General features: G+C 65.0%; 57 protein-coding genes and 1 pseudogene (2 of these 58 only partly in view). 35 read left to right on the top strand and 23 right to left on the bottom strand.

Annotated features, from left to right (window positions below):
- The 3 genes from BM075_RS03415 to cysE form a co-directional block, all read left to right on the top strand.
- Positions 1–2,344, top strand: partial view of a baseplate multidomain protein megatron gene (locus tag BM075_RS03415; RefSeq protein ID WP_093359238.1) — the 3' portion only. Its footprint begins 1,583 nt before the window's first position; the window shows 2,344 of its 3,927 coding nt (coding positions 1,584–3,927); the start codon falls outside the window, past its left edge; its stop codon occupies positions 2,342–2,344.
- Complete coding sequence (locus BM075_RS03410; protein ID WP_093359237.1) at positions 2,337–3,047, top strand: DUF2793 domain-containing protein; 711 nt, start codon at positions 2,337–2,339, stop codon at positions 3,045–3,047. The genes BM075_RS03415 and BM075_RS03410 overlap by 8 nt, the downstream gene beginning before the upstream one ends.
- A 106-nt stretch (positions 3,048–3,153) precedes the next feature.
- Positions 3,154–3,981, top strand: coding sequence for a serine O-acetyltransferase (cysE, locus tag BM075_RS03405; RefSeq protein WP_093359236.1), 828 nt, complete (start codon positions 3,154–3,156; stop codon positions 3,979–3,981).
- Positions 3,982–4,100: 119 nt separating this feature from the next.
- On the opposite strand, the gene BM075_RS03400 is transcribed toward cysE, so the two are convergent.
- From BM075_RS03400 to BM075_RS03355, 10 genes are all read right to left on the bottom strand, one after another.
- Positions 4,101–5,444: a pyruvate dehydrogenase complex dihydrolipoamide acetyltransferase gene (locus BM075_RS03400; RefSeq protein ID WP_093359235.1), complete on the bottom strand. Its 1,344-nt coding sequence runs from the start codon at positions 5,442–5,444 to the stop codon at positions 4,101–4,103.
- 10 nt (positions 5,445–5,454) lie between these two features.
- The gene (locus BM075_RS03395) at positions 5,455–6,834 is read right to left on the bottom strand and encodes a pyruvate dehydrogenase complex E1 component subunit beta (protein WP_093359234.1); all 1,380 of its coding nucleotides are present in this window, start codon (positions 6,832–6,834) and stop codon (positions 5,455–5,457) included.
- A 14-nt stretch (positions 6,835–6,848) separates the two neighbouring features.
- Positions 6,849–7,862, bottom strand: coding sequence for a pyruvate dehydrogenase (acetyl-transferring) E1 component subunit alpha (gene pdhA, locus BM075_RS03390; RefSeq protein ID WP_093359233.1), 1,014 nt, complete (start codon positions 7,860–7,862; stop codon positions 6,849–6,851).
- Positions 7,863–8,037: 175 nt separating this feature from the next.
- Complete coding sequence (locus tag BM075_RS03385; RefSeq protein WP_177208231.1) at positions 8,038–10,074, bottom strand: peptidoglycan-binding protein; 2,037 nt, start codon at positions 10,072–10,074, stop codon at positions 8,038–8,040.
- 260 nt (positions 10,075–10,334) lie between these two features.
- The gene (locus BM075_RS03380; RefSeq protein WP_093359231.1) at positions 10,335–10,637 is read right to left on the bottom strand and encodes an FtsB family cell division protein; all 303 of its coding nucleotides are present in this window, start codon (positions 10,635–10,637) and stop codon (positions 10,335–10,337) included.
- 151 nt (positions 10,638–10,788) lie between these two features.
- Complete coding sequence (locus BM075_RS03375; protein ID WP_143089807.1) at positions 10,789–12,624, bottom strand: AMP-dependent synthetase/ligase; 1,836 nt, start codon at positions 12,622–12,624, stop codon at positions 10,789–10,791.
- Between the two features lie 219 nt (positions 12,625–12,843).
- On the bottom strand, positions 12,844–13,272 hold the full coding sequence (locus BM075_RS03370; RefSeq protein ID WP_093359229.1) for a CBS domain-containing protein: 429 nt from the start codon (positions 13,270–13,272) through the stop codon (positions 12,844–12,846).
- A 154-nt stretch (positions 13,273–13,426) separates the two neighbouring features.
- Positions 13,427–13,894 (bottom strand): hypothetical protein, encoded by a 468-nt coding sequence (locus BM075_RS03365; RefSeq protein WP_093359228.1) that lies wholly within the window; start codon positions 13,892–13,894, stop codon positions 13,427–13,429.
- A gap of 321 nt (positions 13,895–14,215) precedes the next feature.
- Entirely contained in the window at positions 14,216–15,145 is a 930-nt protein-coding gene (locus BM075_RS03360) for a class I fructose-bisphosphate aldolase (RefSeq protein ID WP_093359227.1), read from the bottom strand.
- A 301-nt stretch (positions 15,146–15,446) separates the two neighbouring features.
- On the bottom strand, positions 15,447–16,622 hold the full coding sequence (locus BM075_RS03355; protein ID WP_093359226.1) for a phosphoglycerate kinase: 1,176 nt from the start codon (positions 16,620–16,622) through the stop codon (positions 15,447–15,449).
- Between the two features lie 143 nt (positions 16,623–16,765).
- Between BM075_RS03355 and BM075_RS03350 the strand changes: the two genes are divergently transcribed.
- Positions 16,766–17,263 carry a peptidylprolyl isomerase gene (locus BM075_RS03350; RefSeq protein ID WP_093359225.1) on the top strand — a complete coding sequence of 166 codons (498 nt, stop codon included), beginning with the start codon at positions 16,766–16,768 and terminating at the stop codon, positions 17,261–17,263.
- Positions 17,256–17,843: a peptidylprolyl isomerase gene (locus BM075_RS03345; RefSeq protein WP_093359224.1), complete on the top strand. Its 588-nt coding sequence runs from the start codon at positions 17,256–17,258 to the stop codon at positions 17,841–17,843. The genes BM075_RS03350 and BM075_RS03345 overlap by 8 nt, the downstream gene beginning before the upstream one ends.
- Before the next feature lie 166 nt (positions 17,844–18,009).
- On the opposite strand, the gene BM075_RS03340 is transcribed toward BM075_RS03345, so the two are convergent.
- The 3 genes from BM075_RS03340 to hemB form a co-directional block, all read right to left on the bottom strand.
- Positions 18,010–20,235: a coiled-coil domain-containing protein gene (locus BM075_RS03340; RefSeq protein WP_093359223.1), complete on the bottom strand. Its 2,226-nt coding sequence runs from the start codon at positions 20,233–20,235 to the stop codon at positions 18,010–18,012.
- A 132-nt stretch (positions 20,236–20,367) separates the two neighbouring features.
- A complete protein-coding gene (locus tag BM075_RS03335; RefSeq protein WP_093359222.1) occupies positions 20,368–20,937 on the bottom strand; it encodes a lipid-binding SYLF domain-containing protein in 570 nt (189 codons plus the stop codon).
- A gap of 198 nt (positions 20,938–21,135) precedes the next feature.
- Entirely contained in the window at positions 21,136–22,149 is a 1,014-nt protein-coding gene (gene hemB / locus BM075_RS03330; RefSeq protein ID WP_093359221.1) for a porphobilinogen synthase, read from the bottom strand.
- A 211-nt stretch (positions 22,150–22,360) separates the two neighbouring features.
- Between hemB and BM075_RS03325 the strand changes: the two genes are divergently transcribed.
- Both BM075_RS03325 and mfd read left to right on the top strand, forming a co-directional pair.
- On the top strand, positions 22,361–22,840 hold the full coding sequence (locus BM075_RS03325) for a component of SufBCD complex (RefSeq protein ID WP_093359412.1): 480 nt from the start codon (positions 22,361–22,363) through the stop codon (positions 22,838–22,840).
- A 122-nt stretch (positions 22,841–22,962) separates the two neighbouring features.
- Positions 22,963–26,409, top strand: coding sequence for a transcription-repair coupling factor (gene mfd, locus BM075_RS03320; protein ID WP_093359220.1), 3,447 nt, complete (start codon positions 22,963–22,965; stop codon positions 26,407–26,409).
- A gap of 393 nt (positions 26,410–26,802) precedes the next feature.
- On the opposite strand, the gene BM075_RS03315 is transcribed toward mfd, so the two are convergent.
- Positions 26,803–28,017: a multidrug effflux MFS transporter gene (locus BM075_RS03315; RefSeq protein ID WP_093359219.1), complete on the bottom strand. Its 1,215-nt coding sequence runs from the start codon at positions 28,015–28,017 to the stop codon at positions 26,803–26,805.
- Between the two features lie 114 nt (positions 28,018–28,131).
- Positions 28,132–28,773 carry a DsbA family oxidoreductase gene (locus tag BM075_RS03310; RefSeq protein ID WP_093359218.1) on the bottom strand — a complete coding sequence of 214 codons (642 nt, stop codon included), beginning with the start codon at positions 28,771–28,773 and terminating at the stop codon, positions 28,132–28,134.
- A gap of 164 nt (positions 28,774–28,937) precedes the next feature.
- Here BM075_RS03310 and BM075_RS03305 point away from each other — a divergent pair, with 164 nt between their 5' ends.
- A complete protein-coding gene (locus tag BM075_RS03305) occupies positions 28,938–29,429 on the top strand; it encodes a DUF421 domain-containing protein (RefSeq protein WP_093359217.1) in 492 nt (163 codons plus the stop codon).
- A gap of 153 nt (positions 29,430–29,582) precedes the next feature.
- The gene (locus tag BM075_RS03300) at positions 29,583–30,407 is read left to right on the top strand and encodes a universal stress protein (RefSeq protein ID WP_093359216.1); all 825 of its coding nucleotides are present in this window, start codon (positions 29,583–29,585) and stop codon (positions 30,405–30,407) included.
- Positions 30,408–30,464: 57 nt separating this feature from the next.
- Here BM075_RS03300 and ftsH read toward each other — a convergent pair whose 3' ends face one another.
- Positions 30,465–32,405: an ATP-dependent zinc metalloprotease FtsH gene (ftsH, locus tag BM075_RS03295; protein WP_093359215.1), complete on the bottom strand. Its 1,941-nt coding sequence runs from the start codon at positions 32,403–32,405 to the stop codon at positions 30,465–30,467.
- Positions 32,406–32,807: 402 nt separating this feature from the next.
- Between ftsH and BM075_RS03290 the strand changes: the two genes are divergently transcribed.
- A complete protein-coding gene (locus BM075_RS03290) occupies positions 32,808–33,455 on the top strand; it encodes a BON domain-containing protein (RefSeq protein ID WP_093359214.1) in 648 nt (215 codons plus the stop codon).
- A 26-nt stretch (positions 33,456–33,481) separates the two neighbouring features.
- On the opposite strand, the gene BM075_RS03285 is transcribed toward BM075_RS03290, so the two are convergent.
- Positions 33,482–34,279: a Crp/Fnr family transcriptional regulator gene (locus BM075_RS03285; RefSeq protein ID WP_093359213.1), complete on the bottom strand. Its 798-nt coding sequence runs from the start codon at positions 34,277–34,279 to the stop codon at positions 33,482–33,484.
- 341 nt (positions 34,280–34,620) lie between these two features.
- Here BM075_RS03285 and BM075_RS03280 point away from each other — a divergent pair, with 341 nt between their 5' ends.
- Positions 34,621–35,391 (top strand): Crp/Fnr family transcriptional regulator, encoded by a 771-nt coding sequence (locus tag BM075_RS03280; protein ID WP_093359212.1) that lies wholly within the window; start codon positions 34,621–34,623, stop codon positions 35,389–35,391.
- A gap of 158 nt (positions 35,392–35,549) precedes the next feature.
- Here the strand turns inward: BM075_RS03280 and BM075_RS25150 are convergent.
- The 5 genes and pseudogenes from BM075_RS25150 to BM075_RS03255 all read right to left on the bottom strand — a co-directional run.
- Positions 35,550–35,993: pseudogene (locus tag BM075_RS25150) on the bottom strand (enolase C-terminal domain-like protein); the annotation flags it as partial.
- A 129-nt stretch (positions 35,994–36,122) separates the two neighbouring features.
- Positions 36,123–37,196: an HlyD family secretion protein gene (locus BM075_RS03270; protein WP_093359211.1), complete on the bottom strand. Its 1,074-nt coding sequence runs from the start codon at positions 37,194–37,196 to the stop codon at positions 36,123–36,125.
- Positions 37,197–37,210: 14 nt separating this feature from the next.
- Complete coding sequence (locus tag BM075_RS03265) at positions 37,211–38,923, bottom strand: MFS transporter (RefSeq protein WP_177208230.1); 1,713 nt, start codon at positions 38,921–38,923, stop codon at positions 37,211–37,213.
- Positions 38,923–39,366, bottom strand: a complete 444-nt coding sequence (locus tag BM075_RS03260; RefSeq protein ID WP_093359210.1) for a MarR family winged helix-turn-helix transcriptional regulator — start codon at positions 39,364–39,366, stop codon at positions 38,923–38,925. The genes BM075_RS03265 and BM075_RS03260 overlap by 1 nt, the downstream gene beginning before the upstream one ends.
- 270 nt (positions 39,367–39,636) lie before the next feature.
- Positions 39,637–40,152 carry a GNAT family N-acetyltransferase gene (locus tag BM075_RS03255; RefSeq protein ID WP_093359209.1) on the bottom strand — a complete coding sequence of 172 codons (516 nt, stop codon included), beginning with the start codon at positions 40,150–40,152 and terminating at the stop codon, positions 39,637–39,639.
- A gap of 582 nt (positions 40,153–40,734) precedes the next feature.
- On the opposite strand from BM075_RS03255, the gene BM075_RS03250 reads away from it, so the two are divergent.
- The 21 genes from BM075_RS03250 (at position 40,735) to BM075_RS03155 (ending at position 54,557) form a co-directional block, all read left to right on the top strand.
- Positions 40,735–41,667 (top strand): hypothetical protein, encoded by a 933-nt coding sequence (locus tag BM075_RS03250; RefSeq protein ID WP_245758727.1) that lies wholly within the window; start codon positions 40,735–40,737, stop codon positions 41,665–41,667.
- A complete protein-coding gene (locus BM075_RS03245) occupies positions 41,667–42,704 on the top strand; it encodes a bifunctional DNA primase/polymerase (protein WP_093359208.1) in 1,038 nt (345 codons plus the stop codon). Before BM075_RS03250 ends, BM075_RS03245 begins: the two co-directional genes overlap by 1 nt.
- A 57-nt stretch (positions 42,705–42,761) precedes the next feature.
- A complete protein-coding gene (locus tag BM075_RS03240; protein WP_093359410.1) occupies positions 42,762–42,983 on the top strand; it encodes a DNA-binding protein in 222 nt (73 codons plus the stop codon).
- Entirely contained in the window at positions 42,980–43,267 is a 288-nt protein-coding gene (locus tag BM075_RS03235) for a hypothetical protein (protein ID WP_093359207.1), read from the top strand. Before BM075_RS03240 ends, BM075_RS03235 begins: the two co-directional genes overlap by 4 nt.
- 272 nt (positions 43,268–43,539) lie before the next feature.
- On the top strand, positions 43,540–44,730 hold the full coding sequence (locus tag BM075_RS03230; RefSeq protein ID WP_093359206.1) for a phage portal protein: 1,191 nt from the start codon (positions 43,540–43,542) through the stop codon (positions 44,728–44,730).
- On the top strand, positions 44,717–45,103 hold the full coding sequence (locus BM075_RS03225; RefSeq protein WP_093359205.1) for a hypothetical protein: 387 nt from the start codon (positions 44,717–44,719) through the stop codon (positions 45,101–45,103). The genes BM075_RS03230 and BM075_RS03225 overlap by 14 nt, the downstream gene beginning before the upstream one ends.
- Positions 45,103–45,360: a spike base protein, RCAP_Rcc01079 family gene (locus tag BM075_RS03220; protein WP_093359204.1), complete on the top strand. Its 258-nt coding sequence runs from the start codon at positions 45,103–45,105 to the stop codon at positions 45,358–45,360. Before BM075_RS03225 ends, BM075_RS03220 begins: the two co-directional genes overlap by 1 nt.
- On the top strand, positions 45,360–45,860 hold the full coding sequence (locus BM075_RS03215; protein WP_093359203.1) for an HK97 family phage prohead protease: 501 nt from the start codon (positions 45,360–45,362) through the stop codon (positions 45,858–45,860). The genes BM075_RS03220 and BM075_RS03215 overlap by 1 nt, the downstream gene beginning before the upstream one ends.
- Before the next feature lie 2 nt (positions 45,861–45,862).
- A complete protein-coding gene (locus tag BM075_RS03210; protein WP_093359202.1) occupies positions 45,863–47,014 on the top strand; it encodes a phage major capsid protein in 1,152 nt (383 codons plus the stop codon).
- A complete protein-coding gene (locus BM075_RS24350) occupies positions 47,011–47,178 on the top strand; it encodes a hypothetical protein (RefSeq protein ID WP_177208229.1) in 168 nt (55 codons plus the stop codon). Before BM075_RS03210 ends, BM075_RS24350 begins: the two co-directional genes overlap by 4 nt.
- Positions 47,179–47,184: 6 nt before the next feature.
- Positions 47,185–47,544, top strand: a complete 360-nt coding sequence (locus BM075_RS03205) for an HNH endonuclease signature motif containing protein (RefSeq protein WP_093359201.1) — start codon at positions 47,185–47,187, stop codon at positions 47,542–47,544.
- Positions 47,541–48,026, top strand: a complete 486-nt coding sequence (locus tag BM075_RS03200; protein WP_093359200.1) for a hypothetical protein — start codon at positions 47,541–47,543, stop codon at positions 48,024–48,026. The genes BM075_RS03205 and BM075_RS03200 overlap by 4 nt, the downstream gene beginning before the upstream one ends.
- Complete coding sequence (locus BM075_RS03195; protein WP_093359199.1) at positions 48,026–48,469, top strand: hypothetical protein; 444 nt, start codon at positions 48,026–48,028, stop codon at positions 48,467–48,469. Before BM075_RS03200 ends, BM075_RS03195 begins: the two co-directional genes overlap by 1 nt.
- A 2-nt stretch (positions 48,470–48,471) precedes the next feature.
- Complete coding sequence (locus BM075_RS03190; RefSeq protein WP_177208228.1) at positions 48,472–48,783, top strand: head-tail connector protein; 312 nt, start codon at positions 48,472–48,474, stop codon at positions 48,781–48,783.
- Positions 48,783–49,193 carry an HK97-gp10 family putative phage morphogenesis protein gene (locus BM075_RS03185; protein WP_093359197.1) on the top strand — a complete coding sequence of 137 codons (411 nt, stop codon included), beginning with the start codon at positions 48,783–48,785 and terminating at the stop codon, positions 49,191–49,193. The genes BM075_RS03190 and BM075_RS03185 overlap by 1 nt, the downstream gene beginning before the upstream one ends.
- A complete protein-coding gene (locus tag BM075_RS03180; RefSeq protein WP_093359196.1) occupies positions 49,190–49,606 on the top strand; it encodes a DUF3168 domain-containing protein in 417 nt (138 codons plus the stop codon). The genes BM075_RS03185 and BM075_RS03180 overlap by 4 nt, the downstream gene beginning before the upstream one ends.
- Entirely contained in the window at positions 49,603–49,923 is a 321-nt protein-coding gene (locus BM075_RS03175) for a phage head closure protein (RefSeq protein ID WP_093359195.1), read from the top strand. The genes BM075_RS03180 and BM075_RS03175 overlap by 4 nt, the downstream gene beginning before the upstream one ends.
- Positions 49,924–49,943: 20 nt before the next feature.
- Entirely contained in the window at positions 49,944–50,312 is a 369-nt protein-coding gene (locus tag BM075_RS03170) for a phage terminase small subunit P27 family (protein ID WP_342741228.1), read from the top strand.
- Positions 50,290–51,897: a terminase large subunit gene (locus BM075_RS03165; RefSeq protein ID WP_093359193.1), complete on the top strand. Its 1,608-nt coding sequence runs from the start codon at positions 50,290–50,292 to the stop codon at positions 51,895–51,897. Before BM075_RS03170 ends, BM075_RS03165 begins: the two co-directional genes overlap by 23 nt.
- Positions 51,898–51,906: 9 nt before the next feature.
- On the top strand, positions 51,907–54,222 hold the full coding sequence (locus tag BM075_RS03160) for a phage tail tape measure protein (protein WP_093359192.1): 2,316 nt from the start codon (positions 51,907–51,909) through the stop codon (positions 54,220–54,222).
- Positions 54,219–54,557, top strand: coding sequence for a phage tail assembly chaperone (locus BM075_RS03155; protein ID WP_093359191.1), 339 nt, complete (start codon positions 54,219–54,221; stop codon positions 54,555–54,557). Before BM075_RS03160 ends, BM075_RS03155 begins: the two co-directional genes overlap by 4 nt.
- A gap of 103 nt (positions 54,558–54,660) precedes the next feature.
- Here the strand turns inward: BM075_RS03155 and BM075_RS03150 are convergent, their stop codons facing one another.
- Positions 54,661–55,047, bottom strand: a complete 387-nt coding sequence (locus BM075_RS03150) for an Arc family DNA-binding protein (protein WP_093359409.1) — start codon at positions 55,045–55,047, stop codon at positions 54,661–54,663.
- 89 nt (positions 55,048–55,136) lie between these two features.
- Between BM075_RS03150 and BM075_RS03145 the strand changes: the two genes are divergently transcribed.
- The 3 genes in view from BM075_RS03145 to BM075_RS03135 are tightly spaced (at most 18 nt apart) and all read left to right on the top strand, a layout consistent with a single transcriptional unit that may run on beyond the window.
- The gene (locus BM075_RS03145; protein WP_093359190.1) at positions 55,137–55,292 is read left to right on the top strand and encodes an Arc family DNA-binding protein; all 156 of its coding nucleotides are present in this window, start codon (positions 55,137–55,139) and stop codon (positions 55,290–55,292) included.
- A gap of 18 nt (positions 55,293–55,310) precedes the next feature.
- Entirely contained in the window at positions 55,311–55,565 is a 255-nt protein-coding gene (locus BM075_RS03140; protein WP_093359189.1) for a hypothetical protein, read from the top strand.
- A protein-coding gene (locus BM075_RS03135) for a hypothetical protein (protein ID WP_093359188.1) crosses the window boundary here: on the top strand, positions 55,562–55,739 show its beginning. Its footprint extends 254 nt past the window's final position; 178 of the gene's 432 nt are visible here — the first part of the coding sequence; it begins with the start codon at positions 55,562–55,564; its stop codon lies beyond the right edge, outside the window. Before BM075_RS03140 ends, BM075_RS03135 begins: the two co-directional genes overlap by 4 nt.

Here is a 55,739-nt window from a genome sequence, read left to right as displayed (position 1 = left end):
CGACTTGTTCTTTCACCTCGACCCGCTGTGGTCGGATCCGGACGTCAATTTTATCGGCATCGACAACTACATGCCGATATCCGATTGGCGGGATGGGCCGGGGCATGCGGACGCAGATTGGAGGTCAATCTACGACGTTGAATATCTGAAACGAAACGTCGCCGGGGGCGAAGGGTACGATTGGTACTATGCCGATCAGGCCGGTCGCGATGCGCAAGACAGGTTGCCGATTCAGGATGGCGCCTACTCCGAGCCGTGGGTTTTTCGTTACAAGGATATCCGCAACTGGTGGAGTCGCGAGCACCACGAGAGGATAGCGGGCAACAGGCAGGCGGAGCCCACATCGTGGAAACCGGAGAGCAAACCCATCTGGTTCACCGAATTAGGCTGCGCGGCAATCGATAAAGGAACGAACCAGCCCAACAAGTTCCTCGATCCGAAATCCTCGGAATCCAGCTTGCCGCATTACTCGACCGGCGGGCGGGATGACCTCATGCAGGCACAATACCTTCGTGCAATGCACCTGTATTGGGAGGAACCGGCCAACAACCCGACGTCGTCCGTTTACGGTGGCCGTATGGTGGACATGAGCCGGGCACACGTTTGGGCCTGGGACGCCCGTCCATATCCGGCATTTCCGGCAAACGGCGATGTCTGGGGAGATGGTGACAACTATCGAGCCGGGCACTGGCTCAACGGTCGGACAACATCCGAGCCTCTTGCGGCGGTGGTCTCTGAGATCTGTGCCAAGTCGGGTGTGGCGAATATCGACGTCTCCGAACTGGACGGTCTTGTGCGCGGGTATGCCATCGAACAGGTCTCCAGCGCGCGCGGGGCGTTGCAGCCTCTGATGCTGTCTCACGGATTCGACGCCAATGAGGGTGAGGACGCACTGCAGTTCCGGACTCGAACCGCGCACGCGGACAGCGAGATCGACACCGAGCTGCTCGCAACGACCACCGAGCTCGATGGAAAAATCGAGACGGTTCGAGCCCCCCAAGCGGAGATGGCAGGACGGATACGGCTAAACCACATTCTGGCCGACAGTGATTTCCCCACCCACGCTTCAGAGGCGATTTTTCCGGACGAAACGAGTCCGGTTGTATCGACTTCTGAATTGGCGCTCTCGCTCACCGGGGCGGAAGGCCAACGAATTGTGGAACGATGGCTGTCGGAATCGCGCGTGGCGCGTGACACAGTGCGCATGACTTTGCCTCCTTCGCGGATGGACGTGGCGGCTGGCGACGTCGTGAAGGTTCCCTCAGGCGACGCGCAGATGCTGTACCGGGTGGACCGCGTTGAAGCTGGCGCGTCCCAGAATCTGGAAGCCACAAGGGTGGAAGAGGGGGTCTATCGTCCTGCCGCGGACGTCTCGGAGATTGTTCGGCAGACGCCGTTCTCCCCCCCCATGCCGGTGTTTTCGGTATTCATGGACTTGCCGCTTCTAACCGGCAAGGAGGATCCGGCGGCACCGTTTGTGGCCGTCGCAGCGCGACCCTGGACGGGAAGTGTGGCGGTTTATTCCTCTCCCGAAGACGATGCCTATGAACTGAATCGGCTTGTCCAAGTCCAGTCCACCATCGGTGTGACGGAGACTTCGCTCTCGAAGGCAGCGCCCGGCGTGCTTGATCGAGGGACGCCTTTGCGTGTGCGCTTCGGATCGGGATTTGTCTCTTCGGCATCCGAAGCGGCCATGATGAACGGTGCAAATTCGGCCGCCATCGGAAATCCGGAGAGCGGGGACTGGGAGGTCTTTCAGTTCTCGCGTGCGGAGTTGGTGGGCACCGATACCTATGAGCTGAGCCTGCGTTTGCGCGGGCAGGCCGGAACGGACGGCGTCATGCCGGACGATTGGCCTGAGGGAAGCATCGTTGTTCTGCTGGACGGAGGGCCAGTGCAGATTGACCTCCCTGCGTCGATGCGTGGGCTGGAGAGGCACTATCGCATCGGGCCCGCGGTAAAAGGGTATGATCACGTGTCTTACTCGCATGAGACGGGCACATTTTCTGGAGTCGGCCTCCGGCCGTACGCGCCGGCGCACCTCCGATCAAGGAAGGATGCCAACGGAGCCCTCACTTTCGGTTGGATCAGGCGAACGCGGGTCGACGGCGACACCTGGCAGGCATTCGATGTGCCACTTGGAGAGAACCGCGAAAGGTATCTCGTCCAGGTAATCTGCGACGGCAAGGTCGTCCGGGAAGAGATCGTCTCCGATTCCGCCTGGACCTACACCTTGGCACGTCGCCAATCAGACGGTTGCACGGGGCCCTTCGCGTTCCGTGTCGCGCAAATCTCCGACCAATTCGGTGCCGGACCTTTCAGGAGCCTCGATATCGATGACTGATACCCCTTCTCTGTGCCTTCCGCTTCTGCAGCCGTCACAGGCCCAGAAGCACGTAACGGTAAATGAAGCGCTGATCCGTCTGGACGGTCTGACGCAGCTTCGCCTGCAGTCGCGCCAACTCAAGCGCCCCCCGGTGGGAGATGTTGTTGACGGCGCCTGCTACGCAGTCGCGGACGGAGCTGCCGGCGAGTGGATTGATCAGGACGGGATGATCGCTATCGGTTCGAATGGCGGGTGGCTCTTTGTGGAGCCGCTTGTTGGGTGGCGGGCATGGATACTGGATGAGGGACTTACGGCGACCTTCGTCAACGGCCGTTGGGACGCCGGTTGGGTGGCAGGTTCGCCGTCGAACGCGTCCGCTCGGATCGAGGTAACAGAATCAACCTATTCGGTCGCGTCCGGTGCTGAGCAGCAAACCAACATGACGATCCCCGCGGACAGCATTGTCTTCGCTTGTTCGGCGCGTGTTATCGAAAGCCTCAATGGAACTGCACCGAGTTGGCGGTTGGGAATTTCCGGAGATAGCACTCGTTTCGGCTCGGGTATTGGGTGCGTGGCGGGGTCCTATTGCACCGGACTTCTGTCGCACCCTACAGCAATCTACGCTGAGACCAGTGTTTGGCTGGCGCCCGACGGGGGTACGTTCTCCGGTGGACAACTGCGACTGGCCTTGCATTGCTATCGGATCAGTTTGCCGGAGTAGTCGCAACGACAACCTATGGCCGGCCGAACTTTTCGCGGGTAAGGGGTTCCCGACTATGGCATTGTACCTAGATATGGGGCACTCCCAGCGAACAGGAGGCCGGCTCATGCTCGAAACCAAGGAACGTCTTGCAGCGGTGGATCCCGTGTGGGACCGCATCAAACGGGAAGGTGAGGCTGCGGTTGCCGCCGAGCCGCTGCTTGGTGGGCTCATTCACTCCAGCTTGTTGCACCATCCCAGCCTGGAAAGGGCGCTCGCCTATCGGATGTCATTAAAGTTGGCGTCGGGCGAGATGTCGGAGCAGATTTTGCGGGAGATCGGTGACGACGCCTATGCTTCCGACCAGGAACTTGTTGCGGCCGCAAGGGCGGACTTGATGGCCACGTTCGAGCGGGACCCGGCATGCCACAGGTACCTGCAGCCGATCCTGTTCTTTAAAGGCTATCAAGCTGTCCAAGCCTATCGAATCGGCCACTGGCTTTGGCGGCAGGGTCGCCGAGATATGGCTTACTTCGTGCAAATGCGGGTCTCGGAGGTGTTCGGCGTCGACATTCACCCAGCGGCGCGCCTCGGGCGTGGTGTGATGATCGACCATGCGCATTCGATTGTCATCGGCGAGACGGCTGTCGTCGGCGACGACGTGTCGATGTTGCATTCCGTAACGCTTGGAGGCACCGGCAAGGAAGATGGCGACAGACATCCGAAGGTTGGAAATGGTGTGATGATCGGTGCGGGCGCGAAGGTGCTCGGGAACATCGAGGTTGGTCAATGCAGCCGTATCGCTGCCGGGTCGGTCGTTCTGGATGCGGTTCCGCCCAACGTTACTGTCGCTGGAGTTCCTGCGAGGGTTGTGGGCCGGGCCGGATGCTCGCAGCCATCCAGTTCCATGGACCAGATGTTGATGCAGGATGGCGGAGACGGCAAGGCCGGGTGAACTGAGGCCGACCCATGTAGGTCACCTTATTTTTACAAAGCAATACCTTACGCTCTGACCAAGAAATGGGGACCGCGCAGATGCGTGGTCCCCATCTTTTTGCTCTAAGTGCCCGAATGTCAGGCCAGCATGGCAATCGGGTTTTCGAGGTTTTCTACGATGGCCTGAAGGAGTTCCGCGCCAAGCGCTCCGTCGATCACACGATGGTCCACGGAGAGGGTGACCGACATGACGGTGGCCACCGTGAGTTCACCATCGTCGCCTACGATTGGCTTCTTCACGCCCGAACCCACCGCAAGGATCGCCCCATGCGGCGGATTGATGACGGCGTCGAAGTTATCGATCCCGAACATCCCAAGGTTGGAGACTGCGAATGTGCCCCCTTGGTATTCATGTGGCGCAAGCTTTCTGTCGCGGGCGCGCTTGGCAAGATCCTTCATCTCAGTCGACAGAGCGGACAGCGACTTCATGTCCGCGTCCCTAAGAACCGGAGTGAATAGGCCGCCTTCGATCGCGACTGCGACCGCGACGTCGGAGGGTTTCAGTTGCAGAATCCGGTCGCCAGCCCAGGCCGCATTCGCCGCCGGGACTTGCTGGAGGGCGAGGGCGCACGCTTTGATGATAAAGTCGTTCACCGACAACTTGATGCCCCTGGCCTCGAGTTGCTTGTTCAACGTGCCCCGGAACTTGAGCAGCGCGTCGAGCTTGATATCGCGGCGCAGGTAAAAATGCGGGATGGTCTGCTTCGCCTCGGTCAAACGCGCGGCGATCGTCTTGCGCATGCCGTCGAGTTTGATTTCCTCGAACTCGCGACCCTCGTACATTTTCAGCACAGCTTCGGCTGACGGTCCTGCGGGAACGCCAGCGGCCGCGGACGCGGCGGGTGCCGCCTTCGCGGCCGGGGTTTCGGCGGCCTTCTCGATCGGCTTGGCATCTATTACGTCCGCCTTGACGATCCGGCCGCGGGGCCCTGAGCCCTTGATCTGGCTCAGGTCCAAGCCTTTGTCCTTGGCGATGCGACGGGCCAGCGGCGACGCAAAGATCCGTTCGCCATCACCGGCTGGGGACGAGGCGGCTTTCTCATCGCTCTTCACCTGTTCCTCGCCGGCATAGCCGCCGGCAGGAGCTTCGTCAGGGGCGGGGGCTGCCGGGGCGGTTCCGGTGGCAGTATCCACGTCCTTGGGCGCAGAGGAGACATCGCCGATATCATCGGCGCTTTCGCCCTCTTCCAGCAGAACGGCGATGGGGGTGTTGACCTTCACGCCTTCGGTACCGTCCGGCACCAGGATCTTTCCGATCACACCTTCGTCGACGGCCTCAAATTCCATCGTCGCCTTGTCGGTCTCGATCTCCGCCAGCAAGTCGCCGGAAGAGACCGTGTCGCCCTCCTTTACCAGCCATTTGGCCAGCGTCCCTTCCTCCATCGTGGGGGACAGGGCGGGCATCAGAACTTCGGTCGGCATCTCGCGCTCCTCAGCGGTAGGTGACTGCTTTCACGGCGTCGATCACTTCGGCGGTCGTCACCAGGGCGTGTTTTTCCAGGTTTGCGGCGTAGGGCATCGGTACGTCTTTACCCGTGCAATTCAGGACCGGTGCGTCGAGGTAATCGAAGGCGTTGGTCATGATATAGGCCGACAGGTGGTTGCCGATGGCCCCGACAGGCCAGCCTTCCTCCACGGTTACGCAGCGGTTGGTCTTCTTCACAGACTCTATCACCGTCTCGTAATCGAGCGGTCGCAATGTCCGCAGGTCGATGACTTCGGCGGAGATCCCTTCCTCGGCAAGCTTGTCTGCAGCTTCGAGAGCATAGGTCATTCCGATACCGAAGCTCACGATGGTCACGTCATCGCCCTCTCGCCAGATGCGCGCCTTGCCGAATGGTACGGTGTAATCGTCCAGAACCGGCACTTCGAAACTGCGGCCATACAAGATCTCGTTTTCCAGGAAGATAACCGGGTTCGGATCGCGGATTGCAGATTTCAGCAGGCCTTTCGCATCGGACGCACTGTAGGGCATCACGACCTTGAGGCCGGGGATCTGTGCGTACCATGCCGCATAGTCTTGGCTGTGTTGGGCGGCGACGCGGGCTGCGGCGCCGTTCGGGCCGCGGAACACGATGGGGCACCCCATTTGCCCGCCGGCCATGTACAGCGTTTTTGCAGCCGAGTTGATGATCTGGTCAATCGCTTGCATCGCGAAGTTGAACGTCATGAACTCCACGATGGGACGGAGGCCGCCAAACGCCGCGCCCACGGCAAGGCCCGCAAAACCGTGTTCGGTAATCGGAGTATCGACCACCCGTTTGGCGCCGAACTGGTCAAGCAATCCCTGACTGATCTTGTACGCCCCTTGGTACTCGGCAACTTCCTCGCCCATCAGGTAGACCGTCTCGTCCCGGGTCATTTCCTCGGCCATGGCGTCACGAAGCGCTTCTCGCACAGTCTGCGACTTTAGCTCGGTACCCTCGGGATAGTCGGGTTCGCGTTTCACGCTCTTCACCGGCTCCGGCGGAGCCTTGGCTTCGGCCGGCTCAGATGGAGCGGGGGTGTCTGCCTTGGGGGCCTTCTCGTCCGATCCGGAGGCTTCGGAAACCGCCGCCTCAACATCTTCCCCTTCCTCGACCAGAACCGCGATCGGCGTGTTGACCTTCACGCCCTCGCTGCCTGCATCTACCAGGATCTTACCGACGATCCCTTCGTCGACGGCTTCGAATTCCATCGTCGCCTTGTCCGTTTCGATCTCGGCCAGAATGTCGCCGGAGGAGACCGTGTCGCCCTCCTTGACCAGCCATTTGGCCAGCGTGCCTTCCTCCATGGTCGGCGACAGGGCGGGCATCAATACTTTGGTTGCCATCTGTTCTTTCCCCCTCAGGCGTTCTGCGGCGCCACGTCGGCGTAGATGTCGGTCCAAAGCTCTTCGAGAGCAGGTTCCGGGCTCTCTTTTGAAAACTCGGCGGCTTCGTTGACCACGTCCTTGATTTCCTTGTCGATGGCCTTCAGTTCGTCCTCCGTCGCGTGGTTCCCCGTCAGCAGCAACTGGCGCACCGATTCAATGCAGTCGCGCTCTTCGCGCATCTTCTGAACCTCCTCGCGGGTCCGGTACTTCGCCGGGTCCGACATCGAGTGCCCACGGTAGCGGTAGGTCTTCACCTCGAGGATGTAGGGGCCCTTGCCTTCGCGGCACTGGGCAACCGCGCGTTCGCCGGCTTCCTTAACCGCCAGCACATCCATGCCGTCCACTTCCTCGCCCGGAATGCCGTAGGCCGCGCCACGCTCCCAAAGGCTCGGCGACTTGGTAGAGCGGGCGACCGAGGTCCCCATGGCGTATTGGTTGTTCTCGATTACGAAGATGACCGGTAGGTCCCACAGCTCCGCCATGTTGTAGGTCTCGTAGACCTGGCCCTGGTTCGCAGCGCCGTCACCGAAGTAGGTGAACGTCACGCGGTCGTCGCCGCGGTATTTGTCAGAGAAGGCAAGACCGGCGCCGATCGGAACCTGTGCACCGACAATCCCGTGGCCGCCGTAGAAATGTTTCTCTTTCGAGAACATGTGCATCGAGCCGCCCTTGCCCTTGGAATAACCGCCCTCACGGCCGGTCAACTCGGCCATGACGCCCTTCGGATCCATTCCGCAGGCAAGCATATGTCCGTGGTCGCGGTAGGAGGTGACGCGCTTGTCCCCTTCCTCCGCCGCGGCTTCCAGCCCCACGACGACCGCTTCCTGACCGATGTAGAGGTGACAGAAACCGCCGATCAGGCCCATGCCATAGAGCTGGCCGGCCTTCTCCTCAAACCGCCTTATGAGGAGCATGTCGCGGTAATACCCGAGCAATTCCTCTTTGGATACGTTGGGTTTCTTGGTGGTGGTCCGTCGCGCTGCCATCAGCAGGGCCTCCCCTTGCCCGAGAATAGTTTAACGTTGAATTATCAACTAACAGACCCCGGCAAAGGTTTCATACCAAAAAGTTAGCCGAAGGCGGAGAATGGGGCCAAAAGTCCCGAAAACCCGCCATGCGCGGAACGGGAGGCGATGTCGATGCGCTTGCATCGAAACCGCCTCACTTGCAGGAATAGATCAAATTTCCCAGCACTTTCTTGCACATACGGCCCTTGTACCAAAAGTACCCCGGCGGCAGCGATGCGCGCCGCCGTGTGGATGCCTTCCGCTTGGCCGGCTCAGGTTGCGTTGTGCCCTCGACAAGGGCGCGGTTCGCGTCATTCTGCATCCACGCCTGAAAGGCTGAAGCAGACTGCTCTCGCAAGGCCGCCAATTGGGGCTTGTTGAGGAAACCGGTTGCCGGAATCGCCGCCGACGACTGCCACGCGGCCAGCGCGGCACGGCTGTTTTCCCCAAGGCTCCCGTCGACGCCCATCGGGTCGAAGCCGAGCGCGCTCAACCGCGCCTGCACGTCCATGACGTCGGTTCGCGAGAGCAACAATGCGTCCTCCGTCTCGCGTGAGGCTGGAAGCCAGTTCAGCGTCTCAGAAGCCGGCAACGACTCTGCCACCGCGGGTTGAGGTCGATCGTTAACCAGACGGAGACCTTCCGGTGACGCCGCCATGCGATGGACGCCCGCCGTTTCGGTAACGTAAGGCGCGCAGGCGTCCAGCGCTGAAAGCGCCTTGGCATAGAGCGTCCGTTCGTCCGCGTTTGGTTGGGACGGCGCAATCAGATCCGGAAGGGCCGTGATCCGACCGTCCGGGCCGATCTGAACGTCGATCAGGATCTCGACGCCGGCCGCCCCTTCCTCCTCGGCAACAAAACAGCGGCCCACCTGGCGCAAGCCCGAAGTGGTGGGCGTTTCGCTGACGTCGGCGGAGCCTTCCGACGGCACCGCCTCCTTTACCGCTGTGTCCGCCTCGGGCGTTGCCGCGGTCTCTGGTTTTGGCTCCGGTCCCTCTGTGCCCTCGTCGACCGGAACCGTTGCCGTCTCGAGGGGGGCCGACTTCGCAACTCGGCGGGGCAGGGGACGGTCACGCGACCTTTCCCGCCCTGTCGCCGGTTCCGAAGCGGCCGCCATGGGGTTGCGGGGCGGCGCCGACGTGACCTCGGGCCCGATGACCTCATCGGGGGGTGCACTGTCAGGCGGAGGTGGCGGGACCAAATTTGCACGTGGCTCGTCGGTTAGGTCTTCGCGAGCCATGGGTTGCGTGGTGACCGCCGTTTTACCCGTTCCGGCGCCTTCCAAAGCATCCTCTGCCGCTCCCTCTGTCGGGCGCTCCGGCCCGTCCACGACTGCAGCGACGATTGCGGGAGCGGCAGCTTTCCCCATTGATTGCGCCGGAACCGACGGGATCTCGGCTAGGCCGCTAGAGGACGGAGCCGAGCGAACGGATACCTCCACGGGCGGCACGCGCGGCACGTTTTCAAGGTCCAGCGCCCGTAGGCTGGTCGCGGACGACTCCGGCTCGACGCTGTCCGGTCGTTTGGCCTCCAGCGTTTCGCGCGGGGTGAGGGGAGTATCCGCCGCGACCCGAACGGGGGCTGGCAGGTCTTCGGGTGCCTGCTCCTCGGCGCTTGCCGCCATCGCGGGATCTGATCCGTCGTCGAGCGGTGTGGCGGCCGCAGGCGCAGTCACGTCGGTCGGCTCATCCGGTATCGGAACTTGATCCACATCCACCGATGGCGCGTCCTGCGGCGGTGCCATATCGTCCGTCACCGGTGCCTCGGGCAGCGCCTCCGGCAGGGCATCCTCAGATGAGACGCGGTTGGCTTCGGGACCCACCGGCTCTTTCGTCTCGGCGGTCGCCCCGACCTGCTCCGACAGCGATTGATAGGGCAGACGCGCTATCGCATGGTCTACCGCGGCGACGTCGAATCCGTCGATGGTCTCTCGAGAAAGAATGCGGCTTGCCAGATCCGATTTCGGGTACCTGTACACGATACGGTCCAGAAGCCGTTGAATCTCCTTCAAAACCTGCGCTTCCCTCCAATCGTACGGGGCCGAAACCGTGGAGGAGAGTTCACGCGCCCGTGCGAACACGTCTTCCGCCGTTTCCGCGTTGGCCTGGGCCCAATGGCCGCTTCCGCTACCGATCAGGATGGCGAGGATAAGTGCACTTCGCTGCAAAACCCACCTTTCGTTGCGCCGCATTCCTCCGGCCTCCACCTGCATCCAAACATAGCACATGTCGCCACGCAGTCAGGCGCTCTTGGTGGGCACATTCGCAGGACGCCCCCATCGCCAAACGCAAAAGGCGGGTCCCATAACGCCCGTCGAGCAAGAAAACGCTGCCCGGATACAGACTTCAAGCCGAATTTTATGGCAGGGTGCCCCACTGCGGATGGGCGCCGATCAATCCTCGGCAATCCTCCGCCGGCACCACGATTTCAGGGCAGGAGCGGCACGGACGGCTAACGAACGACGACCTCGTCTGCGCGGATCAGGCCGAGCACGTCGCGCGCCTGCTGGTCCAGAAGGTCGAGGTCAAGGTAGGTTTCGGACATGCGGTGGGTTTTGTTCCGCATTTCCGCCACCTGCTTCTGCAGCGCAGCCTTCTCCGTCTCCATCGCCCGCGTCTGCGCTTCGATCTCGATCCTGCGGAACAGGCCGAAATCGCCCTGCACGGCGGCGAAGGTGAAGTACATTCCCAGCGAGAAGCTGAGAGTCAGAAAAGCCGCGGATTTCACCGCGGGACGGGAGTGGGGTGTGCTCATGTCTCTGCCTCGGGCCCGCCTCTTCGGGCGGTGTGAGCGATCCTGTCATAGCCCGCACGCAAAGGGAATCCCCGACAAAGGGTCAGCCACCGGTTGCGGCAATGAAGCGCTCATGTGAGCCGCGGCTGCAACAACTGCATCAACGCGGCGCTCAGCCGTTGGCGTACAGCGACGCAATCTCCCCGCCGAACGCGGCGACGATCCGCTCCCGGCGGAGCTTCAACGTGGGCGTCACAAGGCGGCGTTCCACGGTCCATTCCTCCAGCGTTGCATGGCAGGCCCGGATCTGTTGGTGGGCGGGAAAGCCTTTGAGCGCGGCCTTGATGCGCGGCATGATGAGCTTTTGCGCCTTGGGGTCATTGGGGTCTTCCGGCGGCACCCCAGCCGCCCCGGCCAAATCGCGCCAGACCTCCCGGTTCAGAACGGTCAGCAGCACCAGATAAGGCCGCCCGTCGCCGGCCACGCAGGTCTGCTCGAAAAGCGGATCGGCCGCCAGCGCGGTCTCCAGCGGGCGGGGGTTCACGTTCTCGCCGTTCGAGAGCACCAGGATATGCTTCAACCGACCCGTAATGGCGATCCGCCCTTCCGCAATGTCCACCATGTCGCCCGTCTGCATCCAGCCCTCGGCGTCGATCATTCCCGCGGTGGCTTCCGGGTTCTGCCAGTAGCCCGTCATCATCCCCGGCGAGCGCAGGCGCAACTCCCCCTGCGCTGTCCGCTTGACCTCGATCCCGGGCAGGGCGAAGCCCACCGTCCCCGGAACGTAGTCCTTCACAAGCGAGGCTGTCACCACCGGCCCGGCCTCCGTCAGCCCGTACCCCTCCACCATCGGCACGCCGAGCCCGATCAGGGCCCGCGAAATCTCCGGCGGGAAGTTGGCGCCACCCGAGACGGCCACCCGCAGGTTGCCGCCGAATGCGCTCTTCACCTTCTGCGCCACCAATCGGTCGAGCAGCGGCCAGGCTGCCCGTTCTCCCAGCGTCGGCCCGTCCCCGATCCCGTTCCGCCCCGCGAACCGCTTCCACCCGATGCGGGCGGTCATATCGAACAGCCGCAACCGCATCGGGCTTTCGGCGGCGGCCCGCCGGGCTGAGGTATAAACGGACTCGTACAGTCGCGGCACGCCCATCAGCGCGGTCGGGCGGATCGTCGCCATGTCTTCCCTGAGCCGCCTGAGCGACTGCGCGTAGGCTACGCAGGAGCCGCCCATCAGCGGCAGGAGGTAGCCCATAGTCCGCTCGAAAGCATGTGCCAGCGGCAAGACCGACAGGAAGACATCCTCGGTGCGCGGCGGGAAGACCTTTCCCACGCCCTCGGCATTCGCCAGCAGCGCCCGGTGCGTCAGGATCGCCCCCTTGGGCTGACCCGTTGTGCCGGAGGTGTAGATCAGCGCCGCCGGATCTTCGGGCGCACTGGCCGGCACGGCTGCCACACCCTCGGCCTCCCCCAGAACGGCCCCAAAGGGACGGGCGGACGCGGGCAGGGCGGCTTCGTCGCCGGCGGCGGCTGAGTCGTGAACCCAGGCCGCCTCGATAAAGCTCGCGTCTTCCAGCGCCGCCGAAATCCCCTTCCAGCGCGCGGCGGTATCCACCAACACAATCCGTGGCCGTGCGTCGGCAAGCACGTAAGCCGTGTTCGCGACCGCGTCGTTTGTATAGAGCGGCACCACCGGCAGGCCGAGCTTATGTGCGGCCATGTCGTAGCAGACCCAGTCGATGCAGTTGTGCAGAAAGATTGCAACGCGGTCGCCGTGGGTCAGTCCGGCGACCTGAAAGGCGCCGGCGATCCGGTCGACCCGCGCCAGCACCTCCTGCCAGGACAGTCCGATCCAGTCGCCGCTGGAGCGATCCACCTCGCGATAGGCCACTGCGTCCGGCTGGCGGCGCGCACGTTCCTGCAACAAGCCATAAAGCGTGCCCGCCTGCTCCGCCGGGATCAGGTCTATCCCCATCTGGCCGTGCCCCCCTCCGGTCTTCAGCCCGTCCAACAGCGGCCCGCTCCAGCCGCGATTTCCCCAGCGTAAACGATTTCGCGCACGGGACAACAGCACCCGGCCTGCAGCCGGCTCGTCGTATCGCGGAGCCTCTTAGGGGAGCGGGGCAGGGCGGGAAAGCCCTCAACGGCCCCGCTGCCTGAATTTTTCACCACAACCGATTTGGCGCACGTCCAGCACGGTCCGGTCCGGCGGGTTTCGCCGACCGCAATCCTAGCCTTGGACGTATTGCACAAGCTGCTCGATGTTGAACTTGTGCTCGTCGATGACGCTCTTCATCAGATCGCCAATGGAGATCATCCCCACCAGACGGCCATTGCTGAGAACTGGCAGATGCCTGATGCGCTTCTCCGTCATCAGGGCCATGCAGGCCTCAACGCTCTGATCGGGCGCGACGAAGATCACGTCCCGCTCCATGACATCCCGAACCGGCGTGGTGGGGGAGGCCTTGCCCATCAGGAAGACCTTCCGGGCATATTGCCTCTCGGTGAAGATGCCTTCGACGGCGTCACCGGACATGACCATGACCGATCCCACGTCGGCCTCCGCCATGGATTTCAGGGCATCCAGCACCATCTGTTCGGGGCGTATGGTCAGAACATCGCGCCCCTTGCGATCGAGAATCTGGCTCACGTTTGCCATCCGACCCTCCTCCCCTGGTCATTGCGACGTGGCTTGCCCTCCTGCCCACAGATCGTCTCGCTCGATACTCTCAGGAGACGACGCATGCGCCGTTCGGTCAATGACGCAGGTCAACTGGGCGGGTACCGGGCACGCGCACGGCATTAATGACCGGTCACTCCGCTGGGGCAGGTGCCTTTTCGAAACGCGCTCCACCGGACGAGTCATCGGCCGCATTCGCGCCCTCAGGCGGCAGCCGGCGTTCCCCTTCCATGGGGGGCTTCTCGAAGCGCGGCTCTGCCGCCTCGACCGCGGGCGGCGCCATCGCCGCGTCGGTCAACTCGGTGGGCTCAGTGGTCGGCCCGCTCGGGCGGTCCTCCGACCAGATCGCGCCGTCCAACAGCGACGGGTCGCTCACGAGGAACCGGACCTCGGTCACGCGGTCGTCGTAGACCCTGCACCGGAAATGCACGCCCTGCGCATCCGCGAAATCCGCGGCACCGTAAACGAATGGAACGTTGTCGTGCCGCCGAAGCTGCTCGATCTTCACGGTCTCTGCGCCTTGGTTTTCGACCATGTCGGTCTGGCACAGGTCGCGCGCCATGTCGTTGCTTGTCGCGAGCGCCGCGGAGGCACCGGCCACCAGGCACCCCGCCGTCAGGACCCGCGCCCCGACATGCGCAAGCCGTCGCGCGGGTCGCGCCTACGCAGGCGCCGTACGTCCTCCAATCCCGGTGTTCGTCATTCGCCCCGCGCCCCTCCCGCCAGTGAAGACTCCGTATGCCTGGAACGCAGAATGCCGGTCACGACGGCATCTGGCAACGATGCGCATGCTGACAACGGGCGGGACCCATAGAATGGCTGCACCCGGAAAAAGGGACACGTGCCGCCGAAAGAAAAGGCCCGGCGCGTCGAGACGCACCGGGCCGAACGTATCTCTGGCGCAAAGAGCGCGGGTCGGACGTCAGGCTTTGCCTTTGTAGATGTCGACCAGGTTCGAGAACAGTTGCAGCGCTTCATCACGCGGCCGTTGGAACGAGTTCCGGCCGATGATGGACCCGTTGCCGCCGCCGTCGCGGATCGCGCGGGCGTCGTCGTAAACGCTGTCGGAGCCTTTCATCGCACCGCCCGAGAAGACCACGATGCGCTTGCCGTTGAAGCAGGCGTCGACGCAATGCTTGACGCGAGCGGACAGGGTGGAGACGTCGATGCCTTCGGACTCGTAGACCTTGCGCGCCTCATCCTGCATGATGTGATCGGTGGTGAGCTTGATCTTGATGATGTGCGCGCCGAGCAGAGCCGCGATATGGGCGGCATAGGAGCCGACGTCGATCGCGGTTTCGCCGTCCTTGGTCACGCCTTCACCGCGCGGATAGGACCAGATCACCGTGGCGATGCCTTTGGACGCGGCTTCCCGGCGCATTTCGACGATTTCTTCGAACATGTCGAACATCACGTCGGAGCCGGGGTAGATGGTGAAGCCGATCGCCGAGGCGCCGATGCGCAGAGCGTCGTCCACCGAAGCGGTGATCGCCTGGTTCTTTGCGGCGGTGTCGGACATCAGCGAGTTCGCCGAGTTGACCTTGAGGATGGTCGGGATCTGGCCGGCAAAGGTGTCGGCGCCGGCTTCGAGAGAACCGAGCGGCGCGGCATAGGCGTTCAGGCCAGCGTCGATCGCGAGTTGGTAATGGTAATGCGGGTCATAGCCGGCCGGGTTCGGGCCGAAAGAGCGGACCGCGCCGTGCTCGAAGCCCTGGTCGACGGGCAGGATGATCATCTTGCCGGTGCCGCCCAGCTTGCCCGCCATCAGCATGCGGCAGAGGTTGGCCTTCACACCTGGCGTCTCGCCCTCGTAATTGGCGAGAATGCGGCTAACAGCTCTGGTGGCTTTCATGGATTCGATCCCTATGCTGTGGTTTGCACGAGCGGCCTAAGAGCCTGCGGCCTGCCGCGCAAGCCGGATTGACCGGAATTGGGCGCTAAGTCGCAGTGTGGGCGCTCCCAAACCGGATTTCCCGGCGCCGGAGTAGCCGTTTGAGACAGATTAAGCAAACCGCCGCTCGCGTCTCGCAAGAACCATTAACCTGTGCGTCCGGCTGCGCGACATTGAAATTCCCGCGTCCGCAGACACAGCAGGGCCGGACGGCTTTCGCCGCCCGGCCCACGAATTTTCCGCCGAATAGTCGCGCCAGTGATCAGCCGAGCGCGGCCACCCCGGGCAGTTCCTTGCCTTCCATCCACTCCAGGAACGCGCCGCCGGCCGTGGAGATGTAGCTGAAATCCTTGGCTGCTCCGGATTGGTTGAGCGCAGCCACCGTGTCGCCACCGCCGGCGACGGTCTTCAGCTTGCCGTCGGCCGTCAGTTTCGCCGCTGCGCGCGCGGCATCAAAGGTGCCCCGGTTAAAGGGTTCGATCTCGAAGGCGCCCAGTGGGCCGTTCCAGATCAGTGTCTTGCACTGGGCGAAGACCTCCTTCAGTCCCTCGACCGTCTCCGGACCCGCATCCAGGATCATGCCGTCCTCTGGGCATTGATCCACCGGCAGCACCTCGCTGTCGGCCCCGGCGGCGAACTCCTTGGCCACCACGATGTCGCTCGGCAGGTGGATGTTGCAGCCGGTGCTCTCCGCCTTCTCCATGATCGCCTTCGCGGTGTCCGCCATGTCGCGCTCTGCCAGCGACTTACCGATTTCCACGCCCTTCGCCACCAGGAACGTGTTGGCCATGCCGCCGCCGATCACAAGGTGGTCAACCTTTTCGATCAGGTTGCTCAGTAGGTCGAGTTTGGTGGAGACCTTCGCCCCGCCCACCACGGCTACGACCGGCCGCTCGGGCTTGCCGAGCGCGCTTTCCAACGCCGTAAGCTCCTGTGCCATCAGGCGGCCGGCGCAGTTCGGCAGCAATTTCGCCACGCCTTCGGTCGAAGCATGGGCGCGGTGCGCGGCCGAGAAGGCGTCGTTGCAGTAGACATCGCCCAGCGAGGCGAGGAATTTCGCCATCTCGGGGTCGTTGTCAGTTTCCGCCTTGGTGAAGCGCGTGTTCTCCACCAGCACGACCGATCCGGCGGGCAGCGCCTCGAGGTCCTCCCGGGAGGGTTTCTCGACGAAGGTGACCGCCTCGCCCAGTTGTTCTTCGAGGGCCGGTACAACCAGGCGCAGGCTCATCTCCGGCACCACCTGCCCCTTGGGCCGACCAAAGTGCGCCAGCATCACCGGCTTGCCACCCTTGGCCAGAATGTCTTTGATCGTCGGCACAATGCGTTCGATCCGTGTGGCGTCCGTCACCTTCCCGTCCTTGACGGGCACGTTAATGTCGACACGAACCAGCACGATCTTGCCGGCGAGATCCATGTCGTCGAGGGTTTTCCAGCTCATGAGAAGCTCCTTTCGAAAGGCATGGGGCACCTCTACCGGATGCGCCGTGCGCGCTCCACAGGGTTTGTGGTTTCCGCCAACGCGGTTTAGGGTCGCGCCGACCGCGGGAGCGTTTCCCGCATTGCAACGCGAGGAGGGCCTCAATGGCCGAGATCAAGGATCCCGAGAACACCATCATCATCGAGCTGAAAGGCGGCAATGTCGTCATCGAGCTTCTGCCGGACGTGGCGCCCGAGCACAGCGAGCGGATGAAGCAACTCGCCCGGGACGGCGCGTACGACGGCGTGGTCTTTCATCGGGTGATCGAGGGGTTCATGGCCCAGACGGGCGACGTGGCCCACGGCAAAGGCTCCGACCTGCGGCGCGCCGGCACGGGCGGCTCCGAATACCCCGACCTGCCGGCCGAGTTCTCCCGCCTGCCGCATGCCCGCGGCACCCTCGGCGCAGCACGCTCGCAGAACCCGAATTCCGCCAACAGCCAGTTCTTCATCAATTTCAAGGACAATGACTTCCTGAACGGGCAGTACACGGTCTACGGCCGGGTGATCGAGGGGATGGAGCACGTGGATGCCATCACCCGCGGCGAGCCGCCAGCGAATCCTGACAAGATGATCTCCGTCAAGGTGGCCGCCGATGCCTGATCGCCGTACCCTCGCCGGGCTGCTGGCCGCCGCGGTGCTCGCCGGCTCCCTCGCTCCCGCCCTCGCGGCCGAGGACGGGCCCGGTCCAAACCTCGTGATTGAGGTGGGTGGAGAGACCGACGGCCGGATCGTCATCGATCTGCTGGCCGATGTCGCCCCCCAGCACGTGGAACGGATCGTCTCCCTGGCCGAATCCGGGGCCTATGACGACGTGGTCTTCCACCGGGTGATCGGCGGGTTCATGGCGCAGACGGGCGACGTTCAGTTCGGCAAGGCTGGGGGGGACACCTCGCGGGCCGGCATGGGCGGGTCGGAGATGCCGGACCTGCCGGCCGAGTTCAGCAACGTCCGCTTCGAGCGCGGCGCGGTGGGTATGGCCCGCTCGCAGAGCCCGGACTCGGCCAACAGCCAGTTCTTCATCATGTTCGATGCGGCCCCGTACCTGGACGGCCAGTACACGGTGGTCGGGCAGGTGATCGAGGGGATGGACGTGGTGGACGCCATCAAGAAGGGCAACGCGGCGGCCAACGGGGCGGTCGACGGGCCAGACCGGATGACGAAAGTGACGGTCGAGCGCTGACCTGGCCCCCGAGGAGCGGCGGGCCGACCGGCCGGGCCGCTCCGCGCGATATTATCGGCCCGGGCGATCCGTCCGGGCCGGTTGAGTCGGAGGTCCGTGTCTCATGGGTGGGACATCTGGGCGGATGAAAGATTTCAATGGGTTACAGAGTCTAGTTTACCGTTCGTTAGGGAAGTTCCATCCCGTCTTGACCTTCAAGTCGAGCCAGCCAAGCCGATAGCTGCTCTCGCAAGGTGTCCGCGTCGTTGTAGTAGTGGGGCGTGGTCGTCGGATCAAAGACCCTAAGCGCCGTTTCAACGTGGTCGAGCGCCGCCTTTACGTGCGCCTTCCGTGATGTCGTAGCGTTGTGCTCTGCAATCGCAGCTTCCGCCAGCGCCATATTGTCATGGGTTTTGGCCCAGTTCACCGGGAAGTCCTCTTCAGTATAAAACCGAAGGGTGGCGCGATAAGCGTCGACCGCTTCCGCGATGCGGTCAACACCCGGCTCTCCATACATGCGGCGACCCTGTTCTTTGAGGGCATTCGCCAGGTTTCCCTGCGTCTCGGCCCAGTGCCTCGGGAGGTCATGTTCGGTTCGCACGCGGAGCGCGGCGCGGCAGGCCTGGACGGCCTCATCAAGAGGGTCCAAGCCAGCCGCGCCAACTGTGAGGTGGCCAAGTTGCGAGAGGGCATTGCCGAGGTTGTTTTGCGTCCCGGCCCAGGCCACCGGGTTACTCGCTTCGGTGTAGACGCGGAGAGTGGCACGATAGGCCTCAACAGCTTCGGCGAGCAGGCTCGCGCCCTTTTGGCCACCAGTGCTCGTGCCATGCCCCGCCAAAGCGTTGCCAAGGCTATTTTGGGCTGCGGCCCATTCCGCAGGGTTATCATGTTCGGTCAGGACTCGAAGGGCGGCGCAGCTCGCCTGCGCGGCTAGGACGAGAAGTCCCTCGTTATCCGGGTCGCCGGTGCGGTTGTACTGTTCGGCGAGGGCATTGGCGAGCTTGCTTTGGGTTATGGCCCGTTCCAATGGGTGGTCCTGCTCCGCGTAGACACGGAGGGCGGCGCGGTGGGCATCGACCGATTCAGCAAGCAATTCGACACTCTCCACCCCGCGAGTGCGGTGGCTCAGTTCGAGGAGCGCGATGGCGAGGTTGTTCTGTGTCCGTGCCCAGACCAAGGGCTGGCTGCTCTCCGGGTAGACGCGAAGAATCGCGCGGTACGCCATGACAGCTTCAGCGACCGAGCGCGCGCCCGTAGCGCCAGCGGTGCGACTGCCTAGATCCTGCATGGCATTTGCGAGGTTGCCCTGACCGCTTACCCACAGCCAAGTATCCGCGCGGCGGAGGGAGCCAGTTAGCACTGGACGCAGCATCTCCGCCGCCCGCGCCAGCCCTGCGCCTCCATAGCGCCGTCCGTGATCCCAAAGTATCAAGTTATATCGAAAGATCCGCCGCCGCGCAGGTTCCAGCGGATCCAACGAGCCAAAGCTGTCCGCGGCCGCGCACAGCAGGCGGTAAGCGTCCTCCACCTGACCGCGCAGGAGCGCGTTTCGGGCGCGGGCCTCCTTGGTCTCGGCGGCGATCTCCGTCTCCACCGCGTCCACCCGCGCAAGCAGCGTCTCGACCTCGTCGAAATCCAACCGCTCCGCCGCGCCCTGCGCTGCGCCCTTAAGATTGGAAATCGCCGCCACCCGTTCGTCCAGCGCGTCGATCTGTGCCCGGTAGGTGCGATATTCCTCCGCCTTCTGCATCAATACTTGGCGCAGGTCGTGTTCGGACAACTCAAACGCGCGCTCGATCTCGAACCGCACGGCAATCGCTTCAAGCTGGTCCCGCCGTGCATTCTCCAGAGCCCCCAGAGCCTTCGCGAGCGAGCCGTACTGCCTCTCCACTTCGTCCAGGATCTTTCTCTGGCTCTGTTGCTCAGCGAAAAGCGTGCGGAAGAGGCTGGGGGCGGTGGACGTGACGAAATCACTGTCGTTCAGCAGGCCTTCGATCTCCGGGCGGACCCAGTTACCGAAGCATTCGATCAGTTCATAGGGTTGAAAGTCGCTGCGCACGCCCTCCCGTTTGAACCGCGCGCACATGCTGGCGACGAGGGCGTCGGGGTCGAGGCCTGCGGCGGCGATGTCCTCCGGCGTTGGCAGGGCGTCGAGCAGCATCTCGGGCAGGTGGGCGTCTGCTCCGGCGGGCGTGTGAAAGGTGGGGGCGGTCAAGCGCGCGTTGAGGGCGTTTGACACCTGGCGGATTCGGTCTTCCGCGCCCTTGATCTTATGGCGGAACATGCCCCGGAGAGCGAAATACCCGCCCGTTGCCGATTGGGCCGCCACCAGACCGCTCGGGTCCGCCGCGGCCGCGGCAATGTTGACGAGCAGCGTGGCGCCCTGGGCGATCCTGTCGGTGGTGTCGAACATGGCCGAAGCGTAGGCAGGGGGCCAGAGTGCTTCAATTGGTTGCCCTGTCGCGGGGCGCGTTCCGGTCCACGAAAAAAAAACGACCGGACGCCTGGCGGGTCCGGTCGCTTTGTGTGTCGTGTCCGCCTGCGATCAGGGGATGATGCGGCGGTATTTGGTGCCTTCGAGGGTGGCGCCCGCGATGAGGCCCGCTTGTGCGAAGACGAGCGCGATGACCGGTTTGGAGGTGGTCAGCGTGCCTGCGGAGAGGTTGCCGCCCTGGTCGACCCAGGCGTATTCGGCGTCCGCCCCGGCCGTCCAGCCGTGGGAGGTGCGGAATTCCTGCAGCGTTTCCGGCGTCATGAAGAATAGCGCGTGGGCGTATTGCTGCGCGCCGATCTGGAAGCCGACGTTGGCCTGGATGGCCTCGTAATAGTCGACCGACATGTTGTTGATGCGGAGCGCGCCGGTGCCATAACTGCCGCCGACGCCAAACCCTGCCTTAGTAATCAACGGCATGTAGAGGACGCCGGACGACTTTTGCTCGAGGTCGGCGGTGCCCGGGTAGGTGGAGAAGAGGAAGTTGCGCGTGGCGTCGACGCGCTGGTCGATGCGCGCCGCGCCGTCCGAGCCGACGCCGTTGGCGCACCCTGCGAGAGCCGCGGTGCCCGCGGCGGCCACCGCGAGGAATCCGCGGCGGGAGAGAGATGTCTGAGAGGTCATGGTACTGCCCTGATTTTTCGCCCATTGCCCTTGTGTCCGGCGTGTCCCGCCGGTTGCCCAGTAGTATAGGGCAGCGAATCGCCGGTGTCACGCCACCCGTTAATTAAAGTCAACAGATCCGTTCGGATTGGCTTGGCCGTGGGGGCGCTGGCGGTGCGGGGGGCGCGGTCCGGCCTCCCGCGATCCTGTCCGAGGCCGTCAGGGTGCGTTGCGTCCGTCCTTCAACAGCCGTGCCACCCGGGGCGCGTAATAGGTCAGGATGCCGTCGCAGCCGGCGCGTTTGAAGGCCATGAGGCTTTCCCACATGACCTTTTCGCCGTCGAGCCAGCCGTTGGCCGCAGCCGCCTCCAGCATCGCGTATTCGCCGGAGACCTGGTAGGCGAAGGTCGGGGCGCCGAACTCCTGCTTCGCGCGGCGGCAGATGTCGAGGTAGGGCATCCCCGGTTTGACCATCACCATGTCCGCCCCCTCGGAGAGATCGCGTTCGATGAGGCGCATGGCCTCGTCGCTGTTGGCGGGGTCCATCTGGTAGGTTTTCTTGTCGCCCTTCAGTGCGCCCGTGGCGCCGACGGCATCGCGGAACGGGCCGTAGAAGGCGGAGGCGTATTTCGCGGCGTAGGACATGATCGTCACGTTGCGGTGGCCGGCGGCCTCCAGCGCGGCGCGCATCGCGCCGATCCGGCCGTCCATCATGTCCGAGGGGCCGAGGATGTCCGCGCCGGCGTCGGCCTGGGCGAGGGCCATCTTCACCAGCGCCTCGACGGTCTCGTCGTTCACGATCTCGCCGTCCACCACGATGCCGTCGTGGCCGTTGATGTTGTAGGGATCGAGCGCGATGTCGGTCATCACGGCGATCTCCGGCACCTGGGCCTTGATCGCGCGGATGGCGCGGTTGCTCAGGTTGTCGGGGTTCCAGGCCTCCTCGCAGCCTTCGGTCTTGAGCGCGGGATCGGTGTAGGGAAAGAGGCAGATCGCGGGAATGCCCAGCTCTGCCGCCTCGGCCGCGGCCTCCACCGTCAGATCGACGGAGCGGCGGAGGACGCCGGGCATCGAGGAGACCTCCTCCGTCACGCCCTCGCCGGCGCACAGGAACACCGGCCAGATCAGGTCGTCCACGCTCAGTTGCGTTTCGCGCACCAGCGCGCGCAAGGCAGGGGAGCGCCGCAGGCGACGGAGACGGCCGGAGGGATAGGGGGCGAGGGTGGGGCGCATGGTCTTGTCCTGGGTGATCGTTATTCAAGCGGCGTGCACAGTGCGACGGTTCTGCCACCACCTCAAGCGTGACATGGTGTGCCCCGCTTGCACTGATGCCGCGAGAGGGGTACCCCGAGCGAAGTCCCGTCGTGATGTCGCGCGGCCGGACGCGCAATCAGGAGCGGACAGGTTGGAAGACTGGTATCAGACGGCGTTCGAACTGATCGACATGCGCTCATTTTCGAACCTGTGGTACTGGATCGCCCTGGCGGTCATGTGGTCCACCGCGAGCCACTGGGTGCTGGGCGTGCCCTACGACATGATCACGCGCGCGCGGCGCTTCGGCGGGGAGGCGGAGGAGGATCTGCGTGACCTCGTCCGCATCTACGTCAATCGCCTTCTCTTCATTGCCGACACGACGGGCGTCTGGATGCTGGCGTTCGCCTCGTTCCTGCTGACGACGCTGGCGCTGCTGGGGTTTGTCTACGGGGTCGAATTCGCGCAGGCGGTGTTCCTTCTGGGCCTGCCGATGGGGCTTGTCTTTGCCTTGTCGATCCGCACGGCGCGGCGGATCAAGTCTGCCGATGGCGAGGGGCTTTATCGCATGCTGGCGCGGCACCGGTTCATGACCCAGGCGATCGGCATGGTTTCCATCGCCATCACCGCCTTTTGGGGCATGTGGCAAAACCTGGCCCTTGGCGTTCTGTAGGGCAGGAAAATCGGGGGCGGCGCGGAAAGCCTATTGCCTCCGCCGCCGCTTTCCGCGATCCCGTTGCCCCGCATCGGCGGGCGGGATTGAAACCCACCAACGCGGCCATAGGTGACGCCATCATGAGACCGGTTTCCCATATCACCGTCGGCGGCGCTCCCGAGGGCTATGACGCGCTGCTGCTCGCCCGCGAGTTGCAGAAGGGCGCGCCGGTGCTCCATGTCGCGCGCGACGACAGGCGGCTCGCGGCGATGCGGGCGGCGCTGGCCTTTTTCGCGCCGCAGGCCGTGGTGCTAGATTTCCCGAGCTGGGACTGCCTGCCCTACGACAGGGTCTCGCCCAACCCCGACGTCTCCGCCCGCCGGATGGCGACGCTGGCGGCGCTGATCGCCGGCATTCCGGGGCCGTTCGTGCTGCTCACGACATTGAACGCCGCCACCCAGAAGGTGCCCGCGCGCGAGGTGCTGCGGGAAGCGGCCTTCGCGGCGCGGGTGGGGGACCGGATCGACGAGGCGGGCCTGAAGGCGTTTCTGGTCCGCATGGGGTTCACGCAGGCGCCGACGGTGCTGGAGCCCGGCGACTATGCCGTGCGCGGCGGGATCATCGACGTTTTCCCGCCGGGGCATCCCGGGCCGATCCGGCTGGACCTGTTCGGCGACGTCCTGGACGGGGCGCGCCGGTTCGACCCGGCGACGCAGCGGACGATCGAGAAGCTTCAGGCGGTCGAACTGGCCCCCGTCTCCGAGGTGATCCTGGACGACGCCGCGATCACCCGGTTCCGGCAGTCCTATCGCATCGAGTTCGGCGCGGCGGGCACGGACGACCCGCTCTACGAGGCGGTGAGCGCGGGGCGCAAGCAGGCGGGCATGGAGCACTGGCTGCCGTTCTTCCACGAGCGGCTGGAGACGCTGTTCGACTACCTGCCGGATGCCGCCGTGATGTTGGACGACCAGACCGAGGCGGCGCGGATCGCCCGTTGGGACGGGATTGTCGACAGCTACGAAAACCGCGTGGAGGCGATGAAGTCCAAGGCGCGGCTCGACTCGGTGTACAAGCCGACGGCGCCGGGGGCGCTTTACCTGGACGAGGACGCCTGGGCGGAGGCCGTCGCCGGCCACCGGGTGCTGACGCTCTCGCCACTGCCGCAGAGCACGGGGCCGGGCGTGATCGACGCGGGCGGGCGGATCGGGCGCAACTTCTCCCCGGAGCGGCAGCAGGAAAAGGTGAGCCTTTTCGGCGCCTTGGCCGATCATGTGAAGGCGAAGCGTCAGGGCGGGCATGTCATCGTCGCCTCCTATTCCGAGGGCGCGCGGGAGCGGCTGTCGGGCCTGATGGAGGACGAAGGCGTCGTCGGCGCAACGGAAATCGCGGACTTCCGCGACGTGCCGGAGGGCAAGGGCGGCCTCTATCTCGCCGTCTGGGCGTTGGAGCATGGGTTCGAGGGGGACGGGTTGACCGTCATCTCCGAGCAGGACGTTCTGGGCGACCGGCTGATCCGCAAACCGCGCCGGAAGCGGCGAGCGGAGAACTTCCTGACCGAGGCGCAGTCGCTCAGCCCTGGCGATCTGGTCGTGCATGTGGACCACGGGGTGGGCCGCTACAAGGGGCTGGAGATCGTCAAAGCGCTTGGCGCGGATCACGAGATGATCCACCTGGAATATGCCGAGGAGGCGCGGCTCTACCTGCCGGTGGAGAACATCGAGCTTCTGTCGCGCTACGGCCACGAGGAGGGGCTGCTCGACAAGCTGGGCGGCGGGGCGTGGCAGGCGAAGAAGGCCGCGCTCAAGGAGCGGATCCGGCAGATCGCCGACAAGCTGATGCGGATCGCCGCCGAACGCGCCCTGCGCAAAGCGCCGGTGCTACACATCGACCACCACGCCTGGGAGGAGTTCTCCGCCCGCTTCCCGTATCAGGAGACCGACGACCAGCTGCGCGCCATAGAGGACGTGCTGGAGGACCTCGACCGGGGCATCCCGATGGACCGGCTGATCTGTGGCGACGTGGGGTTCGGCAAGACGGAGGTGGCGATGCGGGCGGCGTTCGTCGTCGCCATGTCCGGGATGCAGGTGGCGGTGATTGCGCCCACCACGCTGCTCGCCCGCCAGCACGCCAAGAGCTTTGCCGAGCGGTTCCGGGGCTTCCCGGTGAAGGTGCGCCAGCTTTCGCGTTTCGTATCCACCAAGCAGGCGTCGGAGACCCGCAAGGGCATCGCCGACGGCACCGTCGATATCGCCATCGGCACCCATGCGCTGCTGGCCAAGCAGGTGAAGTTCAACAACCTCGGGCTGCTCATCATCGACGAGGAGCAGCACTTCGGCGTGCAGCACAAGGAGCGGCTGAAGGAGATGCGGTCGGACATCCACGTGCTGACGCTGACCGCAACGCCGATCCCGCGGACGTTGCAGATGTCGCTGTCGGGCGTGCGTGACCTGTCGATCATCGGCACCCCGCCGGTGGACCGCCTGGCGATCCGCACCTACGTCTCGGAGTTCGACACGGTGACGATCCGGGAGGCGCTGCTGCGGGAGCACTACCGGGGCGGACAGAGCTTCTTCGTTGTCCCGCGCATCGCGGACCTGCCGGACATGGAGCACTTCCTGAGGGACCAGGTGCCGGAGGTGTCCTACGTTGTGGCGCACGGGCAGATGGCGGCGGGCGAGTTGGACGACCGGATGAACGCGTTCTACGACGGCAAGTACGACGTGCTGCTGGCGACGACGATCGTGGAATCGGGCCTGGATATTCCCACGGCGAACACGATGGTCGTGCACCGGGCGGACATGTTCGGGCTGGCCCAGCTCTACCAGATCCGGGGCCGGGTGGGGCGGGCGAAGACGCGGGCCTATGCCTATCTCACCACCAAGCCGCGCCTGAAGCTGACGGACGCAGCGGAGAAGCGCCTGCGGGTGCTGGGGTCGCTCGACAGCCTCGGTGCGGGGTTCACGCTGGCCAGCCAGGACCTCGACATTCGCGGCGCGGGCAACCTGGTGGGCGAGGAGCAGTCAGGGCAGATGCGGGAGGTGGGCTACGAACTCTACCAGACCATGCTCGAGGAGGCGATTTCCAAGATCCGCTCGGGACAGTTCGAGGGGCTGACCGACGACGGGCAATGGGCGCCGCAGATCAACCTCGGCGTGCCGGTGCTGATCCCGGAGGATTACGTACCGGACCTCGACGTGCGGCTGGGACTCTACCGGCGGCTGTCGGGGCTGACCACCAAGGTGGAGCTGGAGGGCTTCGCCGCCGAACTCATCGACCGCTTCGGCAAGTTGCCGAAGGAGGTGAACACGCTGCTGCTGATCGTGCGCATAAAGGCCATGTGCAAGCGCGCGGGCATTGCCAAGCTCGACGGCGGGCCGAAGGGGGCGACGATCCAGTTCCACAACGACAAGTTCGCCAACCCCGCCGGGCTGGTGGCGTTCGTTCAGGCGCAGAACGGGTTGGCGAAGGTCAAGGACAACAAGATCGTCGTGCGCCGGGACTGGAAGAACAATGCCGACAAGATCAAGGGGGCGTTCGCCATTGCCCGGGACCTGGCGGAGCAGGCGAAGGCGTCAGCGGCCGGTTGATCCGGAGGGTGCGTGGGGCGAAAGCGGATCGGGGCGCGGTTCCGCGTGCATGCCTCCGGCATTGAGGCAGCGGCCGGTCGCTTCCCGAATGGCCGTTCAGAGCGGGTGATTTGCTGAGACAGGGGCGGCGGCGGGGGTGGCGCGCGCCGTTCTCACGCTGGGGCGGCGGATTGGGCGTGCCAGACGGGCGGTGCATGCGGTGCCCGCGGCCTTGATTGGCCATGGCCGGTAGTTGCCACGTGGGCTTTGCGGGCGTCTGACCCTCGGGGGAGAGTGCGGGCGCGGGTCTGCGGCCATGATTCCGGCATTCAGGCGGCGGCCGGTCGCTTCCCCCGCGGGCGGTTCGCGCGGGGGAGTTGCTGAGATAGGGGCGGCGGTGGGGGCGTGGTGACCTTACGCCGGGATGGCATCCTGCGCGCGGCCGATCCGCTTCGTCAGAATGAGGGCCGCGGCGGCTAGAACGGCCGTGGCGGCCATGAGCGGCAGGGGGGTGCCGTCGAATGCAAGTCCCACGGGCACCGCCAGGAGGACGGCGATTACGGTGCCCACCGAGCCCAGAACGGAAGCGGCCATGCCCGCGAGGTGGCCCATCGGCTCCATGGCGATCGAGTTCAGGTTGCCGAGCGTCAGGCCGTTGAGGAAGAACACCGAGCAGGTCCATAGCAGGTAAAGCGCGAAGCCGGCGTGATGTTGCGGCGCCCAGGGGCCGGCGAAGATGAGCGCGACCGCCGCGGAGCAGGCCAGTTGCAGGGTCAGGGCGACCGTGGCCAGCCGGCGCATGCCGAGGCTTCCCACCAGCGTCGCGTTCAGCAGGCTGGCGGAGGCGGCGGTGAGGCCGATCAGTCCGAACCAGAGCGGGAAGTGCGCGGCCTCGCCGAAGGTGATGTCGAAGATCTGCTGGATCGAGCTGATGTTGGCGAAGAGGATGGCGAAGCAGAGGCCCTGTGCCGCGACGGCGATCAGCACCACGCGGTTGGAGAGGACCTCGGACACGCCGCGCACCAGGATTGCAGGCCGGAAGGCGCGGCGGTTGGCGGGCAGGAGGGTTTCCTGCTGACGCACCAGCATCCAGCCGGCGCTGACGACGGAGAAGAGCAGGAAGGCGCCGAAGATGCCGCGCCAACCGAAGAGCGCGATGATCCCGGCGCCGAGCGTCGGGGCGACGGCGGGCACAAGTGTGAAAACCATCATCACGAAGGACATCAGGCGCGCCATGTCGCGGCCGGCGTAGAGGTCGCGCACGATGGCGATGGCGGCGATGCGCGGTCCTGCGGCGCCGAAGCCCTGGATCAGGCGGGCGACCAGCATCAGTTCGAGCGAGTTTGCCCGCCAGGCGATGAGTGCACCGGCGATGTAGACGGCCGCGCCGCCGAGGATGATCGGGCGGCGGCCGAAGGCGTCCGACAGCGGGCCGGTGAAGATGGTGGCGATCCCCATGCCCAGGACGAAGCTCGTCAGGATGAGCTGCGCGAGGTTGGGGTTCTCGGGGGTCAGCTCGGAGGCGATGACCGGCAGGGCCGGGAGCATGGAGTCGATGGAAAATGCGATGGTGGCGAACAGCATTGCGATCAAGGCAACGAATTCCACCTTGGGCAGGCGTACGGGCATGAAAATAATTCCTTCTACCCGGTGCCGCTAACACGAGGGCCGGACGCTTGCCAATGCTCTGAAAACGCACAGGCGGGTGTGCGGGCAAGGGGCGCGGTGCGTTTTGCCGGCGGGTCAGCCGCCGGCGAGCTGGCCGTTGATCTCGTCGATCAGCTTCAGCCAGAGCTCGGTCTGCTGCGCTCCGGGAACCACGTGGGTTTCGGCGACGATGAACGTCGGCACGCCGGTTATGCCGCGTTCGCGGGCGTGAGCGTCGCGGGTGCGGATCTCCTCCACATCGGAGTCGCTGGCGAGCAGGCGGCGGATGACCGCGGCGTCCATTCCGGCGGTGTCGGCGATGTCGGCCAGCACGTCGTGGTCGCTGATGTCGCGGCCGTCGGCGAAATGGGCGTCGAACAGGGCGGCGACAACGTCGGTTTGTCGGCGCTCGATTCCGGCCCAGTGGATCAGGCGGTGGGCGTCCAGCGTGTTGGGGGTGCGGGCGATGGCGCCGAAGTCGATGGAGAGACCGGCGGCCTCTGCCGCTGCGTCGACGGGCACATGCGCCTCCACGACCTTCTCACGGCTTCCGAACTTGGCCTCCAGGTAGGCCCGCCGGTCCATGCCTTCGGGGGGCATATCGGGGTTGAGCTGGAACGGATGCCACTCGATCACGAAGGGGTGATCGGGGCGGTCTTCCAGCGCGCGGAAGAGCAGCGTCTTGCCGATGTAGCACCACGGGCAGATCGGATCGGAGAGGATATCGAGCTTTATCATGGGGTCCCGGTGTAGCAGCCGTGCCTTTCAAGCCAAGGGGAAAATGCGCCCGCCGGGCGATTGCACGCCTGTGGGGGGGCTCCGGCGGTCGGCGGCAGAATGGGTCGGGAACAGGGAGTGCCCGGTGCAGTTGACCCTGCACGCGCCGGGAAAAAGGAGCCCCCATGCTGGAAGTGCTGGTGAGAGCCGTGATCGCCGTCGCCGCCGTGATCCTGTTTACACGTCTGAACGGATTGCGGTCGTTTTCGAAAATGTCGAGTTTCGATTTCGCCATGACCGTGGCGCTAGGGTCGATCCTGGCGACCACGATTGTCGACCGGTCGCTCGACCTGCGGATCGGGTTGGCGTCTCTGGCCGCGATTTACGTGGTGCAGGCGGCGCTGTCGATGCTGCGAGTTTGGGTCCGCCCGGTTCGCAGGGCGGTGGATAACACGCCGTTGCTGTTGCTGCGCGACGGAGAAATCCTGCGGGAGAGCCTTCGGGAAGGGCGCGTGACGGAGGAGGATCTGTTGGCCCGGCTGCGCATGGCCGACGCCACCCACCTCGATGAGGTCGCGGCGGTCGTGCTTGAGACGACGGGCGATATGAGCGTGATTCGGGACCCCGAGGGCCGGGGGGTGGAAAAGCGCCTCCTGGCGGGGGTTCGCGGCGCCTGAACGGAAACAGTGTTGCCTTTGGTCGGTGACTGTTTCCCGCGGGGCTGCACGTTGCGCTGAACAAAAGATGACAGGGGTCAATGCACTTTGGCGCGCTGCGGGTAGAATGGCGGTACCGCGGTCGACGGCCGCGCCGTGAGGAGGGAGGGTGAGATGACGATACGTACAATTGCTCTGGTCCTGTTCGATCGGGCGGAGGCGGAATGGCTTGTCCCGCTGGCCTGCGAGACTGCACGTGCGTTCGACGCCCATCTGATTGGCGTGCATCCCCATCGGCCGGTGCCGGTGTACTTCGGTCCCGAAGGGGATCTGGGATTCATGGAGGCGGTGCGGGAGCTGCGCGTGGCCGAGGTTGCCGAGATCGAGGACCTGTTCAGCGACACCGCGCGTCGCGCCGACATTCACGCCGAATTGCGGGCACAGCCAGAGGCGTCGCTCGCGTCGGAGGCCTATATGCTGTCGGCCGTGCGCGGGGCGGATCTGGTGGTGATGGCGTCGACCGGGTCGGAAGGCCCGATGTCCGGCAACGACGGACTTGCCCGCACGTTGATCCGTCAAGCGGGGCGCCCGGTTCTGGTCCTGCCGCAGGGGGCCGGACTGGCTGGGGCGCCGGAGCGCATTCTGGTCGGCTGGAGCGACACGCGGGAGGCGGCGCGGGCGGCCCATGATGTGCTGGCGCTGGCCAAGCCGGGTGCGGAGATCGACCTGCTTTCCATTGGCGAGCCGGATGGCCCGGTCGACGGCCGGGAGGATTTCGCGGCGGCGCTGGACCGTCTCGGGTTCCAGGCCACACTGGTGGACCGGGAGGCGTCCCTTCGCGAGCGCGGTGAGACGTTGCTGGCGGTGGCGGAGGAGCGCGGTGCGCAGCTCGTCGTGAGCGGCGCGTTCGGGCACTCGCAGTTTTACGACTTCGTGATTGGCGCGGTGACGAACCACCTGCTGGAACACACCAAGCTGCCGGTTCTGTTGTCCAAGTGAGCGCCGAGCCGGACGGGCTGATGGCGCAGGCAGATGGGCCGTGGCGTGGACGCGGGGTTACGGGGTCATCTCCGTGGGGCGGCTTTTCGTGCTGCCGGCATCCCCGGCAGGCGGGGTGCGCACGGGCTTGGGGCTTTTCGCCCGCTTGGCCGGTCCGGGCGCAAGGCAGGCCTCGATTTCGTCCGCATCCAGAACTTCGCTGGCCTCCAGACGGTCGATCAGGCGCCGGATCTCCCGCTCGTGCTGGGCGATGATGCCGGTGGCTTTCGCCTCCGCGTCCTTCAGCAGGGCCATCACCTCGCTATCGACACGCGCAGCGGTTTCATCGGCATGTTCCCGCGGCAGCGCCATGGTTTGCCCTAGGAACGGCTGGTCCTCGCTCTGGCGCAGGTCCACCGGGCCGAGGTCTTCGGTCATGCCCCAACGGGCGACCATCGACCGGGCCAGGGCGGTCGCGCGCTTGATGTCGTCGTCGGCGCCCGAGCTGACGGTGCCGATCAGCCGCTTTTCGGCGGCGCGCCCGGCGAGCAGGACGATGAGCTGGGTGTTCAGGTAGTCCTCCGGCAGGGTGTGGTGCTCATCCCGTTCCAGCATGTGGGTGCCGCCGAGGCTCCGGCCGCGTGGAATGATCGTCACCTTGTAGAGCGGGTCGGCGCCGGGGCTGTAGTAGGCGGCGGCGGTGTGGCCGGCCTCGTGCACCGCAAGGCGGTGGCGTTCTTCGGGCTGGATGGCGAGGGTCCGCACGGTTCCCATCATCACCTTGTCGCGGGCCTCCTGAAGGTCCGCGCCGGTGATGGTTGCGGCCCGGCGGCGCGCGGCCTGGATGGCGGCTTCGTTCAGCAGGTTCTTCAGGTCCGCCCCGGAAAAGCCGGGCGTGCCTTCGGCGATGGTCCCGAGGTCGGCGGGATCGGCGAGGGGCAAATCGCGGGCGTGGATGTCGAGGATCGCGCGCCGGGCGGTCTTGTCCGGCAGGTTGAGGATGACGTGCCGGTCGAACCGGCCGGGGCGCAGCAGCGCCGGGTCGAGCACGTCCGGCCGGTTGGTCGCGGCCAGAACGACGACCGCTTCCTTGCCGCCGAAGCCGTCCAGTTCCGCGAGGATCTGGTTGAGCGTCTGTTCGCGCTCGTCGTGACCGCCGCCGAGGCCGGTGCCCCGGGTGCGCCCGATACTGTCGAGTTCGTCGATGAAGATGACCGCGGGGGCAGCGTTGCGGGCGGCCTCGAACATCCGGCGCACGCGGCCCGCGCCGACGCCGACGAAGACCTCGATGAACTCCGAGCCGGAGGTCGAGAAGAACGGCACCTCGGCCTCGCCCGCAAGCGCACGCGCGAGCAGTGTCTTGCCGGTGCCGGGCGGCCCCATCAGCAGGACGCCATGCGGAACCTCCGCGCCGACCTTGCCGAACCGTTCCGGCTCGCGCAGGAACTCCACTAGCTCGGCCACTTCCTTCTTCGCCTGATCCTGGCCGGCGACATCGGCAAAGGTCACGGGGGAGCGTTGTTCGGTGGGGGTGGCGAAACGGCCGGTGAAGATCCCGCCCATGCCGCCGGAGCCGAGGCCGCCGAACCGCTCCATCATCCGGCGCTGATACCAAACATAGACGCCGAGGATGAGCAGCCACGGCAGCAGATAGGAAAAGATCGAGACGCCGCGCGGCGTCTCCGCCGTGATCTCCACGCCCTGCGCCTCCAGCAGGGGCAAAAGCTCGGGGTCGCCCTGGCTGGGGGTGACGGCGCGATACCACGTGGTTTCGACGGAGTCGGAGGACGCGGCGCTGACGCGGATCGCGTTTTCCTCCAACAGCGCCTGATTGACGTCGCCCCGGCGGATCATCTGCTTGAGTTCGCTGTAGGGCAGCGTCTGCTGCGGGGGGCCTGCATCGCTCAGCACCGCGATCACGCCCATGAACAGCAACGCAGCGAGCGCCAGAAGTTCGCTCCATCCCACGCGGTTCGCAGGATCGGGTTTCGGGGGTTGGTTCGACGGGTCTCTGGCCATGGGAGGCCTCCGCGCTGATAGTACCATTCTCGCAGAGAAACCCGAAGCTGCGCGTTGATCGGTATCAACATTGTCGGGAGCGCCGCGCGGTGGCGATCCGCCGTTGCGAGGGCGCGACTGGGCAAAAAAAGCCGGCCGGTACGAACGAAGTACGTTCACCGGCCGGCGGGGAATGTCCGCATCGGCAGGGACAGGCACAGACACTGCAGGTGCCCCCAAGGAAGCAGCGGCAGCAACTTGCGGACAAGAAGGAGCGTTACAGATTCCCGGCGCCGTCGCATTGACGGCTGTCAACGCGGCCGCCGGAAAACGGCGCGGTCGGGCGCGTTGCGCGTCATCAATGCCGGCCGGGGAGGTTCATCGTAGCATGTGGGATCACCGTAACGGTCAAGGGAGGAGGCCATGACCGACAAGGATCTCAGACTGGATATCATCGACGAACTCGATTTCGAGCCGAGCATCGATGCGGCCGAGATCGGTGTGGCGGTCCATGACGGCGTCGTCACCCTGTCCGGCCACGTGGCGACCTACGGCGAAAAGGTGACGGCAATCGAGATCGTGGAGAGTGTGAAAGGCGTGCGCGCGGTGGCCGACGAGATCGAGGTTCGGCCGGTGGGGACGCATGTCACGGCCGACGACGAGATCGCCGTGCGGGCCGCCAACAGCCTGACGTGGAACACCTCGGTTCCGGAGAACGCCATCCGGGTCACGGTCGCCAACGGGCGCGTCACGCTGGAGGGCGAGGTGGAGTGGCGCTACCAGGCGGCCGCCGCCGAACAGGTGGTGCACCGGCTCGCGGGCGTCACCGGGGTGGACAACCGCATTCGCATAACGCCGTCGGTAAAGGCCGAAGACGTCTCGCAGCGGATACGGAATGCCCTGATACGCGACGCCGATCTGGATGCGTCCGGCATCAGGGTGAAGGTGCAGGGTGGGACAGTGACCCTAGAAGGCCGTGTGCGCTACCTCGGCGAGCGCCGCTGCGCCGAGCGGGCGGCCTGGGCCGCGCCGGGGGTCGCGGAGGTGGTGGATCGGCTGGAGGTGCAATAGCGAGCGGGTACCACCGCGCGGCGCGATCAGCGTGAACGGGTGTCCGGCGCTGACTGCGGCGGTGCCGGCAGACCGGCGTTGACGGGGATCCCGGTGCGGTCCGGCTCGGCCTCCACCCCGGCCAGACGGGTCAGCAGCGGCAGGTCCCGGATGCGGTAGCGTCCGGGCGCGACGGTGGTGACGAGGCCCTTTTCGGCCAGGTGTCCGAGCGTTCGGCTGATCGTCTCCACAGTGGTGTTGGACAGATCGGCCCAGTCGCGGCGCGACAGTTCGACGGTCACGATAAGGCTGCCGTCCGGACAGTGCTCCACCGGCATGAACTCGGTCGCCATGACGAGGAAGGAGATGATCCGCTCGCGGCTGGTCAGCGCCCCGCGCCGCCAGATCAGTTCGAGCTGACGCTCGTGGCTTTCGTAGGCCTCCTGCACCTGGAACAGTTGGAACCGGCTGTCGTGGGCCGTCATGCGGGCGACGGTTTGCCTGTCGAACGCGCAGATCTCGGCGTCGGTCGCGGCCTCAAGTGTATAGGAGGGGCGGGTCTCCGGCTGCCAACTGACCAGATCGCCGGGGCAGGCCAGCCCGATGAGGGTGCGCCGCCCGTCGGGCCGCAACTTCTCCTTTCGGAGGAATCCGCTGCGGAGGACGCCGAAAACCCACCCGGACTCGCCGTCGCCACCAACCACGTCGTCGCGGCGGTACCGCCATCGTCGCGCGGGCCGGACACCGGAGAGACCGGAGGCGGCAACCGCCCGGCAAAGGGCCGCGCCACGCAGCGTGCACCGATGGCATTCGTCCGGCAGATGGATCTTCGCGACCTTGCCCATGCACGGCTCCTTTCCGCGGGAACCGGCCGGGGGACGGTTCCGGGGCAGGGGGGCGTCAGGACTGGTGCTCCGGCCACGGTCATGCCGTTCGGTCTTGCACGGCTCCCACCGGCGGAGACCGCCGCATCGGGCCGACGTGCGTTGCCGGAGCGATCAAGGACACTGGTCGGGACCCGTCGCTCGGCGGCCCCCCGATGCCCCCTCCGCTTGCACGATTTCACTCTACCGCCGGGTGCATTCGTCCACAATGACCCGGGTCAAGTGCGTTTTTCGCGCGGTCGTGTAGACTGTCGTCGCCCGCTTCGGGAGATCGGTGGCGGGAGATGGGGTGAGGGTCTGCGATGGCGACACACCGTTCCGACCCCGAAAGCGACGGCTGCGAGCTGACGAAGGTCGCCCGCTTCGACAGGCTGGACAGCGGCGTGCGGGACGCGCTCGAGGCGATATGCCGGACGCATCGCTACCGGGCCGGGCAGACGGTGGCCCGGAGTGGCGAGACGCTGGACACGATCGGCTGCGTCCGGTCAGGGTTCCTGCGGATGCAGAAGAGATTGGCCGACGGGCGGCAGCACGTGGTCGGCCTGCTGGTCGAGGGCGACATGTTCGGGCGGGTGTTCGACGGTGCGCTGCACTTCGCCATCGAGGCGGCGACGGAGGCGGAAGTCTGCACCTTTCGCCGCGCGCCGTTCGAGGAGTTGCTGGTGCGGATGCCGGATCTGGAGCGGATGGTGCTTCTGAACATCCTCAATGAGCTCGACCGCGCGCGCGACTGGATGATCATTCTGTCGTGCCCCCGGGTCTCCGGCCGCATCGCGGGCTTCCTGCTCGTGCTGTGCTCCCGGTTCGCGGGCATCGACCACCTGTTCCGCGCGGGCCGCCGCGGCCCGGAGGTGCGCATTCCCATCAGCCGAGCTGATCTGGCCCACTTGCTCGGCACGCGCCCGGAATCCATCAGCCGCGGGTTCCACGCGCTGGCCGAGGCGGGGTACATCGAGATCCTCCGGCCGGATCGCATCGGAATACGCGATCTCACGGCGCTTGCGGCCGAAGCGGGCGACGACGACCTTGCCCTCGGTGCGGGTCTTGTGGGCGGGCCGCGGCGGACCGTGTGATTTGCGATGGCGCAGGTGGGGCCGGGGGCGGCCGTTCGGACTGGATGAGGCCTGAAGCGCGGCGGCGTCAATACGCGGGTTCGACCGGGAACCAGCCGGGGCGGGCAGAGTCGAGGCCGGTTCCCCTCGTAGTCGCGGACCGCGCCCATATCCGGCGTGACGCCGAGGCCCGGGCGGTCGGTGGCGTGGAAGCGGCCGTCTTGCAGCACCGGGGCGACTGGGGCGACGTCGCCGCCGGGATAGTGCCGTTCCGTGTCGATCGCGAGGGTGAGGTTGGGGACCGTCAGCCCGATGTGGACGCAGGCTGCCTGGCTGATCGCGCGTTCCGCGCCGGAGTGGAGCGGGCCGGGGATGCCACGCGCCTCCGCGATGCCGGCCGCCTTGAGGACGGGCCAGAGACCGCCGGCCCGGTGCGGGTCGAGCAGGAGCACGTCGGCGGCATCGGCATGGAGGATGTTGCGGCCGTCCTGCAAGGTATAGGCGCTTTCGTCCGGCGCGATGGGACCGGACCGGCAGCGGCGCAGGGTAGCGTGGCCGGCGATGTCGTCGGGCTCAAGCGGCTGCTCGACTTGGGCGCCGCGTCCTACGAGGCGGCCTGCGATCTCTGCGCGGTCGCCCGCGCCGAGACGGGGCCAAACGCCGCCTCAGAGGGGTTTGCCAGCCTGTTATCGATGGAGCCGGTGGCTGCGTCGGGCCATCTCGCTGATAGCGTTGGCCGAAAGGGCGTCAGCTCAGTTGCCGGCGCGAGCGAGTTTCCGGCCGTCCTCCGGCGCGGTTCCGACCTCGGCCACGACGGACATGCCGGGCACAAGACGCTCGGAAAGGTACTGATCCGGGTCGATCGCTATACGCACGGGCAGCCGCTGGGCGATCTTGATGAAGTTGCCGGTGGCGTTGGAACTGCCGAGCACGCTGAATTCCGAGCCGGTTGCGGGAGAGAAGCTTTCGATATGACCGGTGAACCGGGCCTCGCCCAGTGCGTCCACGGTGAAGCTGACCTTTTGCCCGATATCCATTCCCGAAAGCTGGGTCTCCTTGAAGTTGGCGATGATCCACTTTCGCTCGGGAACCAGTGCCGCGAGCCGGGCGCCGGGGGTCACGTATTGCCCGACGCGGGCCGAGATCTCCCCCAGCTTGCCGTCCACCGGAGCAAGGATGCGCGTGTGTTCGAGGTCGAGCTTGGCGAGATTGACCGCCGCCTCGGCCTCCCGGACCGCGGCTTCGCGCGATCTGCGTTTGACCGCGATGGACTCCACTTCCTGCCGCGTGGTTTCCGCCTGCGCCTCGGCCTGGCGCAGCGCCGCCCGTGCCTGATCGAAGGCGAGCCGACGCCCCTGCGAGTCCTGCTCGGTGATGACGCCCCGGTCGCGCAGTTCCGTCGCCCGGTCGAGGTCGGTGCGGGCCACCTCCAACGCGGCCCTCGCCGATGCCACGCCCGCCTCCGCGGACTCGACACTGGCGCTGGCGGAGAGGCGATCCTGCTTGGCGCTTGCCAGATCGGCATGGGCAGATTCCAGCCGTGCCTCCGCCTGGGCGAGCTGCTGCTTGTAGGTTGAATCGTCCAGCCTGAGCAGCAGGTCGCCCCGTGCGACGTCCTCGAAATCCCCGACGGCGATCTCGGAGACTTCGCCGGCGACTTGCGGTGCAAGGAAGGTCACCTGGCCCCGGACATAGGCATCTTCGGTTATCTGAGCGTCGGGCTCGAACGGCGGCAGGCCCCAGGCGTACAGCACGCCCACGACACCGAGGACGCCGACGGCGAGAGCAATGAACGTAGCGACATGGCGGGTGGCATTGGAAAACATCGTGACTCCTCGTCTCAGGCGGCTTGGGGCTGCGGCGTCCCGGACGCCGGTTCTTGCCTCCCCGCCTGGGTCTCTTCGGGGCTGGTGATGGATTTGCGTGCACGCCAGACCTTGAGGGCCGAATGACCCAGAAGCAGCACGAGCGCCGCGGCCGATGTCACGGCGATGGTCAGGAACGCGTCGTTGTAGGCCATGACGGAGGCCTGCATCCGGACCTCGCCCGCGAGTTGGGCGGCCGCCTGGGCCGAGACAAGCGTGGTGTCCCCAAGCTGCGGCGACAGCGCGCCGAACGAGGTGGCGAGACGACTGGTCACCAGGGGGTCGGTCGCGGCCAGCGACTCCGACAGCCGCTGGGTGTGAAGCTGCCGGCGCACCTGTACGAAGCTGGCAAAGATCGCGGCGCCGAAGATGCCGCCGAGCTTCTGCGTGGTCAGGAAGACGATCACGAATGTCAGGATGTAGTTCGGCCCCTTTGCAAGGGCCGACATCAAGCCGGACAGGAGAGCCGGGGGGAGGAACAGCGCGGAGGCCAGTCCGATCATCCCCTGGGACAGATAGAGGTCCGAGGGCAATGTTTGGGCTGTGGAGCGGGAATCCATCCACGAACCAGCGATCAGGAGGCACAGCGCCACGGCGTGGAACTGGACCTCGCGGCCCGGCTTCATCAGGATGGCGCAGATCACGCCGCCGAGGAGGGTCGCCCCGATGACGACCAGCCAGAGCCCCTGCATCTGTTCGTTGAGAAGGCCCATCGAGCGGAACAAACCGGCCGCGCCGGAGGTTTGCTCGCTCAGGACGAGACGGAACAGCAGGATCGCGGCGGCGAAGTGCATCACGGGCGGGCTGGCGAGCCAACGGATGTCCAGAAGCGGAGTCTCCCGGTTGAGCTCGATGCTGGCGGCGACGGCGAAGGCCGCGATGCCCCCCGCCAGAACAAGGCCCAGCCAGGCATGTTCCGTCCACCAGTAGATTGGGCCCGTCACGGCCGCGACCGCGATGCAACCGAAGCTCACTGCAATGAAGAAGAACGAGATCACGTCGGCCGCTTCGATCCTCATCGGCATGGGCGGCGTCTTGAGCGGCAACAGGTAGATCAGGCCCAGGGAAATCGCGGCCAGGGCGACCTCCATGCTCGTCAGCGCGTGCCACAGCCCGATATCGAGCAGATGCGGTGAGACAAGGCGCGTCACCGGCGAGCCCATGAAGATGAACGTCAGTGCAGCCGCGAGCCCGACATTCATCTTCCGATGCGGCGGCAGCGGCTCGAGCATGTAGAGGAACGCCAGCGAGCTCATCGGCGCGGCGGCGATCCCGGACAGGAACCGCACGGCGAGATGGGCGCCGAAGTCCTCGGCCGAAAAGGTCAGCAAGGTCGCGAGCAAGAAACCGACGATCGACACCTCCGCGAAGCGCCGAATGCCGATCTGACCGCGGATCTTGATCAATGCCAGCGAGAGCGAGGCGTTGGGCGCCATGTAGGCCGCGGTCAGCCACGCGGTTTCGGCTTGGGTTGTGGAAAAGCTGCCTTGCAACTGCTGGGCGTTGGCCGAGATGACCGATTGGCCGTACCCCTGCGCGAGCGCGAGCACGACAGCCGTCGCGAAGTAGCCGCAGGCGCGCCACGGCGGCATCGTCAGACCCTGGGGCGGGGCATCGGACCGCTCGCCGGAGTGCTCCACGGCTTTGTCGTCGGGATGCCGCTGCTGGATCTCGCCGCCTTCGGTCATCAGTGACCCGCCTTCACCACATTGTCGAACATTTGGAGCAGGACCTTGTGCGTGATCGCGAGATCTTCTTCCGAAATTCCGGCCAGGACGTCCGCGCGCACTTGCTCCGACAGCTTCAGAACAGCCTGCACCTGACCCTCGGCCGCGTCCGTCAAATGGATGTGGCGCTGACGCCGGTCGCCGGGATGGATGTCCCGGCGCACCATTCCGCTGGTTTCCATGCCGTCGATCAATCGCGCCATGGTCGGCCGTTCCACCTCCATAGCCTCGGCCAGTTCGCTCTGAGTAAGCGGGCCGCTTTTGGAGAGGTGAAGCAGCAAGCGCGCCCGGGCTTCGGTCAGGCCATACTCACCTGTGCGCGCGTCGAAGAGCGTACGCACCTTGCGCGTCAACGCGATGAGCGTGCGGAGAACGCCGAGCTTGGTGGATTCAAAATCAGACATCACATCATGTAGCCAGCTAACAGTTAGCGATCTATCTAGATGGACAGTGCGCAGATTTCAACGGGAAGGCGAACATTATTGCCCCTTCGTGTGGCGAAGCGGGGTCTCCAGTTAGGATCGGGCTTTCGGGGTCGACGGCTATGAACGCTCAGACGGGCTCGGCCCGGTGCTGCGACATCGCAGCGGGCAACTCTCCCGACCCTCATTGCCATCGCTGTCGTGACCGGTCCCGACGTCATGGTCGTTCGGTGCGGTTGAGTGCCTGCGCCGTTACTGGGGGTGATCGGGCAGGGTCTTCTCGAAGTCGATCTGGAACATCAGCTGTCCGAACGCGGTCGCGGGTTCTTTTGCCATCTCGCGGAACCCCAGTTTGCGGTAGAGTCGGCAGGCGGCCTCGTGACGGTCGAAGGTCGAGACGAGGATCTTCTCGAAATCATGTGTCTTGGCGTGGCCGATCAGGTCTTCGATCATCTGCCTGCCGATCCCCAGGCCCCGAAACGGCTCTTCGAGGTAGAACAGGCGGAGTCGGCCGACCGCAGCACGCTCGGTGGAGAAAAAGACGCAGCCGACCGGGCGGCGTATCTCCCCCGCCTCGGCGATCAGGAATTTGCTGGTGTCGTCGTCGATCCTTTCCTCAAGCAGATCGAGCGCCTTGGAGACCGCCTCCGCAAAGCTCGGGTCGAACCCGTCGATCCTCTCGTAGTGGCGGACGTTCGCACGGATGATCCAGTCCCGGTCGGACGGTTTGTAACTCCGGAACGGGGCTGTCGTGCGTCGGGAGGTCATGGCAACTCGTATAGGGCGTGAAACGGATGCCTGATATGGGAAAACTCCCGCTAAGGTCTCAATGCGGGCCTGCGTCGAGGCGGCAGGCGGTGCGCCTCGCCGACATCGGCAACCCACGCGCTGCGCGGCGCACAAGTCCGCAATCAGACCAGAGAGTCGGGATGCGTCAGTTGCGACGACGGAACGCCTTCGGGGCAGATTGAGAGAGCGCGGGGGACTGGAGAGCAGCGAGGTGCTTTGTTTTTAACGTCAATGGGAAGGGAGGCGCGATCAATGTGCAAGCATCGGAAGCCCATTGAAAGTAAATGGAGGCGAGTACCGGAATCGAACCGGTGTACACGGATTTGCAATCCGGCCTCTTTCCGATGAAAAACAAGGGGGTCGTGTTTCAAAACATGCCCCGACAAACGGTGAACGTTCCGGGAAAGTTTCAAAGCCCGGTCTGACCGGTGCGAACGAAGACCCCGGCGCGCTGGCGTGCGCAACCGGGGCAATTGTGTGTGAAGTGGATCTTCGTGACGACAATACCGCATCGCTCGCGGCGCGTCACCCCATCATCGCGACCCATTGGGGGTTCGCGGCATGAGCAAAATTACGGCAAGTCGTAAAAACTTCCGCCCCCGCGGCTATATCGACGATTACCGTCCGAGCACCAGCACCCGAGCGCTGCTCAGCCAGGCGCAAGAAGTGCTGGATGAATACCGCCAATATTGGCCGCTCACGATCCGCCAAATTTTCTACCGATTGGTTGGAGCGCATGGCTATGACAAGACGGAAGGCGCCTACAAGCGGCTCTGCCACCACCTCGCCAATGCTCGCCGAGGGCGCTGGATCAGCTTTGATGCAATTCGCGACGACGGCGTGACGACCTACTCGCTGGACCACTTCGTCGACCGGGATGACTTCCTGCGACACGTCCGCCGACTTGGCGAGACCTATACGCGCGACAAGTTGGCTGGACAGGACTTGCATATTGAAGTCTGGGGCGAGGCCGCAGGAATGTTGCCCCAGCTCTACCACGTCGCCGAACCCTATTCGGTGCCTGTCTATTCCTCCGGCGGCTTTGACAGCCTGACAGCCAAGAAGCGGCTGGCGGATCGCATTTGCCGAATGGAAAAAGAGGCCACCATTCTGCACTTGGGCGACTTCGATCCCAGCGGGGAAAGCATATTCGACAGCGTGGCCGAAGACGTGACGGCCTTCGTCATGTCCGACCGACCGCATGGCCTCGTCAGCGTGGCCTTCGAGCGGGTCGCATTGACGGCCGAACAGGTGTCCAGATACGGCCTCCCCACCGCGCCACCGAAAACAACTGATAGTCGTTCCAAGTCCTGGGATGGGGGGACGTGCCAGCTTGAAGCGCTGCCGCCGAACGTTATCGCGGAAATCCTGCGGGCCGCAATCGAGCGGCATATCGACGGCGACCAACTCGCCCTGGATCGCCAGTTCGAAGCGAACGACCGCATCATGATCAATGGCCTTCTGCCGGCCCCTGACGGCGGGGGGGCGGTGTGATGCACGCTGTCTTCGCGGAGCACGTTGCCGACTACGTGAACGCCGGGCTCGTCGCCTTCCCGGTGGATGCAAGGGCCAAGAGGCCGCTGGTGCGCAACTGGGAGCGGGCCGGGACCAATGCCTCGCGCGCGTGGGCCAGTAACCCGCGTTTCGCCGGGGCAGAGGGCATCGGCATCCGAATGGGCGGGATAGTCGAGGTCGACGTGGACGCCGCCGGAGATGCCTGGTTGCAGTCCGCCGTGGAGCGCTTCGGCGATACCCCGGTCAGGATCAGGACGGCAAGCGGCAAGGGCAAGCTCTGGTATCGCGGGAATGGCGAGGGGCGGCGCATTCGACCGTTCAGGGGCCTGCCCATAGACGTGCTGGGGGGCGGCTTCACCATCGCCCCGCCGTCGTGGCGTGAAGATCTCGGGGCCGCCTATCGCTTCCTGAGCGGGTCTGTGGCGAACCTCAACGACCTTCCCACCATCCGCGCAGGCGCGCTGGAGGACGGCTACACACGGGCGGCTGAGGGTGTACAGGACGGCGAGCGCAACAACGCCCTCTGGCGCCACTGCATGACGCAGGCGCGCTTCTGCGATGACGTGGAAGCCCTGATCGACGTGGCGGCAAGCTGGGCCGGTTCGTTCCCCGATCCCCTAGGCCTCGTCGAGGTGGAGCGCTGCGCCCGTTCGGCGTGGCGGTACGAGTGCGAGGGCCGCAACTACCTTGGTCTTCGCAAGCCCCAGATAACAGCGGAGGACGGGTACATGGATGACCTGATCGACCAGCCGGAAGCGCTGGTGCTCTACCAGATGTTCAAGCGCTGGCACAGCAAGCGGCCGAATTTCGCCATTGCGCCGACTGCCATGAGCGAGGCGGGCAGCCCGCCGTGGCACCGCACCCGCATCATCCGTGCACGCGATGTGCTCATAGAGCGAGGCTTCATTCAGGAGGTGAGCAGGCCGATCCGTGGACGGCGAGCCGGCCGTTACCGCTTCGCCGAGCAAATGGCGGATTCCGGCAAAGATCACTATACACCTTCTCCCCCCGGGTAAGGGGAAGGGGAGGCAGGCAGGCAAAACGACACCCGAACGAGGAAACGAGCAATGAACATGAACAGGAAACCCCCTCTCGACCCATGGCGCTTCGACGCCATTACCAGCGGCCCCGAACGACTGTGGGGGCTCAGCCCTATTGCTTCGGCTCTCGGCGTGTCCGTCGACACGGCCCGCAAGCTGGCCAAGCGAGACGACGTGCCGATCTACCAGCCGCCCGGCTCGGGCCGCTACTTCGCAACCCGCACTGAACTCAATGAATGGATGAGGACCAAATGACCAGCGATCTCACGAGAGACCCGAACCCGCGCATCTACAACGTGGCGATGTGCCTGCCACCGGCAAAGCTCAAGGGCGATGCTGTCTTGCTGGCCACCTTCAGCGTCGGGATGTGGCCCGTCCATGTCGATGACCTGCAACTCGTGCGGTACAAGGGCGAAGTACGGCTGTGGTGGAACCACAAAGGGATGCGCATCCTCAGCGATGCCAAGCCGATCATCATCGAAGCCGCGAAGGAGAAGGTTCGGGAGGCGCTCGCCGACCTGGAAGATCTCGACGAGTGAGATGGATCGTGCGTTCCAAGTTGGAACACACCGCCCGGAAACCGTTACGCGCGTAACGGATTGTCTCACTTCCCAAACTTCTCATTGCTTGGGAACGTTCCAAGGGGGGGTGGTCTTCAACTTTCCACCTCCCTGGGGGACCGGCGCGGGGTCCTCGTCGCAACATTTGCCCGAAACTGGAATTTTCGCACCCCACGAAAACCTCCAAAAACCAATGAGTTCCTGCATCTGGCCAGCTTACCGGGCCGCATACCGCCGGGTATCTTTCCGGTATGTGGCCGTTTTCGAAGCAAAAAAACCAACCCGAGATCGAAGCGAAGTCGCTCAGCGTTCCTGAGGACTGGCTGCTCGAATTGTTCGGCGCCACTCCGACTTACTCGGGTGTCAGCCTCTCTGCCGAGGCGGCCCTTCGTGTACCGGCCGTCAGTTCCGCAATTCGGGTGATCTCCGAAGCCGTTGCAAGTCTCGACATTGCCGTGAAGACCTCCGACGAGCGGCAGACGCTGAACGACGATGCGGCAGCGGCGCTGCTGACCGGCGCGGCGAACGACTGGACCAGCGGATACGAGCTGATCCGTGATCTCGTGGCCGATGCGCTGCGGTACGATGCCGGCGGCATGGCCTGGGTCAACCGTGTGAATGGCCGGCCGGTGGAGATCATCCGCTACGCGCAAGGCGTCATCTCAGTCGAGTATGACCCGGTGACGGGCGAGCCGAGCTATCGCATCAGCAACCGCCCCGAGCCCGCGGCGAACATCATCCACCTTCGCAGCCCCTTCGGCCGCGCCCCGCTCACGCTGGCGAAGGAGGCTATCGGCGTTGCCTTCGTGATGGAGCGCCATGCGGCCCGGCTCTTTGGCCGTGGCGCCCGGCCCTCGGGGGCACTCAAGTTCCCGAAGGGCATGGGTGAGGAGTCGGTGAAGAAGGCGCGTGCTGCGTGGCGCGCGACCCACGAGGGCGAAGACACCGGCGGCCAGACGGCGATCCTCTACGACGGCGCCGAGTTCGAGCCGTTTACGTTCAACTCCACCGACGCGCAGTTCCTCGAAAACCGCAAGTTCCAGATCCTCGAAATTGCCCGCGCGTTCCGGGTGCCGCCGTCGATGCTGTTCGAACTGGACCGTGCAACCTGGAGCAACACCGAACAAATGGGCCGCGAGTTCCTGGTCTACTGCCTTGAGCCGTGGCTGCGGGCCATGGAAGGCGCGCTTCGGCGGGGCCTGTTCCTGCCCGACGAGCGCGCCGGCAAGGTGATCCGCTTCGACCGCGACGACCTCACCCGCGCCGATCTGAACACCCGCGCGACCGTCATCAACAGCCTGATCTCGTCGCGCACGATCAACCCCAATGAGGGCCGCGCCTGGCTTGGTCTTCTGCCGCGTGAGGGCGGCAACGAATTCCTGAACCCGAACATCACCTCCGATGCGTCAGTCGACAAGGAAACCGACGATGGACCTGAGTGACATTCTCGCGGACGCGCAGGACCAGGACCGGGGCCGCGAGTTCGAACTGGCCGATCCCGTGACGGGCAAGCCCACGGGGATCAAGTTGCGGATCGCGGGGCCAGACAGCGCCACGCAGAACCGCGCACGGCTTCGCTTGTCCGACGATCTGGCGGAAGCCGCCGATCCGGACGGGAGGGTGCCGGCCGACGCCCGCGAGCGGCTGCGGCTTGAGTGCCTCGCCGCCTGCGTTCTCGGTTGGGAGATCGAGGAAGACGGCAAGCCCATTCCGTTCTCCCAAGCAAATGTCGTGCGCCTTCTCAAGTCGGCGGCCTGGGTACAGGCGCAGGTCGACGACTTCGCCTCCAACCGCTCAGCATTCAGAGGAAGGTAATGGATAAATTCACCCGATACGCCCCCAGCATCACTGGCCCCGCCGACGACTGGATTCCGATCACCCCGGATGACAATGCCGATCTGCCGTTCCTGCCCAGGGCGTTGACCTGCACCGGAGCGGGAACGGCCGTGATCGTCTCCGCGTCCGGCAACGAGATGTCAGCGGCACTGGACCCCCTCGTTGAGCGGGGACTGCGCCCGGTCAGGGTGAGGGCCACCGGCACCACGGCCACCGGCATTTACGGGCTGGTCTGATGGAAAGGCTGCTCGTCGAAACCAAGATCCTCGCCGAAGACGACGGCACTGTCTCCGGCTTAGCATGGCCGTTCGGCTCGCCGGATCGGGTTGGCGACTGGATTGAACCCGGCGCCTTCAAGTCCGCGTCCCTGCCGCTTCCGATGTTGTTTGGCCACGACCAGAACGACCCGGTGGGCGCGTGGGATTCAGCCGAGGAAAAGGCAGACGGCTTGCACATCTCCGGCAAGCTTCTCGTCGAGGATCTGCCACGGGCGCGGGAGATCCGGGCGCTCGTCCGTTCTGGCGCGGTGCGGGGGCTCAGCATCGGGTTCACGACCAAAGGTGCCGAGAAGCGCAAGGGCGGCGGCCGCACGATCAAAGCACTTGAACTGATGGAAGTCTCGCTCGTGACCCTCCCGATGCATCCGGGCGCGCGCGTGACTTCTGCCAAATCCGCGGTGCAGGCGATCCGCCTCGCCGAGATCCTGAACCGCGCCGCGGCGCAACTTACGAGGTAGCCATGAAACACTTCCCCCAAAACCACTTCATCCGGAAAGGCGACGAAGACGATCCTGTCGATGTCGTCACGAAGGCCGTGAAGGACCTGACCGAGACCGTCGACGAGCGGCTGGCCACGGTCGAGAAGAAGGCCGACACCACGAAACTGGTGGAGCGGCTGGACAAGCTGGAGGCGAAGACCAACCGCGCCGCCGGTGACGGCTCGCACGACAAGGGCGACGACATCGAGAAGAAGGCGCTTTCCGTCTTCCTGCGCTCCGGTGTCCAGGCGCTCGATGATGTCGAGAAGAAGACCCTGAACCTCGGAACGAACACCGCCGGCGGCTATGTCGTCGCCCCGGAGTTCTCGACGCGCATCTTGCAGGGGATCTCCGAACAGAGCCCGATGCGCTCGGTCGCGAACACCATGTCGATCGGTACGACCGAGGTCTACATTCCGAAGCTGGTCTCGAATGTCCAGCCGGGGTGGGTGACCGAGATGGGTCCGCGGCCGACCTCCGAACCGGCCTTCGATCAACAGAAGATCGAAGTGTTTGAGCAAGCGGTCATCGTGCCCGTTTCGCAGCATCTCCTGGAAGACAGTTTCATCGACCTTGAAGCGTTCCTGCGCAACCACATCGCGCGCGAGTTCGCCAAGATGGAAGCTGCGGCTTTCGTCAATGGAGACGGCAACGGCAAGCCCACGGGCTTCCTCGCCGATGCGGCGTCCTACCAGTCGATCAACGTCAAGGATGATGGCTCCGATTTCGTCGACGCGCTCATGGCGCTCTACTACGCGCTGCCGACCGAATACGCGCGTCGGGCCACCTGGGCTTTGAACCGCAAGTCGCTCGCGACGATCCGGGGGCTGAAAGATGCCAACGGCGCGTTCATCTGGCAGCCCGGCCTTACGGACTCGGCACCGTCCTCGCTGTTCGGCCGGCCGGTTGTCGAGATGGTCGATATGCCGGACCTCGCCGCGGGTGCCTATCCCGTCGCATTCGGCGACTTCCACACCGGCTATCAGATCGTGGACCGCATCGGCATTCAGACCATGCGGGACGACTACACGGGAGCGGACAACGGCATCGTGAAGATCCGCGCCCGTCGCCGCGTCGGCGGGGCCACGGTCATGCCCGAAGCAATCGCCGTACTCGAAGGGGTGGCAGCATGAGCACCGTGAGCAAGAGCCAAGCCGAGATCGACGCCTTCGTGGCTGACCTCCGCAAGACCAAGGGCGGCGTCAGCGTTACCGAGAGCGATGGCGAGACCGTCATTCGCACCCGCGACGGCGACGAGCACCGCTTCAAGGTCTCGAAGTCGAAGAAGGCGGACTGACGTGCCATGCCCAGCAAGCCACCCCGGATCTGCGCGTGCGGTCACCGTGTCGCGGCCGGCGTGCGCTGTCCCTGCGAGCGTAAGCGGGCTGCCGAGCGAAATGCCCGGCACGACCGCAAGCGTCCGAATTCAAGTCAGCGGGGCTACACCGGCACATGGGAAAAGGCACGGCTTGCCTTCCTTGCCGAGCATCCCCGGTGCCGGCGGTGCGGCGGGCCGGCCGATCTCGTCGACCACATCACCCCGCACAAGGGCGATCCAGCGCGGTTCTGGGACCGCACCAACTGGCAAGCCCTGTGCACACATTGTCATTCCGGCGCGAAGCAACGTGAAGAACGGCGCCTGACCAGGAGACCGAAACAATGAGCGTATACAGCGCAAAGGACACCCTGATTTTCATCAGCACCACGTCGCAGGACACGGAACCAGCGAATGAAGCAGCCTACGAGGCGCTCAGCTACACCGAGATCGGCGCCAACGGCGAGGTCGAGAGTATCGGCCGGTTCGGCGACACGTCCAACGAAGTCACCTTCGCAGGTCTCAAGGACGGCCGCATTACCCGTGCCAAGGGCACCCGCGATGCCGGGACGCTGGATCTCGTGATGGCGATCAACTACGCCGATCCCGGTCAGGTGGCGCTGGTCGCGGCCGAGAAGACCGACTTCAACTATGCCTTCAAGATCCAGTTCAACGACGCCCCGGACGGCGGTACCCCGAGCGTTCGCTACTTCATCGGCATGGTCGGGAGCGCCGCGGAGGAAGCCGAGGGCGTCGACGCGATCCTGAAATTCCACTCGTCGATCTGGATCAACTCGCCGGTTACGCGCGTCGATGCTGCCGGTGCCTGATGATCTACTCCACGGCGGGAAGTCGGATATTCATTGCTGACCTGCCTGACGGTCCTATCCCGGCGGCCGGCTGGGTAGAGATTGGCGAGACGGAGACGCTCGGCACCCTCGGCGTGGAATGGCAGATGGACGAGGCCACGGTTGCCTGCGATCCCGATGGACCGCAGGAAGTCGAGTTTGCCAAGTCGGCATTGCGGCGCCAGGCGATGCAGATCGTTCTCGGCAATGACCTCACCGATGCCGGGCAAGTTGTCTTGTGGAAGGCCGCGTATTCGTCCTCGGATTTCCCTTTCCGGCTGGTGCTGCCGGATGGTGTCACCGAGCGCGCCTGGATGGGATTCGTCATGCGCATCGGCGAGGTCTTCGGGGAGGCGGATGTCGTGATGCGGCTTGAGGTGGACATTCAACCGAATGGTGCGATCCAGCGCAGCGAGGATACCTGATCATGGCTATCGTAACGGTAGAGGAATTGAAGGAGCATCTGGCGTTCACCGATGACATCGGGAGCACCGACGACGCCCTTTTGGCCCGGCTGATCGACGCCGCAGAGAACCACGTCAACCGTCTTCTCGGCTTCATCATCTCCGACACCTACGGCGGGCAGGATCAGGACCCGGTGCCGCCCGCGCTGGTGGAGGCTGTCAGTCAGCTTGCCGCCTGGTGGTACGAATGTCGCGAGGCTGCGGGAGATGGCGCGAAGGAAACCCCCTACGGCGTGCGCGAGATCGTCACCGAGTTCCGGGAGTTCACATTCTGATGGGCGACGGCGGGCTTTCGAAATTCCAGAAGCGCATGAACGCAATCCCGAAGGAGGTTCGGGAGGCGGTCAAACCCGCGTTGATGAAGTCGGCGGAGGAAACCGCCGCGGCCATGCGCACCCTTGCGCCTGTTGACAGCGGCGATCTGCGGGACAGCATTGCCGTCACTGGTCCCGGTCAGGCTACGCCGCCCTATTCTCAGCCCGGCGGGTCTTACACGGTTCCCGAGAACGCCGTCTCGATCACGGCCGGCAATACCGATGTTCGCTACGCCCACCTTGCCGAGTACGGCACGAAGGACACCGCAGCGCAGGCCTACTTCTGGCCCGGCTTCCGGCTCCACCGCAAGCGGTCGCTGAACCGGATCAAGCGCGCGATCTCCAAGGCAGTGCGGGAAGCAGGCAAATGAGCATCGACCTCGAAGTGCAGAAGGCGATCCGGGCACGGTTGGTGGCCACGCCCGCTGTCACCGACCTTGTACCCCCTGCGAGCATTCTGGACCGCAACCAGCGGCCTGCGCCGTCGCCGTCCATCGTCCTCGGGGAGAGTCAGGAGGTCGACGAGGGAAGCAGCCTCCAGCGCCTCCATACGCGCGTCTATCACACGATCCACGTGTGGAAGCGAGAACCGTCATTGGAAGGTGTGAAGGTCATCTGCGGGGCCGTCAGGGGCGCCTTGTGGGAAGGACGCCTTACGCTTGGCCCCGGACTTCACGCGGCCGATGTAAAGGTTTCAGGTACTCGCGCCATGCGCGATCCGGACGGGGAGACCTCGCACGGCGTGGTGACGGTCGAGGTTCTGGTGAGCGGGGTGCCGGCATGAAATCGGGCAGGCTCCGGCGCGTGATCCAGATCCAGCGCGCAACCAATACCGTGAACGATGCGGGCACGCCGGTGGAAACGTGGGCCGATCATGCGCACCTCCGCGCCGAGGTGATCCGCCAGGAAGCCAGCGAGTTCGTCAACGCTCAGGGCGCTGGCGATGTCGAAAGCGTGGTGTTCCGCACCCGGTACTTCGGCGATGTGACCAACGCGGATCGGGTCCGGTTCCGTGGGGAGGACTTCAACATCAAGACCGTCGCCGAGATCGAGGACGGCCGGGGCCTTGAGATCCGCTGCGAGAAGCTGGGGGCAGGCTGATGCGAGGGGTGAAACCGACCATGCGGCAGGACCCTGAGGCGATCACCGATCTCGCCGCCCCGGAGTGGATGTCGGAGGACGCCGCCGAGGAATGGGACCGGGTGATGCCGATCCTTGCCGAGCGGCGCATTCTTACGGTCGCGGACCTCGGAAGCCTGGAGAACTACTGCATGGCAATGGGCACGGTTCGGGAGATGGACCGGCACCTTCAAGACTACGGGCACGTGATCGACGTGGACGGGGTGATGAAGCGCAACCCCGCCGTTGGCATCCAGTCCGACGCGATGACCCGCGCGCGCCTTCTCGCGGCCGAACTTGGCCTCACACCTGTGTCGCGCTCGCGGCCGGCAATCCGGGATGACGACGATGATGATTCCCTCCTGGATTGAGGACGAGACCGAAATCCCCGATCCTCTCGGCTACGGGCAGCGCGCGGTGGACTGGCTCCGCAGGCTCAAGCACCCGAAAAACCCGGCGCCGGGGCATCCGTTTCAACTGGACCCATGGGCGGAAAGGACCATTCGCCGGATCTACGGCCCGCGCCACGAGGACGGCCGGCGGATCGTGCGGCGCGTCGTGCTGCTGCTGCCGCGGGGCAACAGAAAGACCAGTCTGTGCGCCGCGATCACGCTGCTGCACCTGGCCGGTCCCGAGCGGGAACCGGGCGGGCTGATCGTCTCGGCGGCCTCTGCGCACGAACAGGCGCTGGAGCTGTTCAACGAAGCCGCCCTGATCGTCGACCATGACCGGCGGCTAGCGAAGCATCTGTCCGTGCGGGAGTACGTGAGCCGGATCTCCTATCCCAAGCAGCGCACCCGCTACATCGCCGTGGCGTCTGACGGGAAGGTGCAGCACGGCAAGACGCCAAACGTTGTCATTGCCGACGAGCTCCACGCCTGGGAGGGCCGGCCGGGGTTGCGCCAGTGGGAGGCGTTGGACTCCGCACTGGTGAAGGTTCCGGGAACGCTGATGATCGTCGCCAGTACGTCGGGGCGCGGGCAGGAAAACCTTGCGTGGAAGACGGTCGAATACGCGATCAACGTGCAGAAGGGCGAGATAGACGATCCAGCCACGCTGCCTGTCATCTTCATGGCGGAGGCCGAAGACGACTGGACCGACGAAGCGCTCTGGTTCGCCGTGAACCCGGGCTTAAAGCACGGCTATCCCGACATTGCAGGCTTTCGAGACAAGGCGCGCAAGGCGGAACACAGCCCTTTCGAACGGGACAGCTTCCGGCAATTCAACCTGAACCAGTGGCTCGATGCCTCCACCAGTCCGTTCGTGGAGATGCACGTCTATGACCAGGGTGCGCACCCCGTCGACCTCGAAGAACTGGACATGGTGCAGGCGCCGTGCTGGCTCGGCGTCGATTTGTCCAAGAACGAAGACCTCACCTGCGTTGTCGCCTGCTGGGAGAACGGCGAGGACGGCTACCAGGTGCACCCGTGGTTCTTCTGCCCGGAGGACAACCTGCGCGCCCGCGGCGAACGTCACGGCGTCGATTACGTGTCCTGGGCGGAGGACGGCTACATCATCCCCACGCCCGGCAACACGGTCGACCTGAGGGCCGTGGAGACGCATATCCGGGAGCTTTGCGCCCGGTTCAACGTTCGCGAAATCGCCTTTGATCCTACCTACGGGCGGAGCATGATGGCCGATCTCGACGACGACGGGCTTCCGGCGGTCGAGTTCCGGCAAGGGTGGGTGAGCATGGCGCCGGCGGTGAAGGAACTGGAGCGGGCCATTCTCGCGCGGCGGTTCAACCACGGCGGCCACCCCGTGCTGCGGTGGAACTTCGAAAATATCCAGCTTCACGTCGACCAGGCCGGAAACCGCAGTTTCCACAAGGGCAAGTCCGGCAACAAGATCGACGGGGCGGTTGCAACGGCTATGGCGGTCGCACGCTGCGCGGCCGGAGATGTCCAGTTCGTCACCGAGGCGAGCTGGTTCAACGACGACATGTACTTCGCATGAGGCTGACAGATGGCAGATGACAAGGAACGGCTGATCGTCCAGCTCGAAGCGCGGATCAACGAGTTCGAGAAGCGCATGAAGAAGGCAGAGCGCACGGGCACCCGGTCCTACACCCGCCTGCGCACAGGCTCCGGTTCGGCTACACGCGCGATGGAACGGGACATGTTGCGGTCGACGAGCGCGATCAACCGGGCGCTCGCCACCACATCCTCGAAGATCGGCGCCTTCGGTCGAACGATGGCAGCGGGCTTCGTCGCAGGAGCCGCGACGGCAGCGTTGGCGAAATTGTCGACTGACATTGCCGGGACCGTGAAGGGCATTGCGGAGATCGGCAACGAGGCCAAGCGGTCGGGCCTTTCGGCGCAAGCGTTTCAGGAATGGAGCTTCGTTGCCGAACAGAACCGGATTGGCGTCGACCAGCTTGTCGACGGATTCAAGGAACTGAACCTGCGCGCGGACGAGTTCATAGTGACCGGCGGCGGCCCGGCGGCGGAGGCGTTCCAGCGTCTGAGCCTTGGAGCGGACAGGCTCAAGCGGGGGCTGGAAGATCCCTCCGAACTCATGCTCGACATCATCGACCGGCTGGAGGGCATGGACCGCGCCGCGCAGATCCGCATTGCCGATGAAGTCTTCGGGGGCAGCGCGGGCGAACGCTTCGTGGAGTTGCTGGACCAGGGCGCCGAGGGCCTGAGGCGCACCATCACCCAAGCGCATCAAGTCGGCGCGGTCATGGACGACGCGATGATTGCCAAAGCCGACGAGCTGGACCGGAGGTTCAACGAGCTTTCCGTGACGGTCGGGAACTTCGGCAAGCGAGCGGCCGTCGCCTTCGCGGGTATCGCAACCGAGGCCACCGATCTGCGGGCAAAGCTGGACCGGCTGTTTCCGTCCGAGGCGCAAGGACGGGCCGTGCTGGGAGATGATTTCTACGACGTCCTCAATGCGAACCGGGACGTGGTGGACGAGGCCGCAACCGACATAACGGAGCTTCGCAAGCAGTTTGCCGGCCTTGGAGACGAGGCGAACCAGACGGCAGCGGCGCTGGAGCAATCCGCCAACCTCGCCCGCGCGTGGGGCTATGCGGATGTGGCTCAAACCCTGTCGGCGAGCGCCATGGAGATGCGTCGCCTTGCCGGTGAGTTCGCAGGTGGAACGATAGAGGCCGACGCCTTTGCCGAGGAACTTGGCGTGGTTCAGACCAACGCCCTGGGTGCCTTCGAGGCGCTGGACGAAGCCGACAAGGTGGACTTCAGCAATGCGATCGCGCAGGTGCAGGCACTCGGCAGCGTGATCGGTCAGGTTCTGACCGTGGCGGCGGCGCTTGGTAGTGCGATCCGGGAGGCTGCGGGTATGGGCGCATCCCTGCCTGTGGGGCCGCAGAATGGACGTGGACGCGGCATTCCCGTGGAGATCCGTCCGGGCGAGTTCGCTCCCGAATCCTCCATCCGTCCGCAACGACCGAGCGTCGATGCCAGCTTCGGGGTGCCCGATGCGCCCAAGTCTCGCGGCGGTGGTGGCAAGGGTGGCGGTGGTGGCCGTTCTCGTGCCGACGATTATGCGCGTGAGGCGGAGGCTATCCGGGACAAGACTGCGGCCCTGAATGCCGAGGCGGCAGCACTGGCGGCGGTCGCTGTGAGCGGCGGCAACTATGCGGCGGCTATCGACCTCGCCCGCACCAAGGCGGAGCTCCTCCACGCGGCGCAGAAGGCCGGGAAGGAGATCACTCCGGAGTTGGAAGCCGAGATCAACCGGCTCGCGCAAGCCTATGTGGAGGCCGGGACGTCGGCGGAGGAAGCGGCGGGAAAGCTGAATGAGATTGAAGCGGCCGCAGAACGCGGGGCGGGCGCGTTGTCGGACATTTTCATGGGTGTCATCGACGGCTCGAAGTCGGCGAAAGAGGCGGTCGGGGAACTCTTGATGGAGATTGCCCGCGTCCAGATGATGCAGGCGTTCCTCGGCGTGTCGGGGATGGGCGGCGGCAACAATCCTGTCGCGATGCTGGGCAAGATGCTGTCCTTCGACGGCGGCGGCTACACAGGCTCAGGCTCACGGACAGGGGGCCTGGACGGCAAGGGCGGGTTCCCCGCGATACTCCACCCACGGGAGACCGTGACGGACCACACGAAGGGCGGAGGCGGGGCGCAGGACATTCGCTTGTCGGTCGAGGTCGATATGGACGCGCAGGGACGCTGGCAGGGGTACGTGAGGGATGTATCGCGGTCTGAGGCCGACTCAGCGACGAGGGCGGGACTCCAGCACTATGACCGGCACGTTGCGCCGAAGACTGCCGCCCGCATCAGGAAAGACCCTCGGAGGGTTGGATGACCCCGGCGGGCCAGCGGCGGCTTACCCGGCTCATGGTGAAGGCCGTCAGGGACAGCGTGCGGGCCGGGAAGGCACCGAACTTGCCAGAGGCGGGGCGGGTGCTCTGGGGGGCCTTCATGGCCCTGCACAGGACACGCTCCTACGGCGGTCTGGGGCCGAATCCGATCACCTACCAGGAGATAGAGGCATGGTGCCGCCTCGCCCGGATGCCGCTGGAACCGCACCACGTCGAGATCCTGACCGAGATGGACCGGGAGTGGCTGGGCGGCGGGAAGGCAGACCCAGCGCCGAGGTCAGGCATCACCCCGGCGTTGTTCGATGCGGTGTTCGGGTGAAGGTGTAAGCGCTTACACAGTTCGTCATCGAAATCTCTACGCGCGTAGAAGTTTCAGTGCATTCCTTGAAACCGGGATGCGCATCCCGGATCCGCGACGCAGATTAGTCTTCCTGACCCTTTATGATCCTATCGTTTGCCAGTACTTGGGCGGCTGCCACAACCTTGTCCGTCGCTGCTCGCTTTGGAAATCTGGTACGGAGATCGGCGACGATTGAATCGGACAGGGCCTGAAATCTCGCGATATCCCGACTGTTAAAGCCTCCTTGTGGCTCCAACCGTTTTTCAATCATTGCGTTCAGGATTACGAGCACTTCGGTTAGTTGATCGAAGGCGTCTCTGGCTGGATACTTCTCTTCAAGGGTCGCCAATAATTCGGCGTTCATTGATCGATTATTAGACTCAGCAGCCTTCTTGATGCGCTCGCGCATTCCATCCGGCAGGCGGAGCATGAACTTATCCGAAAGCGTGCGATTTTCAGGCTCAGTCATGATGGCGTCCAATGGACACAATATCCCTCTTGACGCAATAGTGTCCTTTAGCCATATAGTGTCCTATGGACATCATCAGAGGCCCAGCCATGAATGACCGAAAACCGATGCAACTGCGCCTCCCAGCCGACCTGAAGGACTGGATCAAGGCGCAGGCTGAGAAGAACGGCAGCAGCCAGAACAGCGAAGTGATCCGTGCCGTGCGCGACCGTATGGCTCGGACGGAAGAACGGGCGACCACCTGAGTGAAAGGAATCAGAACGATGACTGACCAACGCGCCAGCGCGAACAACGCCGCTGTGTCTATTCGCACCCCTGCTGAAATTGCCTACCGGCTCAGCGACATGATCCGTGTCACCCGGTACGCCTTCACCAACGAGAACGAATGCCACCCGCTCAACGACCGGGGCATCGGCGGAATGCTGGAAGAAGCCGACGAAATGGCCGGCGAACTGATCGAGCGCATTCACCAGCTTGAAGCGAAGATCCCGACTTTCAGCGCGGAGGACGCGGCATGAGCGAGAACACCGAAGCCCCCCGTCCCGTTGCCGATTGGGAGAACCGCGAAGTGCGGGGTGACGTGATAGTCACCAAGTCGCTCTACGACCACCGCGCGGCGAAGGTCGCGAAGCTGAGGCAGCGTCAGGAAGCCTATGAGGCCAGTCTGCCGAAGAAGAAAGGGGCGGCGCTGC

Origin of the sequence: Tropicimonas isoalkanivorans, assembly GCF_900112335.1 — a bacterium.
GTDB lineage: Bacteria > Pseudomonadota > Alphaproteobacteria > Rhodobacterales > Rhodobacteraceae > Tropicimonas > Tropicimonas isoalkanivorans.
This window is presented reverse-complemented; position numbering and strand designations above follow the sequence as displayed.

Bases quoted from the DNA above. Each gene is read 5' to 3' on its own strand.
- BM075_RS03410 (WP_093359237.1), top strand. From the start codon at position 2,337: ATGACTGATACCCCTTCTCTGTGCCTTCCGCTTCTGCAGCCGTCACAG.
- cysE (WP_093359236.1), top strand. From the start codon at position 3,154: ATGCTCGAAACCAAGGAACGTCTTGCAGCGGTGGATCCCGTGTGGGAC.
- BM075_RS03400 (WP_093359235.1), bottom strand. From the start codon at position 5,444: ATGCCGACCGAAGTTCTGATGCCCGCCCTGTCCCCCACGATGGAGGAA.
- BM075_RS03395 (WP_093359234.1), bottom strand. From the start codon at position 6,834: ATGGCAACCAAAGTATTGATGCCCGCCCTGTCGCCGACCATGGAGGAA.
- pdhA (WP_093359233.1), bottom strand. From the start codon at position 7,862: ATGGCAGCGCGACGGACCACCACCAAGAAACCCAACGTATCCAAAGAG.
- BM075_RS03385 (WP_177208231.1), bottom strand. From the start codon at position 10,074: ATGCGGCGCAACGAAAGGTGGGTTTTGCAGCGAAGTGCACTTATCCTC.
- BM075_RS03380 (WP_093359231.1), bottom strand. From the start codon at position 10,637: ATGAGCACACCCCACTCCCGTCCCGCGGTGAAATCCGCGGCTTTTCTG.
- BM075_RS03370 (WP_093359229.1), bottom strand. From the start codon at position 13,272: ATGGCAAACGTGAGCCAGATTCTCGATCGCAAGGGGCGCGATGTTCTG.
- BM075_RS03360 (WP_093359227.1), bottom strand. From the start codon at position 15,145: ATGAAAGCCACCAGAGCTGTTAGCCGCATTCTCGCCAATTACGAGGGC.
- BM075_RS03355 (WP_093359226.1), bottom strand. From the start codon at position 16,622: ATGAGCTGGAAAACCCTCGACGACATGGATCTCGCCGGCAAGATCGTG.
- BM075_RS03350 (WP_093359225.1), top strand. From the start codon at position 16,766: ATGGCCGAGATCAAGGATCCCGAGAACACCATCATCATCGAGCTGAAA.
- BM075_RS03345 (WP_093359224.1), top strand. From the start codon at position 17,256: ATGCCTGATCGCCGTACCCTCGCCGGGCTGCTGGCCGCCGCGGTGCTC.
- BM075_RS03340 (WP_093359223.1), bottom strand. From the start codon at position 20,235: ATGTTCGACACCACCGACAGGATCGCCCAGGGCGCCACGCTGCTCGTC.
- BM075_RS03335 (WP_093359222.1), bottom strand. From the start codon at position 20,937: ATGACCTCTCAGACATCTCTCTCCCGCCGCGGATTCCTCGCGGTGGCC.
- hemB (WP_093359221.1), bottom strand. From the start codon at position 22,149: ATGCGCCCCACCCTCGCCCCCTATCCCTCCGGCCGTCTCCGTCGCCTG.
- BM075_RS03325 (WP_093359412.1), top strand. From the start codon at position 22,361: ATGCGCTCATTTTCGAACCTGTGGTACTGGATCGCCCTGGCGGTCATG.
- mfd (WP_093359220.1), top strand. From the start codon at position 22,963: ATGAGACCGGTTTCCCATATCACCGTCGGCGGCGCTCCCGAGGGCTAT.
- BM075_RS03315 (WP_093359219.1), bottom strand. From the start codon at position 28,017: ATGCCCGTACGCCTGCCCAAGGTGGAATTCGTTGCCTTGATCGCAATG.
- BM075_RS03310 (WP_093359218.1), bottom strand. From the start codon at position 28,773: ATGATAAAGCTCGATATCCTCTCCGATCCGATCTGCCCGTGGTGCTAC.
- BM075_RS03305 (WP_093359217.1), top strand. From the start codon at position 28,938: ATGCTGGAAGTGCTGGTGAGAGCCGTGATCGCCGTCGCCGCCGTGATC.
- BM075_RS03300 (WP_093359216.1), top strand. From the start codon at position 29,583: ATGACGATACGTACAATTGCTCTGGTCCTGTTCGATCGGGCGGAGGCG.
- ftsH (WP_093359215.1), bottom strand. From the start codon at position 32,405: ATGGCCAGAGACCCGTCGAACCAACCCCCGAAACCCGATCCTGCGAAC.
- BM075_RS03290 (WP_093359214.1), top strand. From the start codon at position 32,808: ATGACCGACAAGGATCTCAGACTGGATATCATCGACGAACTCGATTTC.
- BM075_RS03285 (WP_093359213.1), bottom strand. From the start codon at position 34,279: ATGGGCAAGGTCGCGAAGATCCATCTGCCGGACGAATGCCATCGGTGC.
- BM075_RS03280 (WP_093359212.1), top strand. From the start codon at position 34,621: ATGGCGACACACCGTTCCGACCCCGAAAGCGACGGCTGCGAGCTGACG.
- BM075_RS03270 (WP_093359211.1), bottom strand. From the start codon at position 37,196: ATGTTTTCCAATGCCACCCGCCATGTCGCTACGTTCATTGCTCTCGCC.
- BM075_RS03265 (WP_177208230.1), bottom strand. From the start codon at position 38,923: ATGACCGAAGGCGGCGAGATCCAGCAGCGGCATCCCGACGACAAAGCC.
- BM075_RS03260 (WP_093359210.1), bottom strand. From the start codon at position 39,366: ATGTCTGATTTTGAATCCACCAAGCTCGGCGTTCTCCGCACGCTCATC.
- BM075_RS03255 (WP_093359209.1), bottom strand. From the start codon at position 40,152: ATGACCTCCCGACGCACGACAGCCCCGTTCCGGAGTTACAAACCGTCC.
- BM075_RS03250 (WP_245758727.1), top strand. From the start codon at position 40,735: ATGAGCAAAATTACGGCAAGTCGTAAAAACTTCCGCCCCCGCGGCTAT.
- BM075_RS03245 (WP_093359208.1), top strand. From the start codon at position 41,667: ATGCACGCTGTCTTCGCGGAGCACGTTGCCGACTACGTGAACGCCGGG.
- BM075_RS03240 (WP_093359410.1), top strand. From the start codon at position 42,762: ATGAACAGGAAACCCCCTCTCGACCCATGGCGCTTCGACGCCATTACC.
- BM075_RS03235 (WP_093359207.1), top strand. From the start codon at position 42,980: ATGACCAGCGATCTCACGAGAGACCCGAACCCGCGCATCTACAACGTG.
- BM075_RS03230 (WP_093359206.1), top strand. From the start codon at position 43,540: ATGTGGCCGTTTTCGAAGCAAAAAAACCAACCCGAGATCGAAGCGAAG.
- BM075_RS03225 (WP_093359205.1), top strand. From the start codon at position 44,717: ATGGACCTGAGTGACATTCTCGCGGACGCGCAGGACCAGGACCGGGGC.
- BM075_RS03220 (WP_093359204.1), top strand. From the start codon at position 45,103: ATGGATAAATTCACCCGATACGCCCCCAGCATCACTGGCCCCGCCGAC.
- BM075_RS03215 (WP_093359203.1), top strand. From the start codon at position 45,360: ATGGAAAGGCTGCTCGTCGAAACCAAGATCCTCGCCGAAGACGACGGC.
- BM075_RS03210 (WP_093359202.1), top strand. From the start codon at position 45,863: ATGAAACACTTCCCCCAAAACCACTTCATCCGGAAAGGCGACGAAGAC.
- BM075_RS24350 (WP_177208229.1), top strand. From the start codon at position 47,011: ATGAGCACCGTGAGCAAGAGCCAAGCCGAGATCGACGCCTTCGTGGCT.
- BM075_RS03205 (WP_093359201.1), top strand. From the start codon at position 47,185: ATGCCCAGCAAGCCACCCCGGATCTGCGCGTGCGGTCACCGTGTCGCG.
- BM075_RS03200 (WP_093359200.1), top strand. From the start codon at position 47,541: ATGAGCGTATACAGCGCAAAGGACACCCTGATTTTCATCAGCACCACG.
- BM075_RS03195 (WP_093359199.1), top strand. From the start codon at position 48,026: ATGATCTACTCCACGGCGGGAAGTCGGATATTCATTGCTGACCTGCCT.
- BM075_RS03190 (WP_177208228.1), top strand. From the start codon at position 48,472: ATGGCTATCGTAACGGTAGAGGAATTGAAGGAGCATCTGGCGTTCACC.
- BM075_RS03185 (WP_093359197.1), top strand. From the start codon at position 48,783: ATGGGCGACGGCGGGCTTTCGAAATTCCAGAAGCGCATGAACGCAATC.
- BM075_RS03180 (WP_093359196.1), top strand. From the start codon at position 49,190: ATGAGCATCGACCTCGAAGTGCAGAAGGCGATCCGGGCACGGTTGGTG.
- BM075_RS03175 (WP_093359195.1), top strand. From the start codon at position 49,603: ATGAAATCGGGCAGGCTCCGGCGCGTGATCCAGATCCAGCGCGCAACC.
- BM075_RS03170 (WP_342741228.1), top strand. From the start codon at position 49,944: ATGCGGCAGGACCCTGAGGCGATCACCGATCTCGCCGCCCCGGAGTGG.
- BM075_RS03165 (WP_093359193.1), top strand. From the start codon at position 50,290: ATGATGATTCCCTCCTGGATTGAGGACGAGACCGAAATCCCCGATCCT.
- BM075_RS03160 (WP_093359192.1), top strand. From the start codon at position 51,907: ATGGCAGATGACAAGGAACGGCTGATCGTCCAGCTCGAAGCGCGGATC.
- BM075_RS03155 (WP_093359191.1), top strand. From the start codon at position 54,219: ATGACCCCGGCGGGCCAGCGGCGGCTTACCCGGCTCATGGTGAAGGCC.
- BM075_RS03150 (WP_093359409.1), bottom strand. From the start codon at position 55,047: ATGACTGAGCCTGAAAATCGCACGCTTTCGGATAAGTTCATGCTCCGC.
- BM075_RS03145 (WP_093359190.1), top strand. From the start codon at position 55,137: ATGAATGACCGAAAACCGATGCAACTGCGCCTCCCAGCCGACCTGAAG.
- BM075_RS03140 (WP_093359189.1), top strand. From the start codon at position 55,311: ATGACTGACCAACGCGCCAGCGCGAACAACGCCGCTGTGTCTATTCGC.